Genomic DNA, 55,502 nt, shown 5'->3' with positions numbered 1-55,502 from the left:
GCTCGCAGCCGTCGGTCTGGCTGAAGCCGGCGTGCCCCTCCTTCGCCATCGGCAGGTCCGGGGTGCCCTGGAAGCAGAAGTAGGCCTTCGCGTCGGAGTCGGCGAGGTGGTAGGCGATCTCGCGGCCCTTGAGCAGGACGTTGAGCGGCACGACGGTGGCGCCGGCCTTGAGGATGCCGTAGTAGACGATCGAGAAGTACGGCAGGTTCGGGCAGCTCAGCGCCACCTTGTCGCCCGGCTCGATCCCGCGGGAGACCAGCAGGTTGGCCACCATGTTCGCGAACGAGTCGACCGCGGCGTAGGTCAGCCGGGTGTCGCCGAGGACGATCGCGTCCCGGTCCGGGTAGGTCTTCGCGCTGTTCTCCAGCAGGGACGACAGGTTGTACGACACGAGTGGCCTCCATCACGACGGTGCGGAACGGGACCAACCTACTGACCGGTCACGAACCCCGGCGCCCGGGCTCGGCCGAGAGCACCTCGGCGGCCCGCCGGAGGTCGGCGGCCACCGCGCGGGGCGCGACCAGCCCGAGCACGGCCGCAGCCGGGCGCGCGACGCCCCGGCCGCGGACGTCGAAGGTCACGTCGGCGAGGCAGCCGTCGCCGTCGGGCGCGAGCTCGAGGACCAGGTCGGCGGAGAACCCGCCCCAGGTGCCTGTCTCCGCCCAGCGGCGGGGCCGCTCGTACGTCGTCGTGGCCATCCGCGGCTTCAAGCCCGGCTTCGTCACGTCGGTCCAGGCCTGGCCCGGGCCCGGCTCCCCGACGACGTCCTCCACCCGGGCGAGGCTGGACTGCCACTCCGGCCGGTTCCGCGGGTCCGCCAGGTAGTCGAAGACCACCTCGGCCGGGACGTCGAACCGGATCCTCATGCGGTCGCCGGCGTCCTCACCAGCGCTGGCCGGTGAGCAGCTCGTAGGCCTCGAGGTACCGCGCCCGGGTGCGCTCGACCACCTCGGCCGGCAGCGGCGGCGGGGCCTCGCCGGACGACCGGTCCCAGCCGGACTCGGGCGAGGTCAGCCAGTCGCGCACGATCTGCTTGTCGTACGACGGCTGGGTGCGGCCGGGCTGCCACTGGTCGGCCGGCCAGAAGCGGGAGGAGTCCGGCGTCAGCACCTCGTCACCGAGCACGATCTCTCGCGCCTGTCTTGAGCCCGTCGAAGGGTCCGACCGGCGTCCGAACTCGAGCTTGGTGTCAGCCAGCACGATCCCGCGCTCGCGGGCGACCGCCTCCGCCCGGGCGTAGACCTGCAGGGTCAGCTCGCGCAGCCGGGCGGCGTCGTCCGCGCCGACCGTGGCGACGACGGCGTCGTAGTCGACGTTCTCGTCGTGGTCGCCGAGGTCGGCCTTGGTGGCCGGCGTGAAGATCGGCTCCGGCAGCCGGGAGCCGTCCTCCAGCCCGGCCGGCAGCGCGATGCCGCAGACGCTGTGCCCCTCGCTGGCGGTCGCCCGGTAGTCGGCCAGGCCGGAGCCGGTGAGGTAGCCGCGCGCGACGCACTCGACCGGGAACATCTCCAGCCGCTCGCAGACCACCGCCCGGCCGCGGACGGCGGCGGGCACGTCGGTGGAGAGCACGTGGTGCGGCACGAGGTCGGCCAGCTGGTCGAACCACCACAGCGACATCCGGGTGAGGATCTCGCCCTTGTCGGGGATCGTGGTGTCCAGGACGAAGTCGTAGGCGGAGATCCGGTCGCTGGCCACCATCAGCAGGCCACCGGCGTACGGGCCCTCGGTGAGCTCGTAGAGGTCGCGGACCTTCCCAGAGTGCAGGTGCCGCGCACCCTCGATCGGCGGGGCGTCGGGGATCCCGAGGGAGGATGCAGAGTCGGCCACGGGGCCAGGCTAGTGGCGCCGCCGCCACGGAGCCGGTCGGCCCTGCAGCCACCACTCCATCCGGCGGGTGACCCAGGGCAGGGCCAGGTAGGTCATCACCGGCGTCATCACGAGCACGGTGAGCAGCACCCGCAGCGGCAGCAGCACCTCGCCGACGAGCGGCCCGGCCGCCCAGTTGGCCAGCACGCTGAGCGGGTAGAAGACGAGGAAGATCACCGACGCCTGCTTCCACCGCGGCGGGGCGGCGGTCGCGGCGCGGAGGTCCTCGACGTCGCGGCTGGCGGGGTCGTCGAACCAGCCCTCGATGCCGGTACGGCGCTCGACGCGCGACTCCACCACGCCGAGCCCGGACGCCGACGAGCGCCACCACTGCCGCTGCGGCGAGTGCTCCCACGCCTCGAGCGCGGCCTGGTCGGCGAACCGGTAGAGCATGTGCCAGGTGGCCGACCCGGCCTCGGGCCGCACCCACCCGGCGCCGAGGAACCCCGGGAACTGCTGGGCCAGCGTGGTGCCGGCCTGCAGCCAGCTCAGCATCTCCGCGTCGTGGCCGGGGTCGAGGTGCCGGGTGATCGAGACGGTGACGGGAGCGCTCATGGGGCGCATGCTCGACGTACCGGTGGAGGTGCCGCAAACCGCCGGCTCCCTGCCGTGACTGACGGACCGGCGGATCGGGCAACGGGTGCCGGTGAGCGAGCAGGGAGCCGGCACCCGGGAGCGGGTGTCCCCGGGAGACGGCCCGGGTGACGGCAGGGGGACGGAGGGACCCGACCCGCGGCGGTGGCGGGTGCTCGGCGTGACCCTCGTCGTCGGCTTCATGTCGCTGCTCGACGTCACGATCGTCAACGTCGCGATCCCCTCGATGCAGGACGGTCTCGACACCACTACCGGCACCATCCAGTGGGTGGTGTCGGGGTACGCCCTGACCTTCGGCCTCACGCTGGTCGCCGGCGGACGGCTGGGTGACGCCCACGGCCGGCGCCGCCTGATGTTGATCGGCCTGACCGGCTTCATCCTCGCCAGCGCGGCCGTCGGCATGGCGCCGAACGCCGAGACGGTCATCGCCGCGCGTCTGCTGCAGGGCGCCACCGCGGGCCTGCTCACGCCGCAGAGCTCCGGCCTCATCCAGCAGCACTTCCGCGGCGAGGAGCGCGGTCGGGCCTTCGGCATGTTCGGGTTCACCGTCGCGCTCTCCTCGGCCACCGGGCCGGTGCTCGGCGGCGCGATCATCGCGCTGGCCGGCGAGGAGTCCGGCTGGCGGTGGCTCTTCCTGGTCAACGTCCCCATCGGTCTGGCCGCCCTGGTCGCGATCGCAGTGATCGTCCCGGGCCCCGACCGCACGGACGACCCCGACGGCGCCGGCACGTGGATCGACGTACCAGGCGCCCTGCTGCTCGGCGGCACCGTGCTGTGCGTACTTCTCCCGCTCGTGAGCCTGGAGGGCGGCGCGCTGCTGCCGCTGGTGCTGCTGCCCGGCGCGCCGGTGCTCGGCTGGGCGTTCGTCCGGTGGGAGAGCCGGCTGCGCCGCCGCGGGCGGCCACCGCTCCTCGACGTCTCGCTGCTGCGCCGGCTCCCCGGCTACAGCACCGGCCTGGCGATCGGCGCGCTCTACTTCACCGGCTTCACCGGCATCTTCCTGGTGCTCTCGGTCCACCTGCAGGACGCGCTGGGGCTCTCGCCGCTGACCACCGGCCTGTTGACGACGCCCTTCGCCGTCGGCGCCGCCATCACCGCGCCACTGGCCGGGCGGCGGGTCTCCCACGCTGGCCGGTCGCTGACCGTGGTGGCGCTCGCGGTGATGATGTCGGGCGTCGCGCTCACGATGCTCTTCGCCCCCGCCCTCGACGGGGTCCTGATCGGGCTGGCGCTGGTGCCGTGCCTGCTGCTCGCCGGGCTGGGTGGTGGCGGGGTGATCTCGCCGAACTTCACGCTCGCCCTCGCCGAGGTGCCGCCGCAGATGGGTGGCGCGGCCGGCGCTGCGCTCCAGACCGGCCAGCGCATCGGCTCCTCGCTGGGAGCGGCGCTGCTGATGACGTCGTACGGCGTCGCGATGGGGCCGCTGGACGCCGGCGGCGCCCTGCGGGTCGCCCTGGTCGTCTCCCTGCTGGTGCTCAGCACCGCTCTGGCCACGGCCATCTGGTCGCGGCGCCACGAGCCGCCCCACGTGCCCGACCGCGGAGCCGGCGCGCGCGGCTGACCGGCGCTCAGTCCCCGGCCGCCCGCCGCAGCCGGGCGTTGGCCGCGCGCAGCCGGCGTACCTCGTCCTCGAGGGCGAGCACCCGCCCGACGCCGGCGAGGTTCAAGCCCTCGCCGAGCAGGTCACGGATCCGGTGCAGCCGCTCGATGTCGGCCTCGCTGTAGAGCCGCGTGCCCCCGGGGGTCCGGTCCGGGTCGACGAGTCCCCGGCGCTCGTAGACCCGGAGGTTCTGGATCTCCATGGAGACCATGCCGGCCGCCACGGAGATCGCGAAGACGCCCCGACCGCTGCCCCGACCGCTGGCCCGACCGCTGCCCCGGCGCTCCGTGCTCGACATGGGCTTGATTCTGCCTCAGTCCTGGAATATAAAAAACCTGTAACCGTTGATACAGATACGACGGGCTCACGCAGACCGTCGGACGAACACCACGGACACCACGAAGGAGGACCACCCCATGTTGCTGCGCACCACCGACCCCTTCCGCGACTTCGACCGCCTCACCCAGCAGCTGCTGGGGACGACCAACCGCCCGGCCGTCATGCCGATGGACGCCTGGCGCGAGGGTGACCGCTTCGTCATCGAGTTCGACCTCCCGGGTGTGGCCCGCGAGTCGATCGACCTCGACGTCGAGCGCAACGTGCTGACCGTGCGCGCGGAGCGCGTCGCCAACAACGGCGACTGGCAGATGCTCGCCAGCGAGCGCACCCGCGGCTCCTTCAGCCGCCAGCTGGTCCTCGGGGACAACCTCGACCTCGACCGGATCGAGGCGTCCTACGACAGCGGCGTGCTGCGGCTGGTCGTGCCGGTCGCGGAGAAGGCCAAGCCCCGCAAGATCGAGGTCTCCTCGGGCTCCTCGGACCGCGAGCCCGCCGCGATCGAGAGCTGAGGCCTGCACCACGGGCCCGGACACCGACCCGGTGTCCGGGCCCTCGCCCTGTCCCGGGGAGCTGTCAGAGGATCGCGCCGGGGGCGTACGCCGCGGCGACGGGGTGCCGCTCGACGACCTCGCTCACCCGGCGCACGACCTCGCGGACCTGGGCGACCGCGGCGCCGGTGAAGGTGATCGGCTCGGCGACGAGCGAGGCCAGCTGGTCCGCCGAGAGGTCGAGCCGCGGGTCGGCCGCCAGCCGGGCGAAGACGTCGTTCTCGGCCTGGCCGCGGCGCATGTCCAGCGCCGTACCGACCGCCGCCTCCTTGATCGCCTCGTGCGCGGCCTCCCGCCCCACGCCGTTGCGGACCGCCGCCATGAGGACCTTGGTCGTCGCGAGGAACGGCAGGTACCGGTCGAGCTCACGCTGGACGACCGCGGGGAACGCGCCGAACTCGTCGAGGACGGTGAGGAAGGTCTGGAAGAGGCCGTCCACCGCGAAGAAGGCGTCGGGCAGCGCGACCCGCCGCACCACCGAGTCGGAGACGTCGCCCTCGTTCCACTGGTCGCCGGCGAGCTCGCCGATCATCGACAGGTAGCCGCGGGTGACCACCGCCAGCCCGTTGACCCGCTCGCAGGAGCGGCTGTTCATCTTGTGCGGCATGGCCGAGGAGCCGACCTGCCCCTCCTTGAAGCCCTCGGTGACCAGCTCGTTGCCGGCCATCAGCCGCACGGTCGTGGCCAGGTTCGACGGCCCGGCCACGAGCTGGACCAGCGCGGAGAGGACGTCGAAGTCCAGCGAGCGCGGGTAGACCTGGCCGACGCTGGTCAGCACCCGCTCGAAGCCCAGGTGGGCCGCCACCCGCTGCTCGAGGTCGGCGAGCTTCTCCTCGTCGCCGTCCAGCAGGTCGAGCATGTCCTGGGCGGTGCCCATCGGGCCCTTGATGCCGCGCAGCGGGTACCGGCCGAGGAGGTCCTCGACCCGCTCCAGCGCCACCAGCATCTCGTCGGCCACCGTGGCGAACCGCTTGCCGAGCGTCGTCGCCTGCGCGGCGACGTTGTGGCTGCGACCGGCCATCACGGTCACCTCGTGCTCGCTGGCCAGCCGGGCCAGGCGGGCCAGCGTGGCGACCGCGCGGTCACGCACCAGCGCGAGCGACTGGCGCACCTGGAGCTGCTCGACGTTCTCGGTGAGGTCGCGCGAGGTCATGCCCTTGTGGACGTGCTCGTGGCCGGCCAGCGCGCAGAACTCCTCGATCCGCGCCTTCACGTCGTGGCGGGTCACCCGCTCGCGGGCGGCTATCGAGGCCAGGTCGACCTGGTCGACGACCGCCTCGTAGGCCTCGACGACCCCGTCGGGCACGTCGATCCCGAGGTCGCGCTGGGCCTTGAGCACGGCGATCCACAGCTGACGCTCGAGGACCACCTTGTGCTCCGGCGACCAGATGCCGGCGAGGTCGGGAGCGGCGTACCGCGTGGCCAGGACGTTCGGGACGTTCGGGACGGTCGGGTCGGTCGGGTCGGTCACGCGGCGGATTCTCCCACGCCGCCGAGTCGGGAGTTGTGCCCGTTCACTCGGGACCCCTGACCGTCGAGTCGGGAGTTGTGACCGTCCACTCGGCCGATTGAACGGCCACAGGTCCCGACTCGACGGTCGTAGGTCACGACTCGACGGTCAGAGGTCCCCACTCGACGGGTGGTGGGGGGTGAGGACCGAGGCGCCCTCGACGACACCGAGAGGCTCGGCGGCGATGTCCGAGCGCCGCTGGAGCCCGGGGAAGGAGACCAGGTCCGCTGCGGCGTAGGCGCGGCTCCGCGCGTCGGCGACGTCCGCCCCGACCGCCCGTACGGCGAGCACCCGGCCACCGGCGGTCACCAGCCGGTCCTCGACCAAGGCCGTGCCGGCGTGGACGACGTCGACCCCGTCCCGGGCCCCGGCCTCGGTGACGCCGGTGATCACGTCACCCTTCGACGAGGACTCGGGGTAGCCGGCTGAGGCGAGGACGACCGTCACGGCCGCGCCGGCGCGGAAGGTCGGCGGCGGGACGTCGCCGAGCCGACCCTCGGCGGCCGCGAGCAGCAGCTCGCCCAGCGGGGAGTCGAGCAGTGCGAGCACGGGCTGGACGTCGGGGTCGCCGAAGCGGACGTTGAACTCGATGACCCGTGGCCCGTCGTCGGTGAGCGCGAGGCCGACGTAGAGGCAGCCGCGGAAGTGCGCGCCCCGCCGGGCCATCTCGTCGAGGGTCGGCTGGACCACGGTCGCCATCACCGTGGCGGCGAGGTCGGGCGGCGCCCACGGCAGCGGCGAGTAGGAGCCCATCCCGCCGGTGTTCGGGCCCCGGCCGCCGTCGAAGATCCGCTTGAAGTCCTGCGCCGGCTGCAGCGGGTACGCCGTGGTGCCGTCGCAGACCGCGAAGAGCGAGACCTCCGGTCCGTCGAGGAACTCCTCGACCACCACCCGCCCGCAGGCCGCGGCGTGGGCCAGCGCCTCGTCGCGATCGGTGGTCACGACGACGCCCTTGCCTGCGGCGAGCGCGTCGTCCTTGACGACGTACGGGGACCCGGCCGCGGCCAGCGCCTCGGCGACCTCGGTCGGGGTGGTGCACACCCACGACCTCGCGGTGGGAACCCCCGCCGCCGCCATGACCTCCTTGCTGAACGCCTTCGACCCCTCGAGCCGCGCGGCCGCGCGCGACGGCCCGAAGCAGGCGATGCCGGCCCCGACCACCGCGTCGGCGACACCGGCCACCAGTGGCGCCTCGGCCCCGACCACCACGAGGTCGACCCCCAGTCGGGTGGCGAGCGCCGCCACCCCCGCCGGGTCGCCCGGGTCGACGTCGTGGAGCGTCGCCACGTCGGCGAGGCCCGGGTTGCCGGGCGCCGCGTGCAGCTCGGTCACCTCCGGGTCCCGGGCGAGGGCGAGCGCGAGCGCGTGCTCCCGTCCACCGGTGCCGATGACGAGGACCCTCACGGGTTGACGACCACGGTCTGCTCGCGACCCGGGCCGACGCCGACCGCCCAGATCTTGGTGCCGGACATCTCCTCCAGCGCCCGGACGTAGGCCTGCGCGTTGGCCGGCAGGTCCTCGAAGGTGCGGCAGCCGGAGATGTCGGTGCCCCAGCCGTCGAGGTACTCGTAGACCGGCGTGGCGTGGTGGAACTCGGTCTGGGTCATCGGCATCTCGTCGTGCCGCACGCCGTCGACCTCGTAGGCCACGCAGACCGGGATCCGCTCCCAGGCCCCGAGGATGTCGAGCTTGGTCAGGAAGTAGTCGGTGAGGCCGTTGACGCGCGAGGAGTACCGGGCCACGACGGCGTCGTACCACCCGCAGCGGCGGGTCCGGCCGGTGGAGACGCCGATCTCGCCGCCGAGCCGCTGCAGCTGCACGCCGTCGTCGTCGAAGAGCTCGGTCGGGAACGGCCCCGAGCCGACCCGCGTCGTGTAGGCCTTGATCACGCCGATGACCCGGTCGATGCGCGTGGGTCCGACGCCGGCGCCGGTGCAGACACCGCCGGCGACCGGGCTCGAGGACGTGACGAACGGGTAGGTGCCGTGGTCGACGTCGAGCATCGTCGCCTGCGCGCCCTCGAAGAGGACGGTCTCGCCGCGGTCGAGCGCCTGGTTGAGCAGGAGCGAGGTGTCGGCCACCATCGGGCGGAGCCGGTCGACGTACGACGTCAGCTCCTCGACGACCGCGTCGACCTCGATGGCGCGCCGGTTGTAGACCTTGGTCAGCAGGTGGTTGCGGACGTCGAGGGCCGCCTCGACCTTCTCGCGCAGGATCTTCTCGTCGAAGAGGTCCGCGATCCGCACGCCGTAGCGGTTGACCTTGTCGGAGTAGGCCGGCCCGATCCCGCGGCCGGTGGTGCCGATCTGGTTCTTGCCGAGGAAGCGCTCGGTGACCTTGTCGATCGTCGAGTGGTACGACGCGATGACGTGCGCGTTGGCGCTCACCACGAGCCCGCCGATCTCGACGCCCCGCTCGAGCAGGCCGTCGAGCTCGCGGAAGAGCGCCTCGGGCGAGACGACCACACCGTTGGCGATGACCGACGTCGCGCCCGGCGTCAAGATGCCGCTGGGCAGCAGGTGGGTGGCGTACTTCTCGCCGTTGATGACGATGGTGTGACCGGCGTTGTGCCCCCCGCTGGTGCGGACGACGTAGTCGATCGGGTCGGTGGTGGCCAGCTGGTCGGTGGCCTTGCCCTTGCCCTCGTCGCCCCACTGGGCGCCGAGCACGACGATCGCGGGCATCTGAGCTCCTCACGCAACAGGAAAGCCCCGGGGTGCAGCAAGCGCTGACCGGGGCTCTTGCGGCCTCACGTTAGCAAGATCCTCGCGCGGTGCGGGATAGGGTCGCGCCGATGGACCCGCTCCTGGTGATCACGAACAGCGACGCCGGCCCCGCGGACGAGCAGGAGCTCGAGCGGGCGCTGGCTGTCCTGCGCGACCGCACGTCGGTCGAGGTGTGCGCCACCTCCGACCCCGGCGAGCTCGACGGCGTGCTGCACCGGGCCGGGTCCCGGCGGATCGTCGTCGCCGGTGGTGACGGCAGCATGCACGCCGTCGTCGCCGCGCTGCACCGCCGCCACGAGCTGCACGACGCCGTGCTCGGGCTGCTCCCGCTCGGCACCGGCAACGACTTCGCCCGCGGCAACGGGATCCCCCTCGACACCGAGGAGGCCGCCAAGGTCGTGCTGCACGGCCGGGTACGCCGGGTGGACCTCATCCTCGACGAGGTCGGTGAGATCGTCGTCAACAGCGTGCACGCCGGCGCCGGGGCCCAGGCGAGCCGGCGCGGCGAGCGCTGGAAGGACCGGCTGCACGGGGTCGGCGTCGGCGGGCTCAACCTCGGCAAGCTCGGCTACCCGATCGGGGCCGCGCTGGCCGCGATGAAGCCGCCGTACGTCCGCTTGCGGGTGGAGGTCGACGGCGAGGTGGTCGTCGACTACGACGAGCCCGTGCTCATGGTCGCCGTCGGCAACGGCGCGACGGTCGGCGGTGGGACCGAGCTGGTCCCGGGCGCCGACACCCGCGACGGCAAGGTCGACGTGGTCGTGGCCCGCTCGGCCGGTCCGCTGCAGCGGGTCGGCTACCTCGGCAGCCTGCTGCGGGGCACCCACTCCCACCGCGACGACGTGATCGCCCTCCGGGCGAGCCAGGTGTCGATCGACGGCGAGGAGTTCTACTGCTCGGCCGACGGCGAGATCTACGGTCCCGAGCGCCGACGCACCTGGCGGGTCGAGCCGGGCGCCTACTCGATGGTCCTTCCCTGACCCCACCCGGCGGTGGAGCCGGACGGACGTGGTCTCGACAGGCTCGACCACCGAGGGTCGGACGTGGTCTCGACAGGCTCGACCACCGAAGGTCGGACGTGGTCTCGACAGGCTCGACCACCGAAGGTCGGACAGGCTCGACCACCGAGAGGGGCTCGACCACCGAGGGGGGCTCGACCACCGAGGGGGCCCGGCCACCGAGGAGGGCAGGGCCGCCTCAGAGCCAGCCGCGCCGCGCCGCCTCGGCTCCGGCCTGGAAGCGGGTCTCGACGCCCAGGTCGGCCAGCAGGTCGGCGATCCGGCGCCGGACGGTCCGCAGGCTGACCCCGAGGCGACGGGCGATCTGCTCGTCCTGTGCCCCCTCGGCGAGCTGCTGCAGCAGCAGCTTGCGCACGTCCGGCCTCGGATCCCCCCGCTCGAGGTCCGGCACCGGCAACGCACGCTGCCAGAACGTCTCGAACCACAGCGTCAGGGCGTCGACGAGGCCCCGCTGGCGCACGAGCGAGCGGGTCTCGTCGGCGAGGCCGATCGGCTCGGGGAGGACGGCGTGGGTGGTGCCGATGATGAACATCCGCGTCGGGAGGTCGGGGAGCACCCGGATCTCCTCCCCCACCGAGGCGCGGGCCACCAGCACCTCACGGGCCTCGGTGAGCGCCCGGACCGGGTAGATCGCCAACGAGCGCCGGCCCTGCTCCACCACCTCCCGCACCACCTGCACCATGGCGTCCTCACGCGACCGCGCGAACTGGCCCGGGCGCAGCCACCGGATGTCGCCCCGGCTCTGGCTGATCAGCGAGTGGATCAGCTCCACCGGCTCCCCGCCACGGGTGACCTCGCCGTCGATCGGCACGGCGTCCTGGACGGCCCCTGGCTCCAGCGCGGCGGAGGAGCCGGCCAGCAGCGGCACCACGGTGGCCACTTCCTCGAGCCGGCGGTGGGCGCGGGCCGCCGTCGCCGCGGTCTCGGCCAGCATCCGGACGAGCGCCTCGGTCGGGCTCTCCACGAAGAGCCGGCCCTCCTCCACCCGGGCGATGCCGCGATCGACGAGCGGCGCCAGGTCCTTGACCAGCTCCTCCGGGGTCCGCAGCAGGGCCTGGGCGACCGAGACCACCTCCCGGCCGGACTGGGCGCGGAGCCGCTCGTAGAAGTGGTCGGCACCCTCCCCGAGCCCGAGCGCCTCCATCAGGTTCGACGGCGTACGACGTGGCACCCGGCCACCCTAGTGCTCGCCGACCGAGCCCAGCCCGAGCACGACAGGTAGCGTTGCCGACCGTCCAGACACCCGAACGACGTGCAGGAGCAGCAGTGGCGCGAGGCGGCAACCGGCCCGACGGCCCAGCCCAGGGATCGGCCCCGGGATCGGCCCGGCAGGGCAAGGAGCCGGTCGACTGGGTCACCCGCGCCGCGGACGACGCGATCCGCCACGCCGAGGCGAACGCCGAGGCGGCCGGCGTGCCCGCGTCCGAGCGCGTGATCACCTGCGCCTCCGGTGCCAGCCCGTCCGGCCCGATCCACCTGGGCAACCTGCGCGAGTTCCTCACCCCGCACCTCGTCGCCGAGGAGATCCGCCGTCGGGGCCTGGCGGTGCGCCACCTGCACAGCTGGGACGACTACGACCGGTTCCGCAAGGTCCCCGCCGGCGTCGACCCCTCGTGGGCCGAGCACATCGGCCGCCCGCTCACCGCCGTCCCCGACCCGTGGGAGTGCCACGAGTCGTGGGCCGAGCACTTCAAGGCGCCGCTGCGCGCCGCGCTCGCCGAGATGGGCGTCGAGATGGAGGAGGTGTCGCAGTCCGAGCAGTACCGCGCCGGCGCCTACACCGAGCAGGTCCTCCACGCGATCCGCTCGCGCGGCACGGTGGAGGAGGTGCTGGCCAAGTACCGCACCAAGAAGGCCGAGCCGGTCGCCGAGAACGAGCAGGAGGCGGCCGCCCTCGAGGACTCCGTCGCCGACGACGACGGCGAGCAGCCGGCCGGCACCGGCGACCTCGCCCGCTTCCCCTACAAGCCCTACTGCCGCCAGTGCGGGCGCGACACCGTCGAGGTCACGGCGTACGACGACGACACCACCGACCTGGCCTACACCTGCTCCTCGTGCGGGTTCACCGGCACGACGAACGTCGCCACGCAGCACGAGGGCAAGCTCGTGTGGAAGGTCGACTGGCCGATGCGCTGGTCGGTCGAGGGCGTCGACTTCGAGCCCGGCGGCCTCGACCACTCGACGCCCGGCTCGTCGTACACGGTCGGCAAGGAGCTGGTGAAGCGGGTCTTCGGGTTCCGCGCCCCGTCCTACGTCGCCTACGCCTTCGTGGGCTTCGCCGGCATGCAGAAGATGTCGTCGTCGGCCGGTGGTGTGCCCACCGCAGCCGACGCCCTGCGGGTCCTCGAAGCACCGATCCTGCGCTGGCTCTACGCCCGGCGGCAGCCGAAGCAGGCCTTCACCATCGACTTCGGCCCCGAGGTGGTCCGCCTGTACGACGAGTGGGACAGCCTGGGACGCAAGGCCGGCGACCCCGCCAAGCGGGACGCCCAGGTGCTGGCCTTCGAGCGGGCGTCGTCCACCGCGGCGGTGGGCACGCTGCCGACCCCGCGGGTCGTGGTGCCCTTCCGCCTGCTCGCGTCGGTCGCCGACGTGACCGCCGGCAGCGCGGAGCTCATCTCGGGGATCATCGGCAACGCCGGCCACGCGCACGGCTCGGTCGACGACCTCCAGCCGCGGCTCGACCGGGCCATGACCTGGACCGCCGAGTTCGTCGCGCCGGAGGACCGCACCACCGTCCGCGAGGAGCCCGACGCCGAGCGGCTTGCCGCGCTCGCGCCCGAGGAGCAGCGTTGGCTCGGGGAGCTCCTCGACCGGCTGCCCGACGAGCTGGAGGCCGAGGGGACGACCGCGCTCGTCTACGGCGTCCCGAAGCTCGCCCGCGGGCTTGCCCTGGACGACGCGCCGACCGACGAGGTGAAGGCGGACCAGAAGCAGTTCTTCCGCCTGCTCTACCAGCTGCTCGTCGACGCCGAGCGGGGCCCGCGGTTGCCCACGCTCTTCGTGGCGCTGGGCGCCGAGCGCGTCCGGCACCTGCTCACCGCGCCGCGCTGACCGCCGGTCGAGCCGCTGCCCGCCGGTCGAGCCGCTGCCCGCCGGTCGAGCCGCTGACCGCCGGTCGAGCCGCTGCCCGTCGGTCGAGCTTGTCGAGACCCTCAGCCGACGACGTAGGCGGCCGGCAGGCCCAGGGCGGTGACCAACGCCGTGGCGGCGGCGGCGAGGCGGACCAGCGGGCGGCCGGTCCGCCCCAGCGCGGCCGGGTCGAGGGCGCACCCCAGCGCGAACATCGCCGCGGCCAGGGCGCCGGCCTGCACGTGCCCGGCGGCCGCCAGGACGGGCTCCGGCACCAGGCCGGTCGAGGCGAGCAGGACGAGCACCACGAAGGCCAGCACGAACGCCGGCACCAGCGGCGGCCGGGCGCCGTCTGCGGCCGCGCCGCGGCTGCGTGCGGCCACCACTGCCAGGACCGGCGCGAGCAGCAGCACCCGGCCCAGCTTCACCGCGACCGCCACCTGGAGCGCCGCCCCGCCGAGGAGGCCGCCGGCCACCACGACCTGGCCGACCTCGTGCACCGAGGCCCCGGCCCAGGCACCGGCGGCGGCGCGGGGCAGGCCGAGCGCCGCGGCCAGCAGGGGGACGAGGAGCATCGCGACGCTCCCGCAGACGACCACCAGGGCCACCACCCGGGCGACGTCCTCGGCCCGGTTGCGGCGTACCCCGTCGAGGGCGGCGACGGCCGCGGCCCCGCAGATGGAGAACCCGCAGGCGACCAGCAGGGCCTGCTCCTCGGGCACCCCGAGCCGGCGTGCGGCGAGCAGCGTCCCGAGGATGCCGAGCACCACCACGGCGGCCACGACGAGCAGCACCCGCCAGCCGAGGCCGACCACGTCGGAGACGACCAGCTGGAGGCCCAGCAGGGCGACACCGACCCGGAGCACCTGCCGGGCGGCCACCCTGAGCCCCGGCCGCGCCTCGTCGGGCAGGCGCCCGGACGCCGCGGCCGCGAAGCCGAGCGCCACGGCGACGAGCGTGGCGCCCAGCACCGGCAGCCAAGCCTGCACCGCGAGCGCGACGCCGGCGGCGGCCCCGGCCAGCGCGAGGCCGGGGAGCGGCGACAGCCGGGCCGGTGCGGGCAGGCGCGTCTCGAGCATGCCTCCAGCGTGGCCGGCGAGCGGCGCGGACGGTAGCCGTCGATCAGGCCTGAGGCCATGCGCCGTTGATATGGGCGGCACCCAGGTCATACGCTCGACGCATGAGCACACCCGACCTTGCCGGCCTCGACCTGCTGGTGCGCGTCGCCGAGAGCGGGTCGGTCGGGGCGGCGGCCCGGCAGGTGGGCATGGCGCAGCCGAACGCGAGCCGGCTGCTCGCCAAGCTGGAGCGGCAGCTCGACCTGGTCCTGCTGGTGCGCACGCCCGCGGGGTCGCGGCTCACCACGGAGGGCGAGGTGGTGGTGACCTGGGCCCGCGAGGTGCTCGGGGCGGTGGAGCGGGTCGTGCTCGGCGCGCGGTCCCTGGCCGCGCAGCGCAAGGCGCACCTGACGGTCGCGAGCAGCCTGACCGTCGCCGAGCACCTGGCTCCGCGCTGGCTGGCCCGCTTCCGGCTGCAGCACCCCGACCTCCACGTCAGCCTCGACGTGGGCAACTCCCACCACGTCCTCGCCCGGGTCCAGTCCGGGCGAGTCCCGCTGGGCTTCGTGGAGTCGCCGACCGTGCCGCGGTCGGTGGCCTCGACGGTCGTCGCCCACGACCGGCTGCTGGTCGTGGTCGGCCGCTCGCACCCGTGGTCGCGCCGCCGTACGCCGGTCACGCCGGCCGAGCTGGTCGCCGGCGACCTGGTCCTCCGCGAAGCCGGGTCGGGGACCCGGGAGACGCTGGTGCGGGCGCTCGACCTGGCCGGTCACGCCCTCGGCGAGCAGCGCCTCGAGCTGGCCAGCACGGCGGCGGTCAAGGCCGCCGCCGCGGAGGGCGGCGCCCCGGCCGTGCTGAGCGAGCTGGCGGTCGCCGCCGAGCTGGCCACCGGCGCGCTCGTGGCCGTGCCGGTCGACGGCCTGGACCTCGGCCGGGCCCTCCGAGCGGTCTGGCTCCCGGCGCGGCGGCCCGAGGGCGCGGCCGCCGCGCTGGTGCGGCTGGCGCGCTCCCAGCCGTGACCGACCGGCGCCGGGCTCAGGCGTCGCCGAGCAGCTCGTCGTACGCCGTCGGCGAGGAGTCGCGCAGGAAGTCGCGGCAGCGCTCCCACTCCTCGGTCTCGCCGATCTGGCGAGCGGCGCGCGCCAGCAGCGCCAGGCAGCCGAGGAAGCCGCGGTTCGGCTCGTGCTCCCACGGGACCGGGCCGTGGCCCTTCCAACCGTTGCGCCGCAGCAGGTCGAGGCTGCGGTGGTAGCCGACCCGGGCGTAGGCGTAGACCGTCACCGGGTCGGCGTCCTCCGCAGCGGCCAGCGAGGCGAGGGACAACCAGGCGACCGGCGAGGCCGGGAAGCGGCGGACGACGTCGACCGGCTGCTCGCCGTTGGCGAGCGACTCGCTCGCCGGGTCCGGGGGCAGGTGGGTCGGCGGCGGGCCCGCCATCAGGTCACGTCCGATCGGAGAGGTCATGGGAAGCATTGTCCACGCCTGCCGGTTCACTTCTGCCGTGACGTCCCCCGCCTCCGCCGCACCGGCTCCCGCCACCGACGAGAAGGACCCCTGGCCGGCGCTGCTCGCGCTCTGCCTCGGCTTCTTCATGATCCTGGTCGACTCCACGATCGTCTCGGTCGCGACGCCGGCCCTCATCGTCGACCTGCAGGCGGACGTGAACGCGGTCGTCTGGGTGACCAGCGCCTACCTCCTGGCCTACGCCGTCCCGGTGCTGATCACCGGCCGGCTCGGTGACCGGTTCGGCCCGCGTCGCATGTACCTCGCGGGGCTCACGATCTTCACGCTGGCCTCGCTGTGGTGCGGCCTCACCGACTCCATCGAGGGGCTGGTGGCGGCCCGGGTCGTGCAGGGCCTCGGCGCCGCCCTCATCACGCCGCAGACGATGGCGATCATCACCCGGATCTTCCCGGCGCACCGACGGGGCCGGGCGATGGCGCTGTGGGGTGCCACCGCAGGCGTGGCCACGCTGGTCGGCCCCATCCTCGGCGGCGTGCTGGTCGACTGGCTGGGCTGGGAGTGGATCTTCTTCATCAACGTCCCGGTGGGCGCGCTGGCCTTCGTGCTCGCCCTCCGGCTGGTGCCTCGACTGGAGACCCATGCGCACCGGTTCGACTGGCCGGGGGTCGCCCTGAGCGGCGTCGGCATGTTCCTGCTCGTCTTCGGCGTCCAGGAGGGCCACGAGCTCGAGTGGGGCCTCCTGGTGTGGGCGATGATCGCCGGCGGCCTCGCCGTCCTGGTCCTCTTCGTCGCCTGGCAGGCACGGAACCGCCACGAGCCCCTCGTCCCGCTCGCCCTCTTCGCCGATCGGAACTTCTCCCTGGCGAACATCGCCATCACGACGATGGGCTTCGCCATCACCGCCATGGCGATCCCCTTGATGATCTGGGCGCAGGTGGTCCGCGACCTCAGCCCGACCCGGTCCGCGCTGCTGCTCGTCCCCATGGCCGTGATGACGATCGCCCTGGCCAGGCCGGTCGGCGGGCTCAGTGACCGGGTCCACCCTCGGGCGCTCACCGGCTTCGGCTTCTCCGCGATCGTCGGATCGCTGGTCTGGCTCGCCGCGGCCATGGAGCCCGACGGCTCCATCTTCTGGCTGGTGCCGCCGATGCTCCTGCTCGGCATCGGCAACGCGTGCGTCTGGGCACCGAACTCCACGACGGCCACCCGCAACCTCCCCCTGCGGCAAGCCGGGGCCGGCGCTGGCGTCTACAACGCCACCCGGCAGGTCGGCGCGGTCCTCGGCGCGGCATCGATCGCCGTGCTCATGGACGCCCGGCTCGCGGCCGAGGGGCTTCCGGCGTACGGCGGTGGCGAGGCCGGCGCCTCGGGTGTCGGTGTGCTCCCCGCGCCGGCCGCCCAGGCCTTCAGCGACGCGATGGCGGCCTCGATGCTGCTGCCCGCCGCCGTGCTCCTGGTGGGGCTCGCCGCCGCACTCTGCTTCGAGCGGCCGCGGCACGCGGGCTTCGGCGGTTCCCGAGGTGCGGGAGTCCCCGGTTGACCGGGGACTCCTGCGCCGGGGTCGGTCAGCCGAGGGACTTGCCGGCCGAGCGGAGGTGCTCGCAGGCCTCGACGACGCGGGCGGCCATGCCGGCCTCGGCGGCCTTGCCCCAGGCGCGCGGGTCGTAGGTCTTCTTGTTGCCGACCTCGCCGTCGACCTTCAGCACGCCGTCGTAGTTCTGGAACATGTGCGCCGCCACCGGGCGGGTGAAGGCGTACTGGGTGTCGGTGTCGACGTTCATCTTCACCACGCCGTAGTCGACCGCCGCGGCGATCTCCTCGGCCGAGGAGCCGGAGCCGCCGTGGAAGACGAGGTGGAACGGCTTGGCGCCGGCCTCGAGGCCGAACTCGCCGACCACCGCCTCCTGGGCCTCCTTGAGCACCTCGGGCCGGAGCTTGACGTTGCCGGGCTTGTAGACGCCGTGCACGTTGCCGAAGGTCAGCGCGGTCATGTAGTAGCCGCGCTCGCCGTACCCGAGCGCCTTCGCCGTCGCGATCGCGTCGGCAGGGGTGGAGTAGAGCTTGTCGTTGATCTCGTGGGCGACACCGTCCTCCTCGCCGCCGACGACACCCACCTCGATCTCGAGGATGATCTTCGCCTCGATGCACTTCTCGAGCAGCTCGGAGGCGATGGTGAGGTTCTCCTCGAGCGGCACGGCCGAGCCGTCCCACATGTGCGACTGGAACAGCGGCGCCTCACCGCGGCCGACGCGCTCGCGAGAGAGCTCCAGCAGCGGTCGGACGAACCCGTCCAGCTTCTCCTTCGGGCAGTGGTCGGTGTGCAGCGCGATGTTGACCGGGTAGTTCTTCGCCACCTCGGCCGCGTACTTCGCGAACGCGACCGAGCCGGTGACCATGTCCTTGACCGACGGTCCGGAGAGGTACTCGGCACCGCCCGTGGAGACCTGGATGATGCCGTCGGACCCCGCGTCGGCGAAGCCCTTGAGGGCGGCGTTGAGGGTCTGCGAGGACGACACGTTGATCGCCGGGAACGCGAAGGCATTCTGCTTGGCCGTGTCGAGCATCTCGGCGTACTTCTCGGGGGTGGCGATGGGCACTTCGGACTCCTCGTGAAGACGGGCAGGATTCCCTGCGTGGGATTCCTTGGGCACCCTAGTGGCTACCGGCGTGGCATGCGCCGCCGCACCTTGTTGCGCTCGTCCCGCCGGGCGAGCACCGTCCCCGTGCCCGCCGACCACGCCTGGTCGGTCGTGGCCTCAGCGCTGGAGGGACGGCGCTGGTACGTCGACGCGCCGCCGCTCGTCGTCCGGGGCCTGCTCGACCGGCTGGTCGGCGGCGGCGGCCGCCGCTGGCGGGTGCCGGACCGGCCGCTCCTCGTCCGCGGCGACACCGTCGGCTTCTGGCGGGTCTGGGACGTCACCGACGAGCCCGGGGACGGGCCGCGACGGCTGGTGCTCGTCGCCGACCTGCGCTCGCCGGGCCGGGTGACCCTGACCACGACCGTCCGCCCCGAGGGCGGGACCGCCTGCCGGGTGGAGCAAGAGGTCCGGCTGGACCCCGACGGCCTCGTCGGCGCCGCGTACCTGCTGGCGGACCTCCCCGCCCGAGAGACGGTGATCGAGCTGGTCCACCGACGCGTCGTGCGCGACGTCCTGCAGGGCAACTGACCGGAGGGCCCGGGGTGACCCACGACTCGTGGCGTGACCCCGGACGGTAAAGCCCCGTTCAGGAGGGCAACCGACCCACCAGGAGTCCTCACGATGCGACTGCCCCGCTCCCTCCGCGGCCCGCGCTCGACCCTCGCGCTCGCCGCCACCACGTTGGCCCTCACCGCCGGCGCCCTGGCCCCGACCTCCGCCGCGACGGGGGTGGACGAGCTCGTCCAGGAGGCCTTCGCGCCCCAGCTCGTCACCGTCGACACCCCGTCGCGCGCCGACAAGCAGCGGCTGCAGGGTCTCGGCCTCGACCTCACCGAGCACGCCGGCCACGACTACGTCGAGGTCGTCCTGCACACGCCGGCCGACCTCGCCCGCCTGGTCGCCGGACGGTTCACCTTCGACGTCCGCATCGCCGACCTGGTCCGCCGCGGCGTCGAGATCGCCGAGCTCAACGAGGAGTACGCCGCGCGCGTCGCCCGCTCGCCGCTCCCGTCGGGCCGCGACACCTACCGCACCCTCGCCGACTACAACGCCGACATGGCGGCGCTGGCGAAGAAGCACAAGAAGGTCGTGAAGCTCTTCGAGCTCGAGCGTCCCAGCCTCGACGGCCGGACCATCCAGGGCGTCGAGATCGGCCAGGGCGTCCACCGTGCCGAGTCCGGCCGACCGGTCTTCCTGCTGATGGGCCTGCACCACGCGCGTGAGTGGCCCTCGGGCGAGCTGGCCATGGAGTTCGCGGTCGACCTGGCCCAGGGCTACGGCAAGGACGAGCGGATCACCCGGCTGCTGCGCAAGGCGCGCGTCATCGTCGTCCCGGTCGTGAACGTCGACGGCTTCGAGCTCTCCCGCACCGACGGCGAGTACGTCGACCTGCGCGCCCTCAACGACGGCGACCCCCTCGGCGGCTCCACGTCGATCCTGGCCACGCCGGGCCAGGCGTACAAGCGCAAGAACTGCCGGATCGTCGACGGCCAGGACACCCCCGACGGCAGCTGCCGGCTGACCCTCAACAGCAACGGCGGGTTCGGCTTCGGCATCGACCTGAACCGCAACTACGGCGGCCTCTGGGGCGGCCCGGGCGCGGCCGGCAGCGAGCCGGACCCGGTGGACGTGGGGGCCGGCGTGCTGGACCCGACCTACCGCGGCGCGGAGCCGTTCTCCGAGCCGGAGACCCAGAACATCCGCGACCTGATCTCTTCGCGCCAGGTCACGATGATGATCTCCAACCACACGTTCTCGAACCTGGTCCTGCGGCCCAACGGGGTCAACCCGAACACCATCGCGCCCGACGGCAAGCCGGTCGGCGACGCCCCGGACGAGGAGGCCCTCGAGGAGCTGGGCGCGCGGATGGCGCGCCAGAACGGCTACGCCAACATCCACAGCTGGCAGCTCTACGACACCACCGGCACGACCGAGGACTGGTCCTACAACGCCACCGGTGGCTTCGGCTACACCTTCGAGATCGGTGAGCACGAGTTCCACCCGCCGTTCCCCGAGGTCGTCGACGAGTACGTCGGTGCCGGCGAGCTCGCCGGCCGCGGCAACCGCGAGGCGTACCTCATCGCGCTCGAGCACGCGGTCGACACCGACTTCCACGGCGTGCTCAAGGGGCGCGCCCCGCGCGGGGCGACGCTCCGCCTGGCGAAGACGTTCCAGACCCCGACGTGGGAGGGCTCGTTCCGCGACCGGGTCGAGACGACCATCAAGGTCGGCCGCTCCGGCGGCTTCCGCTGGGTCGTGAACCCGTCGACGCGCCCGGCCGTCGAGGAGCGCACCTACAGGGAGCTCTCGGAGAAGCCCTACCGCTCGGAGACCGTCGAGGGCGGCGTCATCGAGCCCGGCGGCCACGTGGACCACGAGTACCGCGTCGACGACCGCGCCGACGTCTTCAAGGTCGACCTCGACTGGCCGACGCCGGACGACATGGACCTCGAGGTCTACCGCAAGCTGGCCGACGGCTCCCTCGAGGAGGTCGGCGGCTCGGGCAACTTCGTCGGCGTCAAGGAGGGCACCCAGGTCGACGACCCGGCTCCGGGCACCTACGTCGTGCGGGTCATCAACTTCGCCTCGGTGAGCCCCAGCTACACCCTCGACCTCGCGCTCCACGAGTCGGTCACCGTGCGGACGCCGGGCAAGCGGGAGCGGTACACGCTCACCTGCGAGAAGGGGGGCAAGGTCCTGCAGACGACCAAGGTCTTCGTCGACCGTGGCCAGGTGCGCAGGATCGACCTCGGAGCCTGCCGCCGGAAGGCCTGAGCCCCGCGGCCGGGACGGGGTCAGCCGACCCGGTCGAGGAAGTCGAGGACGCGGTCCGTCAGCAGACGGGCCGCGTCCTCGTCGTACGACGGGAGGCCGGGGTCGGCGAAGAGGTGCCCGGCGCCGGGATAGGTGAAGAGCTCGCCGTCGACGCCGTCGGTCGCCACGAGCGCCCGGGCCGCGGCGAGGTCGCCCTCGCCGGCGAAGAAGGGGTCGTCGATCATCCCGTGGACCTGCACCGGGACACCCTCGGGCCAGCCGCCGAACTCGGCCGGCGGCAGGCAGGCCTCCATCAGCACCGCGCCCCGCGCGCCGGGGCGGGTCTGCGCCAGCAGCTGCGCGGGCAGCACGCCGAGCGAGAAGCCGGCGTGGACGAGGCCGTCCGGGAGGCCGGCGGCCGCGGCCCGGCCCCGCTCGAGGATCGTCGCGACCCCCACCTCCTGGACGTGGGCGACCCCGTCCTCGACGGTGTCGAAGGTCCGCCCCTCGAACAGGTCGGGGACGTGGACGGTGTGCCGCTCGGCGCGGAGGCGGTCGGCGAAGGCGTGGACGCCCGGGGTGGCCCCCAGCGCGTGGTGGAACAGCATCAGCTCGGTCACCCGCCCATCGTGGCTCCGACCGCCGACGTCCGCCAGGGCCACCGTGCCCCGGCGGGCGCTGCTCACCCTCGCCAGGCGGCCTCGTCGGAGAGGTCGGCGTGCGCGCGCACCCAGGAGTGCATGGCGATCGCCGCCGCGGCGCTGGCGTTGATCGACCGGGTCGAGCCGAACTGGGCGATCGAGAACGTCCCGTCGCAGGCGTCGCGGGCGGCCTCGCTCAGCCCGGGGCCCTCCTGCCCGAAGAGGAAGCAGACCCGCCGCGGCACCTCCATCGTCTCCAGGTGGGCCGAGCCCGGCAGGTTGTCGATGCCCAGGAGCGGCACGGGGCCTCCGGGCAGCGCCCGCAGGTGGGCCGCGAGGTCGTCGACGGTCGGGTGGTGCCGGACGTGCTGGTAGCGGTCGGTCACCATCGCGCCGCGCCGGTTCCACCTCCGGTTGCCGACGATGTGCACCTCGGCGGCGAGGAACGCGTTGGCCGACCTCACGATGGTGCCGATGTTGAAGTCGTGCTGCCAGTTCTCGATCGCCACGTGGAAGTCGTGGCGCCGGGTGTCGAGGTCGGCGACGATCGCCTCCAGCGACCAGTACCGGTAGCGGTCGACGACGTTGCGGCGGTCGCCCTCGGCGAGCAGCTGCTCGTCGTACTGCTCTCCCGTCGGCCACGGGCCTTCCCAAGGCCCGACGCCGACCTCGGCCGGCCCGTGCGGCATCGGGTCGTACGGCGCTCGCCGGTCCTCGTCCACGGGGCCCGACCCTAGGCCGCGCGGTCGTAAGACACCTCTTGCCGGGGCCGACACCGTCGGACGGGGGCGTTACGCTTCAGGAGTGTCGACGCTGCAGCCGCTGGTGCTGGGTCTAGAGCTCCTGGATCCGGCGTGGCTGCTGCAGCAGTTCGGCGCCGAGCTGTTCTGGATCAGCCTGCTGATCATCTTCGTCGAGTGCGGTCTCTTCTTCCCGTTCCTGCCCGGCGACAGCCTGCTCTTCGCGGTGGGCATCTTCATCGCCACCGGCCAGATCGACCTCTTCCCGGGCACCCGACTGGCCGAGCTGGGCATCGCCATGACCCTGATGGTCGTCGCCGCCTGGCTGGGCAACGTCACGGGCTACGAGATCGGCCGCCGGATGGGGCCGTCGGTGCGCGAGCACGACGGGCGGCTGCTGCGGCGCAAGCACTTCGACCAGACCGAGGCGTTCTTCGACCGCCACGGCAACCAGGCGCTGGTCATCGGGCGGTTCGTGGCCTTCGTGCGCACCTACGTCACCGTGGTCGCCGGCATCACGGGCATGGCGCGGCGGCGCTTCTACGTGTGGAGCCTCATCGGCGGCGTGTCCTGGGTGCTGCTCATCACCGCCCTCGGCTACTTCCTCGGGCACACCGTGCCGTGGCTGGAGAGCAACATCGACCTGATCTTCCTGGTCATCCTGGCCTTCACCGCGGTGCCGATCGCGTTCGAGTGGTGGCGCAAGCGCCGCGCGCCCGCCGTGGCGATGGGCGCCGCGACCGTCGTGGTGCCCGCCGTGGAGCCCCCGGGCACCGACGCCGCCTGACCCCCACCGTCGAGGTGGGAGCCCCGCACGGTCGAGGTGGCGCGCCCGCACGGCTCCTCGGGACGGTCAGCCGCCGGCGGGACGCTGGTGCCGGATCGAGCGGACCCGGTTGACCAGCCACCAGCACGCGAGGCCGACGACGACCGCGATGACGACGTACTGGAAGGTGCCGGCGTACCCCTCGACCCGGTGCCACTGCTCGCCCAGCCAGTAGCCGGCGAGGACGAAGACGACGTTCCAGATCGCGCTCCCGGCGAGCGTGAGCCCGAGGAACTGCCACGCCGGCATCCGCTCCACCCCGGCCGGGACGGAGATCAGGCTCCGGAAGATCGGGATCATCCGGCCGAAGAAGACCGCCTTGCGGCCGTGGCGGTCGAACCACCGCTCGGTCCGCTCCAGGTCCTCCAGCTTGACCAGCGGCAGCCGCTCCCAGATCCAGTACATCCTGCGCCGGCCGACGACGGCACCGAGCAGGTAGAGCACGGCGGCGCCGACCACCGACCCGGCCGTGGTCCAGAACAGGGCCGAGGCGAGCGAGAAGCTCCCCTGGCTGGCGGTGAACCCCGCCAGCGGCAGGATCACCTCGCTCGGCAGCGGCGGGAAGAGGTTCTCGAGCGCGATGGCGACGCCCGCACCCGGGGCGCCGAGCCGCTCCATGAGGTCGACCGCCCAGCCGGCGACACCGGTGAGCTCCTCGCCGTCCCCGGAGGTCCCCGCGGCGGCGAGGGCGATCAGGCCGGCCGTGATCACGCGGTGGCTGCCCGGGCGGCGTCCAGGTCGGCCTTGGTGAGCACCGCCCGGACCTCGAGGCCCACGTCGGCCAGCGGGTTCTCCCCCGCCGGGCTGCGGTCGATCGCGCAGACCACGACCTCGACGACGGCACCGGCCTCCCGGAGCGCCCGCGTCGCGTCGCGCACGGCGCCGCCCGTGGTGATCACGTCCTCGACCAGGGTGACCCGCCGGCCGGCCACGTCCGGGCCCTCGGCCAGCTTGCAGGTGCCGTACTCCTTGGCCTTCTTGCGGACGAAGAGCGCCGGCGTGCCCGTCATCCCGCTCACCGAGGTCGCCAGCGGCACGCCACCCAGCTCCAGCCCGCCGAGCAGCTCGGTGTCGTGCGGCAGCAGCTGGACCATCTCCCGCGCGACCCGCTGCAGCAGGATCGGGTCGGCCTCGAAGAGGTACTTGTCGAAGTACTCCGAGGCCACCTGGCCCGAGCGCAGCGTGAAGGTGCCGGTCAACCGGCAGCAGGCGTCGATGTCGGCGGCGAGGGCGTCGTCGGTCGTCGTCACCGGCCCATCATGGCGCACGGCCGTGCGTACCCTGGCAAGCGTGCTGACTCCCCGGACGGCCACCCGCCTGCAGGGCATCCCGCCCACGATCTTCACGCGGATGTCCGCGCTCGCGCAGCGCACCGGCTCGGTGAACCTGGGCCAGGGCTATCCGGATGTCGACGGACCCCCGTCGGTCGTGGAGCGGGCGGTCGAGGCGCTGCGCGGCGGCGCGAACCAGTACGCGCCGGCGCCCGGCGTACCGGAGCTGCGGCAGGCGATCGCCCGCCACCAGCAGCGGCACTACGGCCTCGAGCCCGACCCCGACTCGGAGGTCGTGGTGACGACCGGCGCCACCGAGGGCATCGCCGCGGCGCTCCTCGGCCTCGTGGACCCGGGCGACGAGGTGGTCGTGCTGGAGCCGTACTACGACTCCTACCTGGCGATGATCCAGATGGCCGGGGGCGTACGCCGCCCGGTCACCCTCCGCGCCCCGGACTACCGGCTCGACGTGGACGAGCTGCGCGCCGCCGTCGGTCCGCGGACCCGTGTGCTGCTGCTCAACACCCCGCACAACCCCACCGGCACCGTGCTGACCCGCGAGGAGCTGGCCGCGGTCGCCGAGGTGGCCGTCGAGCACGACCTGGTGGTCATCACCGACGAGGTCTACGAGCACCTCACCTACGGCCACGAGCACGTCCCGCTCGCCACGCTGCCGGGGATGTGGGAGCGGACGCTCACCCTGTCGAGCGCCGGCAAGTCGTGGTCCTTCACCGGCTGGAAGGTCGGCTGGGCGAGCGGTCCCCCGCCGCTGGTGCAGGCGCTGCTGTCGGCCAAGCAGTGGCTGACCTTCACCTCGGGGTCGCCGCTGCAGCCGGCGGTGGCCCACGCGCTCGACGAGGAGTCGGCGTGGCCGGGCGAGCTGGCCCGCGAGCTGGAGCAGCGCCGGGACCTGCTCTGCACCGGCCTCGCCGAGGCCGGGATGGAGGTGCGCGTCCCGGAGGGGACCTACTTCGCGCTCACCGACGTGTCGTCGTACGGCTGGGAGGACGGCACCGCCTTCTGCCTCGCGCTGCCCGAGCGCGCCGGGGTCGTGGCCATCCCCGCGCAGGCCTTCCACGACGACGCCGAGGCCGGCCGGCACCTGGTCCGCTGGGCGTTCTGCAAGCAGCCGGGCGTCATCGAGGAGGGGCTCGACCGGCTGCGGCGGGCCGACCTGCGCGCCTGAGCCCACCCGACCAGGGCCGGGTGCGTGGTCTCGACAGGCTCGACCACCGATGGACGGAGGCTCGACCACCGGGAACCGGGATCGGGCGGCGTGGTCTCGACAGGCTCGACCACCGATGGCTGTCAGTACTGCGTGGTTCCCGGCGGCAGGTGGTGCTGCTGCGGCGAGCGGCGGGCGTACCAGTCACCCGCACCACCGGTGAAGAGCAGCACGATCACCGCGATCGAGGCGAACAGCGTGACCGCGGAGACCAGGGAGAGGATCGCGAGCAGGCTCAGCAGGGCGCTGATCGCCGAGCTGACCACGAGCATGATGCGGCCCGCGTTCGAGCGGCGCATCGCCATCACGGCCAGCACGCAAGCGACCAGGCACCACACCGTGAGCACCGCCATGCCCACCCCGAGCATCCCGGCGAGCTCGCCGCCGGTCGGCATGTCGAGGTCCCGGAAGGCCGGGTCGGTCTCCAGCTCGCGCGTGATGTCGTCGGCCAGCGAGTCCTGGGCCACGAACATCGCAATCGCCGTCAGCCCGAGCAGCAGTGCGCTCGTGCCCGCGGTGATCCAGGTGATGATCGCCGCGGCCGTCACCGTCCCCGGACGCCGGTCCGGGTCGCGGCTGCCGTCGCCCGCGCCGTACGCCGTCGCGCCGGGCTGGGCCTGCCCCGGCTGCGAGTAAGGGTTCGCGTAGGGGTTCGGGCCGCCCGGCTGCTGGCCCGGCTGCTGGCCCGGCTGCTGGCCGTAGGGGTCCTGGCTCGGCGGGGGCGGGCCCCACGGGGAGTTGCTCATGCGCCGCATGGTTCCAGATCGAGGTTTCCGGCGCGCGACGACCAGCCGACCACGAGTCGCCCGATCGCGGGGCCGGGCGGCCGCCGGCTCAGCGACGGGTGCAGAACGCCTTGACGTCGGCCCGGTTGAGGAGCACGACGGTGGCGACGGCGGCCGCGAAGGGCAGCACCATGAGGGGGTTGGTGAGCACGCTGACGACGCAGAACAGCGCCGCCAGCAGGGCGGAGACGACCAGCGCGATCCGGGCCCAGGCGACGCCCCGCCACACCAGGCCGGCGAGGACGGCGGCCAGCAGGCTCCAGAGCACCACGGCCGCACCGGTGACGAGCACGGTCGTGCGCACGCCGTCGTCGGACAGGCCGGCGTCCGCGAGGTCCGGGTTGGCTCGGAGCTGGTCCAGCACGAACTCCGGCGCCACCAGCATCACGAGCACGCTCATCAAGGCGCCTGCGGCCGCGAGGCCCGTGGCGGTCCAGGTGAGCGCGCACGCCCAGACCAGGCCGGCCGGGCGGCGCCCCGCCGCAGACCCGCCGGCGCCGGGGCCGCTGGCCGGGTGGCCCGCCGAGGGGGCCGGGACGACGTCGGTCGCGGAGCCGGGTGCGCCGGCACCGGCACCGGCACCGGCACCGGGCGACCCGAAGCCCTGCCAGGCCCGCGGCCCCTGGTCGGCGGGGTCCGAGCCGCCCGAAGGCCGTGGTGCCCCCGCGTCAGGCGCCGGCACGGCACGGCGCTCGTCGACGTCCTGCCGGGGAGCCGAGCTGCGCGCAGCGGGGCGCTCGGGCGGGGTGGTGCCGTCGAACCAGGCGCGGGTGGGCTGCATCCACAGCATCGCCACCGCGGCCGCGACGACCGACGACATGAAGCCGCCCGCGGCCAGCCCGGTCAGGAAGAGCGGCACCGCGAGGACGGAGAGCACCAGCCGCGCGCTGCGCGAGCGCTTGAGCACCTGGTAGCCCAGGATGGCCGACGCCGCCGCGCACGCGCCGGCGACCATCGACAGCACCCGGAGCAGGTCGAGGACGCCCTCGGTGTCCATCCCCAGCCCCTCGCCGGGCGGGCTGGCGACGAACTCCTCGACGGCCTGCCGGGTCTCGAGGCTGGTGAGCCCGGCGACCCGTTCGAAGATCGTGAGGACCACGAACAGCGAGCCGCCCATGATGAGCCAGGCCGCCACGGTGGCCTGGCGGGGACGGACGGGCTCGGTGCTCATGGTCCCCATTCCATCAGGTCAGCCCGCACGCAGCTGCAGCCCCTCGTCGCCGACGTCCACCGAGACCGACCCGCCGTCGACCACCTCGCCCCCGATCAGCATCCGCGCCAGGGGGTCGCCGATGGCCGACTGGATCAGCCGGCGCAGCGGCCGGGCGCCGTACGCCGGGTCCCAGCCCTTCTCGGCCAGCCAGGTCTTCGCGGCGTCGGAGACCTCGATCGCGACCCGCCGCACCGCCAGCCGCTGCTCGAGGAGCCCGAGCTGCAGGTCGACGATCCGGGTGAGGTCGGCCAGCGACAGCGCCTCGAAGGTGACGATCTCGTCCAGCCGGTTGAGGAACTCCGGCTTGAAGGAGGCCCGGACGACCGCCAGCACCGACTCGCGCTTCTTCTCCGGGTCCAGCGTCGGGTCGACCAGGTAGCTCGAGCCGAGGTTGCTGGTGAGGATGAGCAGCGTGTTGCGGAAGTCGACGGTGCGGCCCTGCCCGTCGGTGAGCCGGCCGTCGTCGAGCACCTGCAGCAGGATGTCGAAGACCTCGGGGTGCGCCTTCTCCACCTCGTCGAGGAGGACGACCGAGTACGGACGCCGGCGCACGGCCTCGGTGAGCTGGCCGCCCTCGTCGTACCCGACGTAGCCGGGAGGCGCACCCACGAGGCGCGCCACCGAGTGCTTCTCGGAGTACTCGCTCATGTCGATGCGGACGATCGCCCGCTCGTCGTCGAAGAGGAAGTCGGCCAGCGCCTTGGCGAGCTCGGTCTTGCCCGTGCCGGTGGGGCCGAGGAAGAGGAAGGAGCCGGTCGGGCGGTTCGGGTCGGCGATGCCCGCCCGCGAGCGGCGTACGGCGTCGCTCACCGCGGTGACGGCCTCGCGCTGGCCGATCAGCCGCTCCCCGATGACCTCCTCCATCCGCAGCAGCTTGGCGGTCTCGCCCTCGAGCATCCGGCCGGTGGGGATGCCGGTCCACGCCTCCACGACGTCGGCGACCTGCTGCGCGCCGACCTCCTCGCCCACCAGCGGCTCGCTGGTGGTCTTCTCGACCTGCTGGGCGTCCTCGATCTGCCGCTCCAGGGCCGGGATGCGGCCGTAGAGGATCTCGCTGGCCTGCCCCAGGTCGCCCTCGCGCTGCAGCCGCTCGGCCTCGATGCGCAGCTGGTCGAGCTGGCGGCGCAGCTCGCCCTCGCCCTCGAGGGACTGCTTCTCGCGGTCCCACCGCACCTCGAGCGCGCGGAGCTCCTCCTCGCGGTCGGCCAGGTCGGCGCGGAGCCGCTCGAGCCGCTCGACCGAGGCCTCGTCGCTCTCCTTCTCGAGCGCGAACTCCTCCATCTTCAGGCGCTCGACCAGGCGGCGGAGCTGGTCGATCTCCTCCGGGGAGGACTCGATCTCCATCCGCAGCCGCGACGCGGCCTCGTCGACGAGGTCGATCGCCTTGTCGGGCAGCTGGCGGCCCGGGATGTAGCGGTCGGACAGCGTGGCGGCCGCGACGAGCGCGGCGTCGGTGATGCGGACGCCGTGGTGCGCCTCGTACTTCTCCTGGATTCCGCGGAGGATCTGGATGGTGTCCTCGACGCTGGGCTCCCCGACGAAGACCTGCTGGAAGCGGCGCTCGAGCGCGGGGTCCTTCTCGATCCGCTCGCGGTACTCGTCGAGCGTCGTCGCACCGATCATGTGCAGCTCGCCGCGGGCCAGCATCGGCTTGAGCATGTTGCCGGCGTCCATCGCGGAGTCGCCGCCGGCGCCCGCGCCCACGACCGTGTGCAGCTCGTCGATGAAGGTGATCACCTGGCCGCCGGCGTCCTTGACCTCCTCCAGGACGGCCTTGAGCCGCTCCTCGAACTCGCCGCGGTACTTCGCCCCGGCCACCATCGCGGCCAGGTCGAGGCTCAGCACGCGGCGGCCCTTGAGGGAGTCCGGGACGTCGCCGGCGACGACGCGCTGGGCGAGGCCCTCGACGACGGCGGTCTTGCCGACGCCCGGCTCGCCGATCAGCACGGGGTTGTTCTTGGTGCGCCGGGAGAGCACCTGCACCACCCGGCGGATCTCGGAGTCGCGGCCGATGACCGGGTCGAGCCGGCCCTCCTCGGCTGCCTTGGTGAGGTCGACGGAGTACTTCTCGAGCGCCTCGTACGTCGACTCCGCCTCCTGGCTGGTCACCCGGCGGTTGCCGCGGACGGCCGTGAGCCCCTCGCGCAGCCCCTGCTCGGTGAGGCCGGCGTCGGCCAGCACCTTCTGGGCCGAGCTCTCGGTGCCGGCCATCGCGATCAGCAGGTGCTCGGTGGCGACGTACTCGTCCTTCATCGACCGGGCGAGGTCGAGGGCGCCGGCCAGCACGCGGGTGAGCGCCGCCGACGCGGCGGGTTGCTGGACGGTCGCGCCCGAGGCCTTCGGCAGCCGGTCGCGCTCGGCGACGGCGGTGTGGACGAGCGTCGGGACGTCGACGCCGGCCTTGGCGACCAGGTTCGCCGCGGTGCCACCCTCCTGCAGGAGGAGGGCCACGAGCAGGTGGATGGGCTCGGTGGAGCTGTTGCCCGCCGTCGTCGCGGCGAGCTGCGCGGCCTCGACGGCCTCGCGGCTACGGGTGGTGAACTTGTCGGCACCGAACTGGGACATGCAGGTCTCCTCCGCGTACGCCCGGGCGGGTGGCGTCGATCGTGCCCGTCGACGCCCCGACCCGGTCAAGTTGAGTCTGCTTCACTCAACTTATCTGTGTCGGCGATTGTTCCCGCATCCGGCTCGGGTCAGCCCGGGCCCCGCAGCAGGTAGGTGTCCATCACCCAGCCCGCCCCCTCCACCGCCCGACGGCGGGCGGTGCGCACGTCGTCGAGCACCTCGCCGAGCCGCCCCGCGACGATCTCCTCGCTCGGCGTGCCGAGGTTGGCCCCCCACCACAGCGACCACTCCTCGAGCCCGAGGCCGGCGCAGGTGAGGTGCCCGTCGAGCATCACGACCACGTTGTCGTGGCCGGCGGCCACCGCCTCCGCCAGCCGCCGGCCGGTCGTCACCAGCACCGGGCGACCGACCTCGTGCAGGACGATCCGGTGCCGGGCGGCGAGCAGCTGGGGAGCAGCGATGCCCGGCACCACCTCGACGGCCAGCGCCAGCCGGTCCCTCAGCCGGTCGACCACCCGCAGCGTCGAGTCGTAGAGCGACGGGTCGCCCCAGACCAGGAACGCCGGGTCGCCGGGGCGCTCGCGCAGCACCTGCTCGTACGCCGCGACGCGCGCCTCGTGCCAGGCGGCGACGGCGTCGCCGTACGCGGTCGTGTCGGCGGGCCGCCGGTCCCGCGCGGGGTCCGGCACCGCCACCAGCGGCAGGCCGACGGCCTCGCAGACGGCCCGGCGCACCGCCAGCAGCGGGTCGCCACCGCCGGCGTCGCCTCCCTTGTCGCCGCCCTTGTCGGCCGCGACCACGTAGGCCGAGGCACGCAGGGCCGCGACCGCCTCGGCCGTCAGCTGGTCCGGCCCCGAGCCGAAGCCGACGACCCGCACGGTCCTCATCGGGGGCTCACCGGTCCTCCAGCTCACCCTCGAGCTCGAGGTAGACCTCCTGCATCGCGGCGATGGTCGCGGGGTCCGGCTCGGCCCACAGGCCGCGGTCGGCCGCCTCGTGCAGCTTCTCGACGATCCCGCGCAGCGCCCACGGGTTGGAGCGGCGCATGAAGTCCTGGTTGGTCTCGTCGAGGACGTACTCGCGGGCGAGCGACTCGTACATCCAGTCGTGCACCACGCCGGCGGTGGCGTCGAAGCCGAACAGGTAGTCGACGGTCGCGGCCAGCTCGAAGGCGCCCTTGTAGCCGTGCCGCTGCATCGCACCGATCCACCGCGGGTTGACCACCCGGGCGCGGAAGACCCGGTTGGTCTCCTCCTGGAGCGTGCGGGTGCGGACCGCGTCGGGGGTGGTGGAGTCACCGACGTAGGCCTTCGGGTCGGCGCCGGTGAGCGCGCGGACGGTGGCCACCATCCCGCCGTGGTACTGGAAGTAGTCGTCGGAGTCGGCGATGTCGTGCTCGCGGGTGTCGACGTTCTTGGCGGCCACCTTGATCCGCCGGTAGGCCGTGCGCATGTCGTCCGCGGCGGCGACGCCGTCGAGCCCGCGGCCGTAGGCGAACCCGCCCCAGGCGGTGTAGACCTCGGCCAGGTCCTTGTCGTCGCGCCAGGTGCCGGACTCGACGACCTGCAGGATGCCGGCGCCGTACGACCCCGGCTTGGAGCCGAAGATCCGGGTGGTCGCGCGCCGCTCGTCGCCGTGCTCGGCGAGGTCGGCGTGGGCGTGGGCGCGCACGAAGTTCATCTCGTCGGGCTCGTCGAGGCCGGCGACGAGGCGGACGGCGTCGTCGAGCATCGCGACGACGTGGGGGAAGGCGTCGCGGAAGAAGCCGGAGATCCGCACGGTGACGTCGATGCGGGGGCGCCCCAGCTCCTCGAGGGGTACGGCGTGCAGGTCGCGGACGCGGCGGGAGGCCTCGTCCCACTCCGGGCGCACACCGAGCAGCGCCAGCACCTCGGCGACGTCGTCACCGGAGGTCCGCATCGCCGAGGTGCCCCAGACGCTGAGGCCGACCGAGGCGGGGAACCCACCGGTCTCCTCGACGTAGCGCTGGAGCAGCGAGTCGGCCATCGCCTGGCCGGTCTGCCAGGCCAGCCGCGACGGCACGGCGCGGGGGTCGACGGTGTAGAAGTTGCGGCCGGTCGGCAGGACGTTGACCAGCCCGCGCAGCGGCGAGCCGGACGGGCCGGCGGGCACGAAGCCGCCGTCGAGGGCGTGCAGCACCGCGTCGAGCTCGTCCGTGGTGCGGGCCAGCCGGGGGACGACCTGGGTGGCGGCGAACTCCAGCACCCGCACCACCTCGGGGTCGTCGTGGAGGGCGGCCGCCGCGGACGGGTCCCACCCGGCGGCGTCCATCGCCGCGACCAGCTCGCGCGCCCGGCGCTCGGCGTCGTCGACGGCGCTGGTCGGCTCGCCCTCCTTCAGGCCCAGGGCGGCCCGCAGGCCCGGAACGGCCTGGGCCTGGCCGCCGAAGACCTGGGCCGCGCGCAGGATGGCGAGGACCAGGTCGACCCGGGTCTCGCCGGCCGGCGCCTGCCCGAGGACGTGGAGGCCGTCGCGGATCTGGGCGTCCTTGATCTCGCACAGCCAGCCGTCGACGTGGAGCAGGAAGTCGTCGAACTCCTCGTCGTCGGGGCGCTCCTCGAGGCCGAGGTCGCGGTGCATCTCCGCGGCGTGCATCAGCTGCCAGATCTCGCCGCGGACCGCCGGCAGCTTGGCCGGGTCCATGGCCGCGATGTTGGCGTGCTCGTCGAGCAGCTGCTCGAGCCGCGCGATGTCGCCGTAGGTCTCCGCGCGCGCCATCGGCGGGATGAGGTGGTCGACGATCGTGGCGTGCGCTCGGCGCTTGGCCTGGGCGCCCTCGCCGGGGTCGTTGACCAGGAACGGGTAGACCAGCGGCAGGTCGGCGATGGCCGCGTCGGTCGCGCAGGAGGCCGACAGCGCGGCGTTCTTGCCGGGCAGCCACTCCATCGAGCCGTGCTTGCCGAGGTGGACCACGGCGTGCGCGCCGAAGCCGCCCTCGGCGACGTCGGCGCGGAGCCACCGGTAGGCCGCCAGGTAGTGGTGGGAGGGGGCGAGGTCGGGGTCGTGGTAGATCGCGACCGGGTTCTCGCCGAAGCCGCGGGGCGGCTGGATCATCAGGACGACGTTGCCGGCCCGGATGGTGGCCAGCACGATCTCGCCGGCGTCGTTGGTGAACAGGGTGCCCGGCGCGGCGCCCCACGCGTCGGTGATCTGCGCGCGCAGGTCCGCGGGGAGGTCGGCGGTCCACGCGGCGTACTGCTCGGGGGTGATCCGGACGTGGGCGTCGGTGAGCTGGGCGTTGGTCAGCCACTCCTCGTCCTGGCCGCCGGCGGCGATGAGGGCGTGGATGAGCGCGTCACCGGCCTCTGTGTCGTCGTCGAGGTCGAGACCCGGCACCTCGCCGGGCGCACCGAGGTCGTAGCCGGCGTCGCGCAGCCGGCGCAGCAGCCGGATGGTGGAGACCGGGGTGTCGAGCCCGACGGCGTTGCCGACGCGGGAGTGCTTGGTGGGGTACGCCGAGAGCATCAGCGCCAGCCGGCGCTCGGCCGGCGGGACGTGGCGCAGGCGGGCGTGGTTGACCGCGATCCGCGCGACCCGGTCGCAGCGCTCCGGGTCGGCGACGTAGTGCGGGAGCCCGTCCTCGTCGATCTCCTTGAAGGAGAACGGCGCGGTGATGATCCGGCCGTCGAACTCGGGGATGGCCACCTGGGTGGCGGAGTCCAGCGGGGTCACCCCGTCGTCGTTGGCCTCCCACTCCTCGCGGCTGCTGGTCAGGCAGAGCCCCTGCAGGACGGGGATGTCGAGCGCCGCGACCCGGGCGACGTCCCAGGCCTCGTCGTCCTCGCCGGCGCTCGCGGCGGCCGGCTTCGACCCGCCGGCGGCCAGCACGGTCACCACGAGGGCGTCGAGCGTGCCGAGCGCGTCGTACAGCTCGTCCGGCGCGGAGCGCAGCGAGCCGGCGAAGATCGGCACCCCGACCGCGAGGCCGGTGGCGTCGACGGCGTCGGCGAGCGCGTGCGCGAAGCCGGCGTTCCCGCTGACCTGGTGGGCGCGGTAGTAGAGGATCCCGACGCGGGGCAGGTTCTCCCTGAGAAGTGGACGCTCGGCCAGCCCCCAGGGCGCCACGACGGCCGGCGGCTCGAAGCCCTCGCCGGTGAGCAGCACGGTGTCGGAGAGGAACGCGTGCAGCTGGGCGAGGTTGGCCGGGCCGCCCTCGGCGAGGTACCGGTGCGCCTCGGCTGCCACGCCGACCGGGACGGTGGAGAGCTCCATCAGCTCCGCGCTCGGCTGCTGCTCGCCGCCGAGCACCACCATCGGTACGCCGGTGGCGCGGATCCGCGCGAAGCCGGAGCACAGGTCCTGGGGCGAGCCGAGGACCCGGCCGACGACGAGGTCGGCGCCCTCGATCGCCTCGGCCATGGACTGGTGCCCGGGCCGCGACGGGTTGGCCCAGACGTAGTCGGCGCCGGAGGCCCGGGCCGAGAGCAGGTCGGTGTCGGAGGTGGAGAGCAGCGCGATTCGCACGGGGGTTTCTCCTCGGGGTTCTCGCCCCTGGTCGTCGGAGGTCCCGTGGCCAGTGTCTGGCTGTGCCGGCCGCCCGGTCCCGGGCGGACGGCGTCACAGTGGCGGAACCGCCCCGGAGTCGCACCGGGTTCCTGGGGGTCCACGAGACGTGTCGGCGCTCAGCGTAGGGGACGCGTTAGGGTGGCCGCGCCAGTCGACCTCCAGGTGGGGGTCAGGGAACCCGGTGCGACTCCGGGACTGACGCGCAGCGGTGTGGGTGACGGGCGGGACGTGCCCTCGTGGCAGCCACTGGACCGGGAGGTCCGGGAAGGCGTCCCGTTCCGATCGATCCCGAGTCCGAAGACCTGCTGGCCCTTGCGGCACCAGCCGCGAGGTCGACCGGGCTCCGCGCACGAGCCCCTGACCTCCGCGAGGACCACCGTGCCCCCTCCCGCTCCCGCCGCGACCTCCCCGCGCACCCGGGCCGACCGCTGCCCCGGCGTGCTGCGCCCGTGGCCGGCCGACGACGGCGCGCTCGTCCGGCTCCGCCTGGTCGGCGGACGGGTCTCCCCCGGCGGCCTCGCGGCCGCGTCCGCCGTCGCCCAGCGGTACGGCGACGGCGACGTGCACCTGACCGGCCGGGCCAACCTGCAGCTGCGCGCGCTGCCGACCGCGCCCGACGGCTCCGACGGGCCGGTCCTCCTGGAGGTGGTCGCTGCTCTGGAGGCCGGGGGCCTGCTGCCCAGCCGCACCCACGAGCTGGTCCGGAACGTGCTCGTCTCCCCCGCCACCGGCCTCGCCGGCGGCCGCACCGACCTCCGCCCTCTCGCCGCCGAGCTGGACCGGCGGCTCTGCGCCGACCCCGCGCTGGCCGCGCTGCCGGGCCGGTTCCTGCTCGTGCTGGACGACGGCCGCGGTGACCTCGCCGACCGCCCCTGCGACCTGGGGCTGGTCGCGCTCGACGCGACGACGGCCCAGCTGCGGGTCGGCGCCGGCTGGGGGCCGGTCGTGCACCTGGCCGGCGCGCCGGCAGCGCTGCTCGGGCTCGCCCACGCCTTCCTGGCCGCCCGCGGCACCGGCCCCGAGGCCGCGTGGCACGTGACGGAGCTCGAGCACCCGCTCGACCACCCGCTGGCCCAGCCGGCCGCGGCCGACCCGCGTGCCGCCGTACGCACCGACCCGCTGCCGTACGGCGAGGGCCCGGCCGGCCTGCACGTCCCGGCGCCCGGCGGCGTGCTCGACGGCGCCGCGGTCGCGGACCTGGTCGAGCTGGCCGGCGAGCGGGAGCTGGTGGTCACCCCGTGGCGGGGCGTGCTGGTGCCGGCCGCAGGAGGCAGCCGGTGAACCCGCCCACCCGGCGCTACGAGTACGTCGCCGACGGCCCCGCCATCTACGTCGACTCCTTCGCCACCATCCGCCGCGAGGCCGACCTCACCGCCGTGCCGGCCGACGCGGAGAAGCTCGCGGTGCGGATGGTGCACGGCAGCGGCCAGGTCGACCTCGTCCGCGACCTGGTCGTCCACCCGGGGCTGGTCGAGGCCGCCCGCACCGCGCTGATGCTCGGCGCGCCCGTGCTGTGCGACGCGCGGATGGTCGCGATGGGCGTCACCGCCTCGCGGCTGCCCGCCGAGAACGAGGTGCTCTGCTCCCTCACCGACGAACGGGTGCCGGCCCTGGCCCAGGAGTGGGGCACCACCCGCAGCGCGGCGGCGGTCTCGCTGTGGGAGCCGCACCTCGACGGCGCGGTCGTCGCGATCGGCAACGCCCCCACCGCGCTCTTCCACCTGCTGGAGATGCTCGCCGACGGCGCGCCCCGGCCGGCGGCGATCATCGGCTGCCCCGTCGGGTTCATCGGCGCGGCGGAGTCGAAGGAGGCGCTGGCCTCGTTCGCCCGGGACCACGGCATCGACGTCCCGTTCGTCACCGTCCGCGGGCGCCGCGGCGGCTCCGCGATCACGTCCTCGGCGGTCAACGCGCTGGCCCAGGAGGCGGAGTGAGCACGCCGACCGGGCGCTTCGCCGGCGTGGGCGTCGGCCCCGGCGACCCGGAGCTGATCACGCTCAAGGCGGCCCGGCTGATCGGCGACGCCGACGTGGTCGCCTACCACGCCGGCGTCCGCAAGCAGTCGAACGCGCGCCGCATCGCCGCCGACCTGATCCGGCCGGGCACGGTCGAGGAGGAGCTGCGCTACCCGGTCACGACGGGCTCCACCGACCACCCAGGCGGGTACGCCGGCGCGATCGCGGATTTCTACGAGGAGTCCGCCGCGCGGCTGGCCGCGCACCTCGAGGCCGGCCGGGACGTGGTGCTGCTCGCCGAGGGCGACCCGCTCTTCTACGGGTCCTACATGTACATGCACGACCGTCTCGCCGAGCGGTTCCCCACCGAGGTGGTGCCGGGGGTGCCGGCGTTCGCGGCCGCGACCGCCGCCGTCGCCTCCCCGCTGGTGCGGCAGACCGACGTGCTGACCGTGCTGCCGGGCACGCTCCCGGCGCCGGAGCTGGCCCGCCGCCTGGCCGACACGGACGGCGCGATCATCATGAAGCTCGGCCGCACGTTCCCGGCCGTCCGCGCCGCGCTCGCCGAGGCGGGCCGGCTGGAGCAGGCGCTCTACGTCGAGCGCGCGTCGATGCCCGCCGAGCGGTGGCTCCCCGTGACCGACGTCGACCCCGGCTCGGTCCCGTACTTCTCGCTCATCGTGGTCCCCGGCGACTCCAAGCACGGCACCGGCCGGCGCACGGCTGCCGTCCCCGCTGCCGCCGAGGAGACCGCTCCCGCCGCGGCGACCAGGGCCGCCGCCGAGCTCCTCGTCGTCGGGCTCGGCCCGGGCCCCGACCACTGGCTCACCCCCGAGGCGTCGGCCGCGCTGGCCGAGGTCGACCACGTCGTCGGCTACGCGCCGTACGTCGCACGGGTGCCGCAGCGCGCCGGCCTCACCCGTCACGCCTCCGGCAACACCGTCGAGGTCGACCGCGCGCGCCTGGCCCTCGACCTGGCCGCACGCGGCGAGCGGGTCGCCGTGGTCTCGGGCGGGGACGCCGGGGTCTTCGGGATGGCCTCGGCGGTCTTCGAGGCGGCCGAGGACGCGGGGTACGCCGCAGTGCCGGTGCGGGTGCTGCCCGGGGTGAGCGCCGTGCAGGCCGTCGCGGCGCGGGCCGGGGCGCCGGTCGGGGCCGACTTCGCGGTGGTGAGCCTCTCGGACCGGCTCAAGCCGTGGCCCGTCCTGGAGCGACGGCTGCGGGCGGTCGCCGAGGCGGACCTGGTGCTGGCGGTCTACAACCCCGCGTCCCGCTCCCGCACCCACCAGGTGGTGGAGCTGCAGAAGGTCCTGCTCGAGCACCGCTCCCCGGACACGGTCGTGGTGGTCGGCCGCGACGTCGGCCGCGCGGAGGAGTCGCTGACGGTCACGACGCTCGCCGGCCTGGACACCGACACGGTGGACATGAAGTGCCTGCTCATCGTCGGGGCGTCGTCGACGCGGGTGACGCCGACCGGCCAGGTCTGGACGCCGCGGTACGTCGACTGAGCGACCGCCCGCGAGCGGTCAGGCGGTCGCGGGCTCGAAGGTGGCGCCGCCGTCGGTGGAGGTGAGGACCACCCCGCCCACGACCGCGTGGACGGTGTCGGCGTCCTGGGCGTGGAGCGCCTCGGGCACGCCGCCGAGGTCGCCGACCTCCTCGAGCGACGACGCGGCGGGCCCGGCGTACACGGTGCCGTCGGGGGCCGCGGCCAGGAGGGTGCCGTCCTCGGCCCAGGTGACCCGGAGCACCGCCGGTGCGCCGGCGACCGGCTCGAAGCTGCGTCCGCCGTCGGTGCTGAGCACGGGCCCGGCCTCGGTCGTCCCCAGCAGCGTGCCGGACTCCGTCGGGCTGACCGCGAGGTCGGCCATCGGCACGGCGGACCGGGTCTCCCAGGTCTCCAGGTCGCGGCTCACCATCAGTGCACCGGTGACGGAGTCGAGGCCGTAGACGGTGTCGTGGCGGTACTCCAGCGCGTGGAAGTCCGCCTCGCCGGCGAGCGACCGGGTGGACCAGGTCTTCCCGCCGTCGGTGGACTCGATGAGCCCGACCGAGCCGGGGCCACCCATGCCCTCGCCGGGGTGCCCGCTGGCGAGGAAGCGGCCGGGACCGGCGACGGTGAAGCCCATGAAGTCCTGGACCCGCCCACCCAGGGGGCCCTCCAGCCGGCCCTCGCCGACCTGGAAGAGCCCGTGGTGGCTGCCGGCGTAGAGCGCGCCGTCGGCGGGGTCGACGCCGAGGTCGTGCACGTGCGCGAGCCGCGGCGGGTCGTCGTCGGAGCCACAGCCGCCCAGCCCGGCGACGAGCGCCAGCCCGGCGAGGACCGCACCGGCTCGCCGAGCCGCGGTCAGGGTGGGGGCCATGGGGTTCCTCCGAGTGGTCGTCCGCCTCGAATGTAGCCAGGCGGGAAAGGCCGCCGGGGCGGTCCGTTCAGCCGTCGGCCAGGCCGTGCTCGTGGGCCAGCAGGACCGCGTGCACGCGGTCCCGGGCCCCCGACTTGGCCAGCACGCTGCGGACGTGGGACTTCACGGTGGCCATCGACAGGACGAGGTGGTCGGAGATCTCCGCGTTGGTGAGGCCCCGCGCCATCAGGCGCAACACCTCGCGCTCCCGGGGCGTGAGCGACGCCAAGCCGGCCGAGTCGGGACCGGCGGGCGGTCGCCGTTGCAGGAAGCGGTCGATCATCCGGCTCATCACCTGCGGTGCCAGCGGCGCCTCACCTGCGAGCGTGCCCTCGATCGCCGCCACCAGCCGGTCGGCCGAGGCGTCCTTGAGCAGGAAGCCCGCGGCGCCGGCGTGGAGGGCGTCGTAGACGTGCCGGTCGAGGTCGAAGGTGGTCAGCATGAGCACCCGGGTGGGCAGGTCGGCGGCCACGATGCGGCGCGTGCCCTCGACACCGTCGACATTGGGCATCCGCACGTCCATCAGCACCACGTCGGGGCGCAGACGGACGGCGGCCTCCGCAGCCTCGGCGCCGTCGGCGGCCTCGCCGACCACGTCGAAGCCGCGCAGCTCGAGGATCAGGCGCAGGCCGCTGCGGACCATCGTCTGGTCGTCGGCGACCAGCACGCTGGTCACCGCGCCGCCCCACCCGGGGCAGGCAGCCAGACCTCGACGGCGTAGCGGCCGTCGCAGGCGCCGGCCCGGAAGGTGCCGTTCAGGGACCGGGCGCGCTCCGCCATACCGGGCAGCCCGTGGCCGGGCCGGTCGCCGCTGGGCCCCGGTGACCGGTTGGTCGCGGTCACCCGGACACCGGCATCGGACCAGTCGACGCGGAGGGCGACCACCTCGTCGGGGGCGTGCTTGCCCGCGTTGGTGAGGCACTCCTGGACGATCCGGTTGACGGCCAGCCAGTGCTGCGGCGCATCGGTCCAGGGCGTGCCGGCGACGGTGAGCTCGTTGTCGATACCGTGCTCAGCGGCCCGTTCGCTGAGCTGGCGCAGGCCGCGCTCGTCGGCGTTGACCGCCTGCTCGCCGTCGCCGAGGAGGTCCAGGATCGCGCGCAGCTCCCGGTGTGCCCGCTGGGCTGTCTCCCGCACGGCCGCCAACGGTGCGCCGGCTCGCTCGGGCGCCAGCTCCAGCGCCTGCGCCGCGGCCTCGGACTGGATCGCCATGAGGGTGACCTCGTGGCCGACCACGTCGTGCAGGTCGCGCACGATCCGCTCCCGCTCGGCCCGCGTCGCCTCCCGGCGGACCCGCTCGCGTTCCTCTGCCAGGCGCCGACCGGCCCGGTGCTCCTCGTTCGCCATGAGACGTCCGATCGCGAAGGGGACGAGGATGAAGCACCAGAAGCCGGCCATCGCCACCAGCGTCTCGCCCGCCGGCAGGGGCAGCTGCGCGAGACCGGCCCGGACGTCGGCCTCCAGCAACAACGGCTCGAGGCGTGAGTCCGCCCGGTCGATCGCGAGCATGCCCACGGTCCCGGAGGCCAGCGCCCACCCGCAGGCGGCTGCGCGGCCGCGCTCGGCTCGCCGGCCGACGGAGAAGAACAGCAGGGCGCAGCAGACGTACCCGAGCACGAGGAACCGGTCGGTGGGAACCCACCACAGCGAGGAGCCCACGACCGCGGCGGTGACCGGGCGGGCCCGCCGCCAGGCCAGCGGCAGCACCGAGACCACGGCCAGGACGTACCCGAACCACGTGGTGCCCGGCTGCCCGAGCACCTGCACCGGGGCGACCGTCACCTGGACGAGCGAGACCACGAGGACCACGCCCGTCAGCACGGCGTCGGACCGCCGCACCCCACGCACCGACGTCCGGTATCGCACCTGCCGAGCCTAGGGGGCGCCGGACCGTGCCGTCCTCAGCCCAGGGGTTGAAGCAGAGTCCAGCCCCGACGCTGATGGCACCGGCCGGCGCCGCGCCTAGCGTCATCTCACCCGAGGAAAGGACCCGAGATGACGACGACCTCCGCAGTGCCGCTGCGCCGCAACCTCCCGCTGATCACCGCGCGCACGCTCTTCGCCCTGCTCGGCAGCGTGCAGGCGGTCGGGGCCACGATGTTCCTGCTGGTCGCCCCGGAGAACGCGGTGTGGGTCGGTCCGTGGCTCGACGTACCCGTGGTCGCCTGGACGCTGACCCAGATCGCCCTGCACCTCGCCGTGGGCTTCGCGCCGCGGCTCTCCGTGGCGCGCCGGACGACCATCGGCATCGTCGCGGTCGCGATGGGCACCCTGCTCACCCCGGTGAAGGTGTGGGCCTACGACGAGCCGGAGGCGGTCACGTTCCTCCTCGTCGACGCCGTGCTGCTCGTGCTGCTGCTGCTGGCGCGGCGACACGGCCGCGACAGGTGACGCCCGGAGCCGCGCGCCGCTGAGCCGGGCCCCGCCCCGACGACGGGGCGGGTCACCGCACGAGCGCCCGGACCGCGGCGTCGGAGGCGGCCAGGGCCTCGCGGTCGTACGTCGCTCCGGAGACCAGCAGCTCGTCGGCGCCGGTGCGCTCGACGAGCTCCTCGAGCCGGCGCCGCACCGTCACCGCGCTGCCCGCGACCGCACCGTCGAGGCCCCGCTCGACGCGGCGGGCGTCCTGGGCGTCCCACGCCCTCGCCCGGATGTCGGCCACCGGCTCGAGCGCGCCGAACACGCCCGTCCGCCGCGACCGCACCATCGCCCACACCTCCGGCAGCGCGAGGTCGCGGGCCTCCTCGTCGGTGTCGGCGACGAGCACGTCGAGCGAGACGATCACGTGCGGGGTGCTGCCGCGATGGGGCCGGAAGGAGCGCCGGTACGCCGCCATCCGCTCGCCGACGTCGGGCTCGCCGAGCACCGGGCCACCGACGACGAGCGGCAGGCCGAGCCGGGCGGCGACCTCGACCCCGCTGCCGGTGGCCAGCAGGAAGAGCGGGACCACGTCGTCGACGGCCGGGCGCGCGGTCACGGCGCTGCTGCGCTCGAGGAAGCCGCGGAGCTCGGCCACGTCGTCGGCGAAGGTGTCTGGCCCGTCCTCCTCGCGCAGGGCTCGGCGTACCGGCGCGGTGAAGCCCCGCGAGCGGCCGAGGCCCAGGTCGATCCGGCCCGGGTGCAGCGCGGCGAGCATGAGGAACTGCTCGGCCACCACGATCGGCTGGTGGTGGGGCAGCATGACGCCGCCGGAGCCGAGCCGGATCGTCGACGTCCGAGCGCCGATCGCGGCGAGCAGGACGGCCGGCGCACCGGAGGCGATCCCGGGCACGCCGTGGTGCTCGGCGACCCAGAACCGGTCGTAGCCCAGCCGCTCCGCCCCGACCGCCCGCTCCACCGAGTGGGTCAGCGCCGCGCCCTCCGGGGAGCCGGCACGGGTGCGGGACCGGTCGAGCAGCGACAGCCTCATGGCAGGTCCAACGGCGGACCGGCCGCCGGACTTCCCGACTCCGATCACTCCCGCGGGTGCCGAAGTACTGATGAAAGTGCACCGGCGGAGCCCCGGGCACCGCGTGGCCCCGCGTGGCCCCGCGTGCGCGGCCGGCCTTCTGTCAGTACTTCGGCAGCCCGCCTGTGGTCTAGGCAACAGGGGTTTTGCCCCGAATCGCTGCGCGCGGCCTGCCGAGGTGTCGAACAACCTGGCAGAGGGGACGAGCCCTTCGCCGAGCGGGGAGGAGGAGACAGATGAGCGCCGAGATCGTCACGTACTGCACGGACGGGTCCTGGTTCGTCCGCGTCGACGACGAGACCGCCGGCTCGCACGCCCTCCGCTTCTCCTCCGCCGTCGAGGCGGCCGCCATCGCCAGCCGCCTCGCCCAGCGTCTCGGGGTCGAGCAGGTCACCAGCTACGGCGCCGCGCCGCTGCGCTCGGCCGGCTGACGCCCCGCGCCCACCTCCCCGCGCCCACCTCCCCGCCCCCACTCCCCGCGGCCTCAGCCCTGCCGGCGCAGGGCCTCCTCGACGGTGCGGGCGGCCGAGGGGAAGCCGCCCGGGTCCGGCCCGCTGAAGTTGAGCCGCAGGTAGGGGCCCGACGGCTCGGTCGGGAACCACTCGTGGCCGGCGGTGACCCACACGCCCCCGGACTCGCAGTCCCGGACGACCTGCTCGGGGTCGGTGCCGTCCGGCAGCCGCGCCCACAGGTGCAGCCCCCCGGCGGGGACCAGGTCGACGTGGAGCGACGGGGCGTGCTCGCGCAGCCCGGCCGCCAGCAGGTCCCGGCGCTCCCGCAGCTGTCCGCGCAGCCGCCGCAGATGGCTCCGCCAGCCCGGGTCGCTGAGGACCTCGAGGGCGGCGTGCTGGAGCAGGCCGCTGACGTAGAGCGACTCCGCCGACCGGTCGGCCACCAGCCGTTCGAGGACCGGGCCGCGGGCGAGGACGGCGCCGACCCGGATCGTCGGCGACATGCTCTTGGTGAGCGAGCGGAGGTAGACCACGTGGCCGGAGTCGTCCTGGGTGGCGACGGGGAGCGGGTCGGTGTCGATGGCGAAGTCGTGGGCCCAGTCGTCCTCGACGAGGAAGGCCCCGTGGCCGCGGACCACGTCGAGGACGGTGGCCGCCCGGTCCGGCGACCACTGCACGCCGGTGGGGTTGGCGTAGCTGGGCTGGACGTACAGCGCGCGGGCGCCGGTCTCCCGCAGCGCCCGGTCGAGCTGGTCGGGGTCGGGCCCCTCGGAGTCGCTCGCGACGGGGACCGGCCGGGCGCCGGCCTGGTGGGCGGCGAGGATCGCGCCCCAGTACGTCGGGGACTCCATCAGCAGCGGCTGCCCCGGCGCGACCAGCGCCCGGAAGACCGACGTGAGTCCGCTCTGGCTGCCCGGCACGACGACCACGTCGTGGGCTCCAGGGCCGGAGAGGTGCGCGGGGGTCGCGGCGGCCACCTCGGCCGCGAACCAGGCACGCAGCTCGTGCAGCCCCGTCGCCGGCGGACGAGCGGTGGCGGCCGTCCCCCGGGCGGCGCGCACCAGGGCGGCGCGGACCAGCCGTTCGGGGAGCAGGCCGGGCTCGGGGTAGCCGGAGTGCAGGGCCTGGGCGTCGTCCGGGGCGGTGCGCAGCGCGCCGGCGACCCGGGGCAGCGAGCTGCGGGGCGCGCCGAGAGCGGCAGTTTGCCAGCCGTGGTCCTGCGGGCGGGCGGACCGCGTGGCGCGGACGAAGGTCCCGACGCCCGGGCGGCTCTCCACCAGGCCGGCGGCCGCCAACGTGCGCAGCGCCTTCTGCACGGTGACCGGGCTGGCGGCGTGCTCGGCGACGAGCTGCCGGGTCGAGGGCAGCCTCGCGCCGGGGGCAGCCGTGTCGATCCACTGACGGATCGCGTCGACGATCCGGCTGCTACTGTTGTCCATGACGGCTTACGATAGCGCTACTCGCCCACTCGACCCGCCGCTACCGGCGGTCTCGGCCGGCCTGGCGTGGGGCTTCGTCGGGGTGGCGGCCTTCTCCCTCACCGTGCCGCTCACGCGGATCGCGGTGGGCGGGCTCTCGCCGCTCTTCATCGGCTCGGGTCGTGCGGTGGTGGCCGCGCTGCTCGCGGCCGTGGTGCTGTCGGTCGCCCGCGCGGCGAGGCCCGCCGGTCGGCAGTGGCTGCGCGTCGGTGTGGTGGCGGCCGGCGTGGTGCTCGGGTTCCCGCTGCTGACGTCGTACGCCCTGACCGTGACGCCTGCCAGCCACGGCGCCGTGGTGATCGGCCTGCTGCCGGCAGTGACCGCGGTGGTGGCGGTGCTGCGCACCGGCGAGCACCCGACGCGAACGTTCTGGGTGTTCTCGCTGGCGGGCGCGGTGGCGACCGTCGCGTTCGCGGCGGCGACCAGCGGCGGGGCGGCCGGGCTCCACGCCGCCGACCTCCTGCTGCTGGGGGCGGTGGTCGCGGCGGCCGTCGGGTACGCCGAGGGCGGGCTGCTGGCGCGCGAGATCGGCTCGTGGCAGACCGTCTCGTGGGCGCTGGTCCTGGCGTCCCCGTTGATGCTGGCGCTCGCTGCGGTCGCGGTCGTGCGGCAGGCGCCCGACGCGACGGCGCCGCAGTGGGCCTGCTTCGGCTACCTCTCGGCGGTGAGCATGTTCTTGGGGTTCTTCGCCTGGTACCGCGGGCTCGCGATCGGGCCGATGGCCAAGGTGAGCCAGGTCCAGCTGCTGCAGCCGCTGCTCAGCCTGTGCTGGGCGGCGCTCCTGCTCGGCGAGCGGATCGGCTGGCTGACCGCGGTCGGCGGCCTCGTGGTCATCGCGTGCGCCGGCGGCGCGGTCCGCTCCCGGCTGGCGGTCACTCCGCGTGGGGCCGCGGCTGCCGTGCCTCAGGCGGGAGCGATCGTCAGCTCTGCGATGAGGTCGCCGTCCAGCCGGAAGCGGTAGTCCAGCTCGGCGACCCCTCCGGGGAAGTCTCCTTCGATCCGGTTGACCGCCACCCAGCGATCCTCGTCGATGCGTCGGGCGCCGACGAGCTCGGTCGTGTAGGTGAACTGGGCTCCGGCGTTGCGCAGGAAGTCGAGGATCTCGCCGGTGCCCCGGAACGTCCGGTTCTCGTCCACGACCACGGCGGCGGCGGTGAAGGTGCGGATCGCGGCGTCCGCCTCGCGCGCTGCGTGCGCGGCGAGGTAGGCGCGGATGGTGGCGGGCAGCTGCGTGGGCTCGATGGGCGTCGGTGCGGGCGTCGGTGCGGTCATGCCACCACGCTGCGGCGTCGCCCGGGTGGAGGGTCAAGCACTGGACTCTCTCGCAGGGAGAGGGTGCACACTGCGGGCATGCTGGCGATCGGCGAGTTCTCCCGGCTGACCCACCTGAGCATCCGCACCCTGCGCCGCTACCACGACGCGGACCTGCTCGTGCCCGCCACCGTCGACCCCGCGACCGGCTACCGCCGCTACAGCGCTGACCAGATCCCCACCGCTCAGGTCATCCACCGCCTGCGCGAGCTCGGCGTCCCCCTGGCCGAGGTCCGGCGCATCGTGGGCTCCCCCGACCCCGAGGCCCGCGCCGCCCTCGTCGCCGACCACCTGACCCGCCTCGAGTCCGAGCTGGACCGGACCCGCGCGGCCGTGGCGTCGCTGCGTCGGCTGCTGCACCCGAGCCCTGCACCGGTGGACGCGGACCTCCGTGCGGTGCCTCCGGCATCGGTGGCCGCCGTCGAGGACGACGTCGACCACGCCGACGTGCTCGCCTGGTACGCCGGCGCCATGGCCGAGCTCGACGCGGCCGTCGACCACCCGGCCGGCGCCCCGGGCGGGCTGTACGACAACGCCCTGTTCGAGACCGGCCACGGACACGTGCTCGTCTACCGACCGACGGCACGGCCGCCGAGCAGTGGCCGGGTCCGGCCGGTGACCCTCCCGGGCGCCGAGCTGGCCGTCGCCACGCACGTCGGCGCGCACGACGACATCGGCGTCACCTACGGCGAGCTCGGACGGTGGGTCGTGGCCAACGCGCTCGCCGTGGCCGGCCCGGTGCGCGAGACCTACCTCGTCGGCCCCCGGGACACTCCCGACCCCTCGGCCTGGCGGACGGAGATCGGCTGGCCCGTCTTCCGGGTCGCATCCCGCTGACCGCCGACTGCTCACCGGACCCGCCGTCGGGCCGCGGAGCCGCGGTGCGACGATTCGCGCCATGAGCCTCCCCTGGTCCCTGCACGGCGACGGCCGGACGGTCGCAGACGGCGCCATCGTCCGCCCCGAGGAGCGGCTGAGCTGGCCGCGCACGTGGGGGCTCGGCGCCCAGCACGTCGTGGCGATGTTCGGCGCGACGTTCCTGGTGCCGGTCATCACCGGCTTCCCGCCCACCACCACCCTGCTGTTCTCGGGCCTCGGCACGCTGCTCTTCCTGGCGCTGACCGGCAACCGGGTCCCGAGCTACCTCGGCTCCTCCTTCGCGTTCATCGCCCCGATCCTGGCGGCCGGCTCGATGGGCAACGCGCTCTTCGGCATCCTCGCCACCGGCCTCACCCTCACCGCAGTCGGCCTGGTCGTGCTGGTGACCGGCGCCCGGTGGATCGACGCCCTGATGCCGCCGGTGGTCACCGGCGCCATCGTCGCGCTCATCGGCCTCAACCTCGCCGGCGTCGCGACGACCAACGTCCAGGCCGCCCCGTGGACGGCGACCGTCACCCTGGCCGTCCTGCTCCTCGTGGCGGTCGCGCTGCGCGGCATGGCCGCCCGCCTGTCCATCCTCGTCGGGGTCGTCGTCGGCTACGTCTTCGCCGCCCTCGCCGGCGCGGTGGACCTCGACCCGGTCCGGCAGGCCGCGTGGTTCGGGCTGCCGGACTTCACCGCGCCGGACGCCTCGTGGCGGGTGCTGCCCGCCTTCCTGCCGGTGGTGCTGGTGCTCGTCGCGGAGAACGTCGGCCACGTGCGCACCGTCGCCCACCTGACCGAGGACCCCGAGGTCAACCGGCGCACCGGCCGGGCGCTGCTCGCCGACGGCCTGGCCACGACGCTCGCCGGCAGCGCCGGCGGCTCGGGCACGACGACGTACGGCGAGAACATCGGCGTGATGGCGGCGACCCGCGTCTACTCGACCGCGGCGTACTGGGTCGCCGGGATCGTCGCCGTCCTGCTCAGCCTCTCCCCGAAGGTGGGCGCGCTGGTCAACAGCATCCCGACCGGTGTCCTCGGCGGTGTCACCGTGGCGCTCTACGGGCTCATCGGGGTGATCGGCGTGAAGATCTGGACCGACAACGGCGTCGACTTCTCCCGGCCGGTCAACCAGTTCACCGCCGCGACCGCGCTGGTGATCGGGATCGGCGACCTCACGCTCGGGGGCGACACGGTCGTCGTCACCGGCATCGCGCTCGGCACGGTCGCGGCGCTGGTGGTCTTCCACGGCATGACCGCGGTGGAGCGGGTCCGGGGCGGCCAGGCGCCGCCGCCGCTGGACCCGCCGCCGGCCTCCACCGCCCCCGCCTGAGCGACCGGCCCCGGGGCTCCCGGTCGGTCACCGTCAGCCCAGGACGCCGTTCCACCGCACGTGCCGGCGCGGCCGCTGGGGATGCGGCTCGACGGCGACGTCGACGCCGTACACGTCGGCGACGAGCCCCGGCGTGAGGACGTCGGCGACGGGGCCGTGGGCGACGAGCCGGCCGTCGCGGAGGACGACGAGGTCGTCACAGTAGGCCGCGGCGAGCTCGAGGTCGTGCAGCGCGGCGACCACCGTCAGACCCAGGCCGCGGACCCGGCCGAGGAAGTCGAGCTGGTGCCGCAGGTCGAGGTGGTTGGTCGGCTCGTCGAGCAGCAGCACGTGCGGCTCCTGCGCGAGGGCCCGCGCCAGCTGGGTGCGCTGGCGCTCACCCCCGGAGAGCGTCCCCCACGTGCGGTCGGCGAGGTGGTCGACGTACGCCGCGCGCATCGCGTGCTCGACGACACCGGCGCCCTCCGAGCCGTCCGGCAGCAGCCGCGACCGGTGCGGGATCCGGCCCAGCTCCACCACCTGGCGCACCGTCAGCCCGAGGCTCGTCGTCGCGTCCTGCTCCACGAGCGCGATGGTCCGCGCCCGGGCCCGCGGCCGCAGCCCGTGCACATCGGCGCCGCCCACCAGCACCCGCCCGGACGTCGGCCGCCGCAGGCCGGCGAGCAGGTGCAGCAGCGTGGTCTTGCCCGAGCCGTTCGGCCCGAGCAGCCCCGTGACCCGCCCCGGCCGGCAGGCGAGGGTGAGGTCTCGCAGGACCTCGCTCCCCGACACCACCCACGACAGGTCGGCCACCTCGACGTCCGGCGAGGTCATCCGTCCTCCCCCGACCGGCGCAGCAGCCACGCGAAGAACGGCGCGCCCACCACGGCGGTCACCACCCCGATCGGCACCTCCTGCCCGTCGACCAGCGACCGCGCGAGCGTGTCGGCCCACACCAGCAGCACCGCTCCCAGCAGCGCCGACATCGGCAGCACCACCCGGTGCCGCGGCCCGGTGAGCAGCCGGACGACGTGCGGCACCACCAGCCCGACGAAGCCGATCGCCCCGGCGTGGGCCACCAGGCAGGCGGTCACCAGCGCCGTGCCGACCATCAGCGTCCACCGCACCCGGCCCACCGCGACGCCCAGCGACCGGGCCGACGCCTCCCCGAACGCGAACGCGTCCAGCTCGTCGGCGAACGCCACCAGCACCACCGTCGCCACCAGCGCCACCACCGCGACGAAGACCGCCGACCCCCAGCGCAGCCCGGCGACCGAGCCGAGCGTCCAGGTCAGCACCCGCCGCGCCGCGTCGCTGTCGCCGGTCGTGATCACCAGCAGCGAGGTGTACGCCGCACACACCTGCGCCACCGCGATCCCGGCCAGCACCACCCGGGTCGGCGACAGCGAGGCCCGCCGGCCGGTGGCGAGCGCGAGCACGAGCGCCAGCGAGCCCAGCGCCCCGACGAACCCGGCCGCGGTGACGGCGGCCGAGCCGGCCAGCCCCGCGAACGAGACCCCGAGCACGATCACCGTCACCGCCCCCACCGCGGCGCCGCTGGAGATGCCCAGCAGGTAGGGGTCGGCCAGGTCGTTGCGGGTCAGCGACTGCAGCACCGCCCCGCACACCGCCAGCCCCGCGCCCACGGCTGCCGCGCCCAGCACCCGCGGCAGCCGCAGCTGCCAGACGATCTGGTCGGCCAGCGGCGTGACGTCGTGCGCGCCGAGGTGGAGCCGGCGCAGCACCACCGCCAGCACGTCGCCGACCGGCACCGCGACCGACCCGATCCCGAGGGCGACGGCCATGCTCGCCACCAGCAGGGCGGTGGCGATCAGGCCGGCGAGCACCGGGGCCGCGGGCGCCACAAGGGCGCGGGAGGTCACGAGGACAGGTCGGCGAGCTGGGCGGCGAACGACGCGGCGCCGTCCACGAGCGTGACGCCCGGGGTGGACTGCGAGTAGGGCACGGTGACGAACCGCCCCTCGCGCACCGCGCGCAGCCGGGAGAGCACCGGGTCACCCTCGAGGTAGGCGATCTTCTCCTCCGCGGTCGACCACCCCGCGTCGGCCAGGGCGATCACGTCAGGATCGGCGGCGACCACCTGCTCCCAGCTGACCTCCTCCCAGCCGCCGTCCATGCCGGCGAAGATGTTGGTGGCGCCGGCGGCCTCGACGACCAGCTGGGGGCCGCCGTCGCCCACCCCGACCAGCGGGGCCTTGTCGCCGGAGTCGTACCAGAGCACCGACAGCCCGGCGCCCGGGTCGTCCTCGGCGATCCGGTCGAGCGTCGCCCGCTGCTCGGCGACCAGCGCACCGGCCTCCTCCGCCACGTCGAAGGCCGCGCCGACCGCCTCGATCTCCGCCCACACCGACTCGAACGACGTCTCCGGGCGCTGCGCCTCGTCGGCGCACCCGAGCGGCGAGAGGTAGGCGGCGGTCCCCGCCCGCTCCAGCTCCGCCGGGGAGCCGGCGACGGCGGGGTCGAACGCGCTCGGGTAGGAGGCGTAGACGAAGTCCGGCGCGGCCGCGAGGAGCTCCTCGCGGGTCGGGTACTCCGCCGAGAGCACCGGCACCTCGGCGTACGCCTCGGCCCAGCGCTGCGGCGGCTCGGCGTCGTCGAGGTAGGCCGTGCCGGCCATCCGGTCCTCCAGGCCGAGCGCGAGCAGCACCTCCGTCGCGCCCTGGTTGAGCGTCACGGCGCGCTGCGGCGGCGCCTCGACGGTGGCGGTGTGGCCGCAGGAGCTGATCTGGACGGGGTACGCCGGGTCGTCGGCGGCGGCGCGGGCCTCGGCCTGCGGGGCGCCGGCGCACCCGCCGAGCGCGAGCGCCGTCGCGGCGGCCAGGGCGGCGGTGGTAAGTGCTGACGGGACGGCAGGCAGGGGTCGGCTGCGCATGATGTTCTCCAAAACCCTCGTGGAACATGACACGCCGTGGCCGGTCTCCTGGCTTCCGTCTCGGCGCCCGGCGGTCGACCTTCCCGGGCTCGCGCCCAGTGGCCCGCAACGACCGGGGTCGCTGCGCGAGGACCGTCGTGCTCGACGGCTACAGTGGCGAGGGCCGCGCCGGCATCAGACCGGCTTCCCGAACACCACGGCTCCCGCAACCTAGCGCATCGGCCGGTCCCCGCCGGGCCGCACCCGGCGGGACGGACGCCGGAGCAGCGCCAGCACGACCGCGGCCACGAGGGCGAGCAGCCCCGCGACGCCGAGCGCGGCCGGCAGTGCGGCCCACTGCCCGAGCGAGGCGAGGAACGGCGGCGTGCGGGGCGCCGGCTCGACCATCACGTCGGTGTACTGCCGCGTGCTGGGGCGGTCGCAGGTGACCTCGACGGTGGCGCTCGGGGCCTCGAACGTCCACCTGCCCACCCAGTCCCCTGCCGTCCCGAACTCTCGTCGGTGGCTGGAGTCGGTGGTGCGGACCTCCAGCTGCTCATCCGAGGCGGGGTCGGTGACCCGGCACGTCGGCGACACGATCGACTCGTCGTCCCAGACCATCGCGCGCCCCGGGCTGCCGAGGTCGACGAGGTGCGACTGACCGTCCACGGGTACCGCCGCCTCGTCGGGCCACGGGTAGCCGTCGAGGGTCCGCAGCGAGAGGCCGACGTACGCCGCCAGCGCGGCCAGCACCAGGACGACCCCGGCGACGCCCAGGGCGCCGGTCCGCAGCATCCAGCCCCGCGTGCCGGCGTCGAGCACCGGCGGGGTCGAGGTCATGGCCCCCAGCCTCGCACGGGCCGGTCGCGAGGTCAGCGCTTCGACGCGCGTTCGCGGGCCGGGTCGTAGAGGTAGGACTCCCCGCCACCGGACGGGTCGAGCGCCCGCCCGACGAGGATCACCGCGGCCTGGCGCAGCCCGGCCGCCTCGACCCGGTCGGCGATGTCGGCGACGGTGCCGCGCAGCACCAGCTCCTCGGGCTGGCTGGCGCGGTGGACGACCACCACGGGGCAGTCGGCGCCGTACTCGCCCGCCAGCTCGGCCATCAGCTCCCGCGTCCGGGTGATCGCCAGGTGCAGCACCAGCGTCGCGCGGGTGGCGGCGAAGGCGGCCAGCGACTCGGTCTCCGGCATCGCCGTCGACCGGGCTTGGGCCCGGGTGAGGACCACGGACTGCGCGACGAGCGGCACGGTCAGCTCCCGGCCGACGCGGGCGGCGGCCGCGGCGTACGCCGCCACGCCGGGCGTCACGTCCCACGGGACGCCCGCGGCGTCGAGCCGGCGGGTCTGCTCGGCCAGCGCGGAGTAGACCGACGGGTCGCCCGAGGTCAGCCGCACCACGACGGCGCCCGCGGCGTGGCCCTCGAGCATCGCGGCGGTGATCTGGTCGAGGTCGAGCGCCTGGGTGTCGACCAGCCGGGCGTCGGCGCGGCAGTGGCCGAGCACCTCGGCGTCGAGGTAGGTGCCCGGGTAGAGCACCACGTCGGCGGCCCGCAGGAGGTCGACCGCCCGCAGGGTCAGCAGGTCGGCGGCGCCCGGTCCGGCGCCCACGAAGTGCACGGTCACGTGGGTTGCTCCTCCTCGGCGTGGGACGGGCCCACCGGCCCTGCGATGGGTGAGGCCCACGCCCACTGGGTGACGGTCCGCGCCGGCGTCCAGCCGGTGAAGGACCCGATCGGCGCGGCGTGCTCCACCGCGACCCTGGTCAGCTCGCCGCCGTGCGCGGCGTGGGCGGCGGCCAGCACCGCCTCGGTCTCCAGCGTCACGCCGTGGACCACCAGCCGGCCACCGGGGCGCAGCCGCTCGCGGCACAGGTCCAGCAGCCCGGGCGCGGTCGCCCCGCCGCCGACGAAGACGGCGTCCGGGTCCGGCAAGTCGGCGAGGGCGTCGGGGGCGCGGCCGGTGACGACCGCCAGGGCCGGTACGCCGAGGGCGCCGGCGTTCCGCGCGACCCGCTCCGCCCGCACGGGGTCGGCCTCGACGGCGACCGTCCGGCAGGTGGCGTGCGCCCGCATCCACTCGATGCCGACCGAGCCGGCCCCGGCGCCGACGTCCCACAGCAGCTGGCCCGGTTGCGGGGCCAGCCTCGCCAGCGCGACCGCACGCAGGTCGCGCTTGGTGAGCTGGCCGTCGTGCTCGAACGCCTCGTCGGGCAGGCCGGCCACCCACGACCCGACGACCGGGCCGGCCAGCTCCAGGGCCAGCACGTGCAGCCGCGGGCCGCCGCCCGACCAGCGCGCGGCGGTCGACTCGACCCGGCTCTCCTCGGGCGCGCCGAGGTCGCCGAGGACGACCAGCCGGCTCCCGCCGTACCCGTGGTCGGTGAGCAGCCGGGCGACCTCACCGGGCGTCCGCTCGTCGGAGGAGAGCACCAGCACCCGGCGGCCGGGCGCGAGCTCGCGCAGCACCGCCCGGGCGTCGCGGCCCACCAGGCTGACCACCGCGGCCGACTCCGCGGACCAGCCCATCCGGGCCCGGGCCAACGCCACCGACGAGACCGCCGGGACCACCTCGACCGCCTCGGCGCCCACCAGGTCGACCACCGTCGTGCCGACGCCGGAGACCAGCGGGTCGCCGGAGGCGAGCACCACCAGCCGGGCGCCGGCGTGCTCGGCCAGGAGACGGCGGAGGCCGTCTCGGAACGGCGTGCCCCACGCCTCGCGGACCTGCCCGGCGACCGCCGGCAGCAGGGCGAGGTGGCGGGCGCCGCCCAGCACGACGTCCGCGGCGAGGAGCCGCGCGCGGACCGGCTCCGGCATCCCGGACCACCCGTCGGCGCCGATGCCGACGACGGCCACCGCGGCAGTCGGGGACCCCTCCGGACGACCGGAGGGTGGCGGGGTGGTGGCGGGCACGGGGCGCGACGCTATCGTGACGCCCCTGCCACGAGGTGCCCCGACGTCCGGCTCGCGAGAGACGGCCCGAGGGGAGAATCTGGGAAGCCGGTGGAAGTCCGGCACAGGCCCGCTGCGGTGACCGGGACGGCGCGAGAGCGCCGGTCCGGAAGTCCGAAGACCGGCCTCGTGGCCCCCATCCGATGGCGGACGAGCGGGAGCCTCTCATGCCACAGCACTACCCCTTCACGGCCGTCGTCGGCCACGACACCGACGACCTCGCCCTGGCCCTCCTCCTCACCACGATCTCCCCCGAGGTCGGCGGCGTGCTGGTGCGCGGCGAGAAGGGCACGGCGAAGTCCACCTCCGTCCGGGCGCTGGCCGCGGTCCTCCCACCGATCGAGGTGGTCGCGGGCGACCGCTTCTCCTCCGACCCGCGCGACGCCGCACCGCTCTCCCCCGACGGCCCGTTCCCCGCCGACGCCCCGACCGAGTCGCGGCCGGTCCGGCTGGTGGAGCTCCCGGTCGGCGCCACCGAGGACCGCGTGCTCGGCTCGCTGCACCTGGAGAAGGCGCTGGCCGAGGGGCGCGCGGAGTACGAGCCCGGCCTGCTCGCCCGGGCCCACCGCGGCATCCTCTACGTCGACGAGGTCAACCTCCTCCACGACCACCTCGTCGACCTGCTCCTCGACGCCGCCGCCATGGGCCGCGCCAGCATCGAGCGCGACGGGGTCTCGGTCGAGCACGCCGCCCGGTTCGTCCTCGTCGGCACCATGAACCCCGAGGAGGGCGAGCTCCGCCCGCAGCTGCTCGACCGGTTCGGCCTCGCCGTCGAGGTCACCGCGCCCCGCGAGCCGGCGGTCCGCGCCGAGGTGGTCCGGCGGCGGATGGCCTTCGACGCCGACCCGGCCGGCTTCGCCGCGGCGTACGAGGCCAGCGAGCGCGCGCTGCGCGAGCGCCTGGCCGCGGCCCAGCGGCTGCTGCCGTCGGTCGAGCTCTCCGACGCCGCGCTGCTGAGGATCGCCGAGGTGTGCGCGGCGTTCGAGGTCGACGGCCTGCGCGCCGACATCGTCACCGCCCGCACCGCCGTCGCCCACGCCGCCTGGGCCGGCCGCGACCGGGTGACCCTCGAGGACATCCGGGTCGCGGCGCGGCTGGCCCTGCCGCACCGGCGCCGGCGCAACCCGTTCGACGCCCCCGGCCTCGACGAGGAGCTGCTCGAGGAGGCGCTGGGCAGCGACGAGCCCGACCCGGAGCCCGACCCCGACGACGATCCCGATCCCGATCCCGACCCTGGCCCCGGCGGCCCGGGTGACTCCGGCGAGGGGCCCGACGACAGCTCTGCCGACGGATCCGGGCCCGACCCGTCCGAGGCCGGCGCCGACGAGGCTCCGGACCCGGCCGGCGAGCAGCCGTCCCCCGCCCCCTCCCCGGCCCCCTCCCCGGCCGCGCCCGCACCGTCGGCCACGGTCGCCGCCGACACCCCCTATCGCGCCCGCCTCGTGAGCGCCGCCGGCACCGGCCGCGGCGAGGCCG

The 55,502-nt window shown here is 74.6% G+C and carries 52 protein-coding genes and 3 riboswitches (1 of these 55 running past the window's edge); of the genes, 19 read left to right on the top strand and 33 right to left on the bottom strand.

Translation table 11 applies throughout. The features are described 5' to 3' along the window. The 4 genes in view from ACSMHG_RS04955 to ACSMHG_RS04940 are tightly spaced (at most 49 nt apart) and all read right to left on the bottom strand, a layout consistent with a single transcriptional unit that may run on beyond the window. Positions 1-391, bottom strand: the start of a protein-coding gene (locus ACSMHG_RS04955) for a long-chain-fatty-acid--CoA ligase (protein WP_435742317.1). The gene continues 1,166 nt to the left of window position 1, outside the view; only the first 391 of its 1,557 coding nucleotides appear in the window; its start codon is at positions 389-391; its stop codon lies off the left edge, out of view. Between the two features lie 49 nt (positions 392-440). After that, positions 441-866, bottom strand: a complete 426-nt coding sequence (locus ACSMHG_RS04950) for an SRPBCC family protein (RefSeq protein ID WP_435742316.1) — start codon at positions 864-866, stop codon at positions 441-443. A 16-nt stretch (positions 867-882) separates the two neighbouring features. After that, positions 883-1,827: a phosphoribosylaminoimidazolesuccinocarboxamide synthase gene (locus ACSMHG_RS04945; protein WP_435742315.1), complete on the bottom strand. Its 945-nt coding sequence runs from the start codon at positions 1,825-1,827 to the stop codon at positions 883-885. Between the two features lie 9 nt (positions 1,828-1,836). Further along, on the bottom strand, positions 1,837-2,421 hold the full coding sequence (locus ACSMHG_RS04940) for an antibiotic biosynthesis monooxygenase (RefSeq protein ID WP_435742314.1): 585 nt from the start codon (positions 2,419-2,421) through the stop codon (positions 1,837-1,839). Between the two features lie 91 nt (positions 2,422-2,512). Between ACSMHG_RS04940 and ACSMHG_RS04935 the strand changes: the two genes are divergently transcribed. After that, on the top strand, positions 2,513-4,021 hold the full coding sequence (locus tag ACSMHG_RS04935) for an MFS transporter (RefSeq protein ID WP_435742312.1): 1,509 nt from the start codon (positions 2,513-2,515) through the stop codon (positions 4,019-4,021). A gap of 7 nt (positions 4,022-4,028) precedes the next feature. Here the strand turns inward: ACSMHG_RS04935 and ACSMHG_RS04930 are convergent, their stop codons facing one another. After that, positions 4,029-4,358 carry a MerR family transcriptional regulator gene (locus ACSMHG_RS04930; protein ID WP_435742311.1) on the bottom strand — a complete coding sequence of 110 codons (330 nt, stop codon included), beginning with the start codon at positions 4,356-4,358 and terminating at the stop codon, positions 4,029-4,031. 118 nt (positions 4,359-4,476) lie between these two features. Between ACSMHG_RS04930 and ACSMHG_RS04925 the strand changes: the two genes are divergently transcribed. Then, positions 4,477-4,908 carry an Hsp20/alpha crystallin family protein gene (locus tag ACSMHG_RS04925; RefSeq protein ID WP_435742310.1) on the top strand — a complete coding sequence of 144 codons (432 nt, stop codon included), beginning with the start codon at positions 4,477-4,479 and terminating at the stop codon, positions 4,906-4,908. Between the two features lie 64 nt (positions 4,909-4,972). Here ACSMHG_RS04925 and purB read toward each other — a convergent pair whose 3' ends face one another. The 3 genes from purB to ACSMHG_RS04910 form a co-directional block, all read right to left on the bottom strand. Further along, positions 4,973-6,418, bottom strand: a complete 1,446-nt coding sequence (purB, locus tag ACSMHG_RS04920; RefSeq protein WP_435742309.1) for an adenylosuccinate lyase — start codon at positions 6,416-6,418, stop codon at positions 4,973-4,975. A 147-nt stretch (positions 6,419-6,565) separates the two neighbouring features. Then, on the bottom strand, positions 6,566-7,861 hold the full coding sequence (gene purD / locus ACSMHG_RS04915) for a phosphoribosylamine--glycine ligase (RefSeq protein WP_435742308.1): 1,296 nt from the start codon (positions 7,859-7,861) through the stop codon (positions 6,566-6,568). Continuing rightward, entirely contained in the window at positions 7,858-9,141 is a 1,284-nt protein-coding gene (locus ACSMHG_RS04910) for an adenylosuccinate synthase (RefSeq protein ID WP_435742307.1), read from the bottom strand. Before ACSMHG_RS04910 ends, purD begins: the two co-directional genes overlap by 4 nt. 110 nt (positions 9,142-9,251) lie before the next feature. Here ACSMHG_RS04910 and ACSMHG_RS04905 point away from each other — a divergent pair, with 110 nt between their 5' ends. Beyond that, positions 9,252-10,163 carry a diacylglycerol/lipid kinase family protein gene (locus tag ACSMHG_RS04905; RefSeq protein ID WP_435742306.1) on the top strand — a complete coding sequence of 304 codons (912 nt, stop codon included), beginning with the start codon at positions 9,252-9,254 and terminating at the stop codon, positions 10,161-10,163. 217 nt (positions 10,164-10,380) lie between these two features. On the opposite strand, the gene ACSMHG_RS04900 is transcribed toward ACSMHG_RS04905, so the two are convergent. Beyond that, entirely contained in the window at positions 10,381-11,373 is a 993-nt protein-coding gene (locus ACSMHG_RS04900) for a helix-turn-helix transcriptional regulator (protein WP_435742305.1), read from the bottom strand. 95 nt (positions 11,374-11,468) lie between these two features. Here ACSMHG_RS04900 and lysS point away from each other — a divergent pair, with 95 nt between their 5' ends. Further along, the gene (gene lysS / locus ACSMHG_RS04895) at positions 11,469-13,256 is read left to right on the top strand and encodes a lysine--tRNA ligase (protein WP_435742304.1); all 1,788 of its coding nucleotides are present in this window, start codon (positions 11,469-11,471) and stop codon (positions 13,254-13,256) included. Positions 13,257-13,357: 101 nt separating this feature from the next. Here the strand turns inward: lysS and ACSMHG_RS04890 are convergent, their stop codons facing one another. Continuing rightward, a complete protein-coding gene (locus ACSMHG_RS04890) occupies positions 13,358-14,353 on the bottom strand; it encodes a putative sulfate exporter family transporter (RefSeq protein WP_435742303.1) in 996 nt (331 codons plus the stop codon). A gap of 101 nt (positions 14,354-14,454) precedes the next feature. Here ACSMHG_RS04890 and ACSMHG_RS04885 point away from each other — a divergent pair, with 101 nt between their 5' ends. Beyond that, complete coding sequence (locus ACSMHG_RS04885; protein ID WP_435742302.1) at positions 14,455-15,351, top strand: LysR substrate-binding domain-containing protein; 897 nt, start codon at positions 14,455-14,457, stop codon at positions 15,349-15,351. 16 nt (positions 15,352-15,367) lie between these two features. Here the strand turns inward: ACSMHG_RS04885 and ACSMHG_RS04880 are convergent, their stop codons facing one another. Next, on the bottom strand, positions 15,368-15,796 hold the full coding sequence (locus ACSMHG_RS04880) for a DUF3151 domain-containing protein (RefSeq protein WP_435742301.1): 429 nt from the start codon (positions 15,794-15,796) through the stop codon (positions 15,368-15,370). A gap of 37 nt (positions 15,797-15,833) precedes the next feature. On the opposite strand from ACSMHG_RS04880, the gene ACSMHG_RS04875 reads away from it, so the two are divergent. Further along, positions 15,834-17,336, top strand: a complete 1,503-nt coding sequence (locus ACSMHG_RS04875) for a DHA2 family efflux MFS transporter permease subunit (RefSeq protein WP_435742300.1) — start codon at positions 15,834-15,836, stop codon at positions 17,334-17,336. Between the two features lie 25 nt (positions 17,337-17,361). Here ACSMHG_RS04875 and fbaA read toward each other — a convergent pair whose 3' ends face one another. Beyond that, positions 17,362-18,393: a class II fructose-bisphosphate aldolase gene (fbaA, locus tag ACSMHG_RS04870; protein WP_435742299.1), complete on the bottom strand. Its 1,032-nt coding sequence runs from the start codon at positions 18,391-18,393 to the stop codon at positions 17,362-17,364. Between the two features lie 75 nt (positions 18,394-18,468). On the opposite strand from fbaA, the gene ACSMHG_RS04865 reads away from it, so the two are divergent. Then, the gene (locus ACSMHG_RS04865; RefSeq protein WP_435742298.1) at positions 18,469-18,963 is read left to right on the top strand and encodes a DUF2867 domain-containing protein; all 495 of its coding nucleotides are present in this window, start codon (positions 18,469-18,471) and stop codon (positions 18,961-18,963) included. Between the two features lie 93 nt (positions 18,964-19,056). Beyond that, positions 19,057-21,210 carry a M14 family zinc carboxypeptidase gene (locus ACSMHG_RS04860; RefSeq protein ID WP_435742297.1) on the top strand — a complete coding sequence of 718 codons (2,154 nt, stop codon included), beginning with the start codon at positions 19,057-19,059 and terminating at the stop codon, positions 21,208-21,210. Between the two features lie 20 nt (positions 21,211-21,230). Here the strand turns inward: ACSMHG_RS04860 and ACSMHG_RS04855 are convergent, their stop codons facing one another. Together ACSMHG_RS04855 and ACSMHG_RS04850 are read right to left on the bottom strand one after the other, a co-directional pair. Continuing rightward, positions 21,231-21,809 (bottom strand): dienelactone hydrolase family protein, encoded by a 579-nt coding sequence (locus tag ACSMHG_RS04855; RefSeq protein WP_435742296.1) that lies wholly within the window; start codon positions 21,807-21,809, stop codon positions 21,231-21,233. Between the two features lie 62 nt (positions 21,810-21,871). Further along, positions 21,872-22,519: a TrmH family RNA methyltransferase gene (locus ACSMHG_RS04850; RefSeq protein WP_435742406.1), complete on the bottom strand. Its 648-nt coding sequence runs from the start codon at positions 22,517-22,519 to the stop codon at positions 21,872-21,874. A gap of 115 nt (positions 22,520-22,634) precedes the next feature. Between ACSMHG_RS04850 and ACSMHG_RS04845 the strand changes: the two genes are divergently transcribed. Beyond that, on the top strand, positions 22,635-23,357 hold the full coding sequence (locus ACSMHG_RS04845; protein ID WP_435742295.1) for a DedA family protein: 723 nt from the start codon (positions 22,635-22,637) through the stop codon (positions 23,355-23,357). A 66-nt stretch (positions 23,358-23,423) separates the two neighbouring features. Here the strand turns inward: ACSMHG_RS04845 and ACSMHG_RS04840 are convergent, their stop codons facing one another. Together ACSMHG_RS04840 and pyrE are read right to left on the bottom strand one after the other, a co-directional pair. Further along, entirely contained in the window at positions 23,424-24,107 is a 684-nt protein-coding gene (locus tag ACSMHG_RS04840; RefSeq protein ID WP_435742294.1) for a DedA family protein, read from the bottom strand. After that, positions 24,104-24,646, bottom strand: a complete 543-nt coding sequence (gene pyrE, locus ACSMHG_RS04835) for an orotate phosphoribosyltransferase (RefSeq protein ID WP_435742293.1) — start codon at positions 24,644-24,646, stop codon at positions 24,104-24,106. The genes ACSMHG_RS04840 and pyrE overlap by 4 nt, the downstream gene beginning before the upstream one ends. Before the next feature lie 40 nt (positions 24,647-24,686). On the opposite strand from pyrE, the gene ACSMHG_RS04830 reads away from it, so the two are divergent. Next, positions 24,687-25,853 (top strand): pyridoxal phosphate-dependent aminotransferase, encoded by a 1,167-nt coding sequence (locus ACSMHG_RS04830; RefSeq protein WP_435742292.1) that lies wholly within the window; start codon positions 24,687-24,689, stop codon positions 25,851-25,853. Between the two features lie 122 nt (positions 25,854-25,975). Here ACSMHG_RS04830 and ACSMHG_RS04825 read toward each other — a convergent pair whose 3' ends face one another. From ACSMHG_RS04825 to cobN, 5 genes are all read right to left on the bottom strand, one after another. Beyond that, positions 25,976-26,638 (bottom strand): hypothetical protein, encoded by a 663-nt coding sequence (locus ACSMHG_RS04825; RefSeq protein ID WP_435742291.1) that lies wholly within the window; start codon positions 26,636-26,638, stop codon positions 25,976-25,978. An 88-nt stretch (positions 26,639-26,726) separates the two neighbouring features. Then, positions 26,727-27,848, bottom strand: a complete 1,122-nt coding sequence (locus ACSMHG_RS04820) for a hypothetical protein (protein WP_435742290.1) — start codon at positions 27,846-27,848, stop codon at positions 26,727-26,729. A gap of 18 nt (positions 27,849-27,866) precedes the next feature. Beyond that, positions 27,867-30,455: an ATP-dependent chaperone ClpB gene (clpB, locus tag ACSMHG_RS04815; protein WP_435742289.1), complete on the bottom strand. Its 2,589-nt coding sequence runs from the start codon at positions 30,453-30,455 to the stop codon at positions 27,867-27,869. 128 nt (positions 30,456-30,583) lie between these two features. Next, positions 30,584-31,342: a precorrin-6A synthase (deacetylating) gene (gene cobF / locus ACSMHG_RS04810; protein ID WP_435742288.1), complete on the bottom strand. Its 759-nt coding sequence runs from the start codon at positions 31,340-31,342 to the stop codon at positions 30,584-30,586. 7 nt (positions 31,343-31,349) lie between these two features. Continuing rightward, on the bottom strand, positions 31,350-34,940 hold the full coding sequence (cobN, locus tag ACSMHG_RS04805) for a cobaltochelatase subunit CobN (protein WP_435742286.1): 3,591 nt from the start codon (positions 34,938-34,940) through the stop codon (positions 31,350-31,352). Between the two features lie 173 nt (positions 34,941-35,113). Then, positions 35,114-35,306: riboswitch (cobalamin riboswitch) on the top strand. A gap of 54 nt (positions 35,307-35,360) precedes the next feature. Here cobN and ACSMHG_RS04800 point away from each other — a divergent pair. Genes ACSMHG_RS04800 through ACSMHG_RS04790 form a run of 3 tightly spaced genes read left to right on the top strand, consistent with a single transcriptional unit; the run spans position 35,361 to position 38,445 of the window. After that, positions 35,361-36,263, top strand: a complete 903-nt coding sequence (locus ACSMHG_RS04800; RefSeq protein ID WP_435742285.1) for a ferredoxin-like domain-containing protein — start codon at positions 35,361-35,363, stop codon at positions 36,261-36,263. Continuing rightward, positions 36,260-36,916: a precorrin-8X methylmutase gene (locus tag ACSMHG_RS04795; RefSeq protein ID WP_435742284.1), complete on the top strand. Its 657-nt coding sequence runs from the start codon at positions 36,260-36,262 to the stop codon at positions 36,914-36,916. The genes ACSMHG_RS04800 and ACSMHG_RS04795 overlap by 4 nt, the downstream gene beginning before the upstream one ends. After that, positions 36,913-38,445 carry a precorrin-2 C(20)-methyltransferase gene (locus ACSMHG_RS04790; protein ID WP_435742282.1) on the top strand — a complete coding sequence of 511 codons (1,533 nt, stop codon included), beginning with the start codon at positions 36,913-36,915 and terminating at the stop codon, positions 38,443-38,445. The genes ACSMHG_RS04795 and ACSMHG_RS04790 overlap by 4 nt, the downstream gene beginning before the upstream one ends. Positions 38,446-38,463: 18 nt before the next feature. On the opposite strand, the gene ACSMHG_RS04785 is transcribed toward ACSMHG_RS04790, so the two are convergent. The 3 genes from ACSMHG_RS04785 to ACSMHG_RS04775 all read right to left on the bottom strand — a co-directional run bounded on the left by ACSMHG_RS04785 (position 38,464) and on the right by ACSMHG_RS04775 (position 41,205). Then, a complete protein-coding gene (locus ACSMHG_RS04785) occupies positions 38,464-39,300 on the bottom strand; it encodes a F510_1955 family glycosylhydrolase (protein ID WP_435742281.1) in 837 nt (278 codons plus the stop codon). A gap of 67 nt (positions 39,301-39,367) precedes the next feature. Beyond that, a complete protein-coding gene (locus ACSMHG_RS04780) occupies positions 39,368-40,015 on the bottom strand; it encodes a response regulator (protein ID WP_435742280.1) in 648 nt (215 codons plus the stop codon). After that, on the bottom strand, positions 40,012-41,205 hold the full coding sequence (locus tag ACSMHG_RS04775) for a sensor histidine kinase (RefSeq protein WP_435742279.1): 1,194 nt from the start codon (positions 41,203-41,205) through the stop codon (positions 40,012-40,014). The genes ACSMHG_RS04780 and ACSMHG_RS04775 overlap by 4 nt, the downstream gene beginning before the upstream one ends. Before the next feature lie 129 nt (positions 41,206-41,334). Here ACSMHG_RS04775 and ACSMHG_RS04770 point away from each other — a divergent pair, with 129 nt between their 5' ends. Further along, the gene (locus tag ACSMHG_RS04770) at positions 41,335-41,730 is read left to right on the top strand and encodes a hypothetical protein (protein ID WP_435742278.1); all 396 of its coding nucleotides are present in this window, start codon (positions 41,335-41,337) and stop codon (positions 41,728-41,730) included. 52 nt (positions 41,731-41,782) lie between these two features. On the opposite strand, the gene ACSMHG_RS04765 is transcribed toward ACSMHG_RS04770, so the two are convergent. Beyond that, entirely contained in the window at positions 41,783-42,748 is a 966-nt protein-coding gene (locus tag ACSMHG_RS04765; protein WP_435742277.1) for an LLM class flavin-dependent oxidoreductase, read from the bottom strand. Between the two features lie 275 nt (positions 42,749-43,023). Here ACSMHG_RS04765 and ACSMHG_RS04760 point away from each other — a divergent pair, with 275 nt between their 5' ends. After that, positions 43,024-43,218 carry a hypothetical protein gene (locus ACSMHG_RS04760; RefSeq protein WP_435742276.1) on the top strand — a complete coding sequence of 65 codons (195 nt, stop codon included), beginning with the start codon at positions 43,024-43,026 and terminating at the stop codon, positions 43,216-43,218. A gap of 53 nt (positions 43,219-43,271) precedes the next feature. Here the strand turns inward: ACSMHG_RS04760 and ACSMHG_RS04755 are convergent, their stop codons facing one another. Then, positions 43,272-44,678, bottom strand: coding sequence for an aminotransferase-like domain-containing protein (locus tag ACSMHG_RS04755; RefSeq protein ID WP_435742275.1), 1,407 nt, complete (start codon positions 44,676-44,678; stop codon positions 43,272-43,274). Here ACSMHG_RS04755 and ACSMHG_RS04750 point away from each other — a divergent pair. After that, entirely contained in the window at positions 44,677-45,678 is a 1,002-nt protein-coding gene (locus ACSMHG_RS04750) for a DMT family transporter (RefSeq protein ID WP_435742273.1), read from the top strand. The genes ACSMHG_RS04755 and ACSMHG_RS04750 overlap by 2 nt on opposite strands. On the opposite strand, the gene ACSMHG_RS04745 is transcribed toward ACSMHG_RS04750, so the two are convergent. After that, positions 45,621-45,989 carry a nuclear transport factor 2 family protein gene (locus ACSMHG_RS04745; RefSeq protein ID WP_435742272.1) on the bottom strand — a complete coding sequence of 123 codons (369 nt, stop codon included), beginning with the start codon at positions 45,987-45,989 and terminating at the stop codon, positions 45,621-45,623. The two genes, ACSMHG_RS04750 and ACSMHG_RS04745, sit on opposite strands and share 58 nt — an antisense overlap. 78 nt (positions 45,990-46,067) lie before the next feature. Between ACSMHG_RS04745 and ACSMHG_RS04740 the strand changes: the two genes are divergently transcribed. After that, positions 46,068-46,865 carry a MerR family transcriptional regulator gene (locus tag ACSMHG_RS04740; RefSeq protein WP_435742271.1) on the top strand — a complete coding sequence of 266 codons (798 nt, stop codon included), beginning with the start codon at positions 46,068-46,070 and terminating at the stop codon, positions 46,863-46,865. Positions 46,866-46,926: 61 nt separating this feature from the next. After that, positions 46,927-48,222, top strand: a complete 1,296-nt coding sequence (locus tag ACSMHG_RS04735; protein ID WP_435742270.1) for a uracil-xanthine permease family protein — start codon at positions 46,927-46,929, stop codon at positions 48,220-48,222. A 33-nt stretch (positions 48,223-48,255) separates the two neighbouring features. On the opposite strand, the gene ACSMHG_RS04730 is transcribed toward ACSMHG_RS04735, so the two are convergent. From ACSMHG_RS04730 to cbiE, 6 genes are all read right to left on the bottom strand, one after another. Then, complete coding sequence (locus tag ACSMHG_RS04730) at positions 48,256-49,035, bottom strand: ABC transporter ATP-binding protein (protein WP_435742268.1); 780 nt, start codon at positions 49,033-49,035, stop codon at positions 48,256-48,258. After that, the gene (locus ACSMHG_RS04725; RefSeq protein WP_435742405.1) at positions 49,032-50,066 is read right to left on the bottom strand and encodes a FecCD family ABC transporter permease; all 1,035 of its coding nucleotides are present in this window, start codon (positions 50,064-50,066) and stop codon (positions 49,032-49,034) included. Before ACSMHG_RS04725 ends, ACSMHG_RS04730 begins: the two co-directional genes overlap by 4 nt. 14 nt (positions 50,067-50,080) lie before the next feature. Further along, positions 50,081-51,094, bottom strand: a complete 1,014-nt coding sequence (locus ACSMHG_RS04720) for an ABC transporter substrate-binding protein (protein WP_435742267.1) — start codon at positions 51,092-51,094, stop codon at positions 50,081-50,083. Between the two features lie 21 nt (positions 51,095-51,115). Continuing rightward, a riboswitch (cobalamin riboswitch) is annotated at positions 51,116-51,308 on the bottom strand. Then, a complete protein-coding gene (locus ACSMHG_RS04715) occupies positions 51,305-51,913 on the bottom strand; it encodes a hypothetical protein (RefSeq protein WP_435742266.1) in 609 nt (202 codons plus the stop codon). (Overlaps the previous riboswitch by 4 nt.) A gap of 32 nt (positions 51,914-51,945) precedes the next feature. Then, a complete protein-coding gene (gene cobM / locus ACSMHG_RS04710) occupies positions 51,946-52,698 on the bottom strand; it encodes a precorrin-4 C(11)-methyltransferase (protein ID WP_435742265.1) in 753 nt (250 codons plus the stop codon). Then, the gene (gene cbiE / locus ACSMHG_RS04705; protein ID WP_435742264.1) at positions 52,695-53,987 is read right to left on the bottom strand and encodes a precorrin-6y C5,15-methyltransferase (decarboxylating) subunit CbiE; all 1,293 of its coding nucleotides are present in this window, start codon (positions 53,985-53,987) and stop codon (positions 52,695-52,697) included. The genes cobM and cbiE overlap by 4 nt, the downstream gene beginning before the upstream one ends. A 16-nt stretch (positions 53,988-54,003) precedes the next feature. Then, positions 54,004-54,170, top strand: a riboswitch (cobalamin riboswitch). A 23-nt stretch (positions 54,171-54,193) separates the two neighbouring features. Between cbiE and ACSMHG_RS04700 the strand changes: the two genes are divergently transcribed. Beyond that, positions 54,194-55,502, top strand: a 1,309-nt coding sequence (locus ACSMHG_RS04700; RefSeq protein WP_435742263.1) for a magnesium chelatase ATPase subunit I, incomplete at its 3' end; no start/stop codon positions are given.

Origin of the sequence: Nocardioides ureilyticus, from assembly GCF_051280745.1 — a bacterium.
Lineage (GTDB): Bacteria > Actinomycetota > Actinomycetes > Propionibacteriales > Nocardioidaceae > Nocardioides.
This window is presented reverse-complemented; position numbering and strand designations above follow the sequence as displayed.

What these genes read in the sequence shown, in the direction of transcription:
- ACSMHG_RS04850 (WP_435742406.1), bottom strand. Translation starts at nt 22,519, where the DNA reads ATGCCGCACGGGCCGGCCGAGGTCGGCGTCGGGCCTTGGGAAGGCCCG.
- ACSMHG_RS04885 (WP_435742302.1), top strand. Translation starts at nt 14,455, where the DNA reads ATGAGCACACCCGACCTTGCCGGCCTCGACCTGCTGGTGCGCGTCGCC.
- ACSMHG_RS04950 (WP_435742316.1), bottom strand. Translation starts at nt 866, where the DNA reads ATGAGGATCCGGTTCGACGTCCCGGCCGAGGTGGTCTTCGACTACCTG.
- ACSMHG_RS04910 (WP_435742307.1), bottom strand. Translation starts at nt 9,141, where the DNA reads ATGCCCGCGATCGTCGTGCTCGGCGCCCAGTGGGGCGACGAGGGCAAG.
- ACSMHG_RS04745 (WP_435742272.1), bottom strand. Translation starts at nt 45,989, where the DNA reads ATGACCGCACCGACGCCCGCACCGACGCCCATCGAGCCCACGCAGCTG.
- ACSMHG_RS04860 (WP_435742297.1), top strand. Translation starts at nt 19,057, where the DNA reads ATGCGACTGCCCCGCTCCCTCCGCGGCCCGCGCTCGACCCTCGCGCTC.
- ACSMHG_RS04730 (WP_435742268.1), bottom strand. Translation starts at nt 49,035, where the DNA reads ATGACCTCGCCGGACGTCGAGGTGGCCGACCTGTCGTGGGTGGTGTCG.
- ACSMHG_RS04720 (WP_435742267.1), bottom strand. Translation starts at nt 51,094, where the DNA reads ATGCGCAGCCGACCCCTGCCTGCCGTCCCGTCAGCACTTACCACCGCC.
- ACSMHG_RS04750 (WP_435742273.1), top strand. Translation starts at nt 44,677, where the DNA reads ATGACGGCTTACGATAGCGCTACTCGCCCACTCGACCCGCCGCTACCG.
- ACSMHG_RS04925 (WP_435742310.1), top strand. Translation starts at nt 4,477, where the DNA reads ATGTTGCTGCGCACCACCGACCCCTTCCGCGACTTCGACCGCCTCACC.
- cobF (WP_435742288.1), bottom strand. Translation starts at nt 31,342, where the DNA reads ATGAGGACCGTGCGGGTCGTCGGCTTCGGCTCGGGGCCGGACCAGCTG.
- ACSMHG_RS04905 (WP_435742306.1), top strand. Translation starts at nt 9,252, where the DNA reads ATGGACCCGCTCCTGGTGATCACGAACAGCGACGCCGGCCCCGCGGAC.
- ACSMHG_RS04740 (WP_435742271.1), top strand. Translation starts at nt 46,068, where the DNA reads ATGCTGGCGATCGGCGAGTTCTCCCGGCTGACCCACCTGAGCATCCGC.
- ACSMHG_RS04755 (WP_435742275.1), bottom strand. Translation starts at nt 44,678, where the DNA reads ATGGACAACAGTAGCAGCCGGATCGTCGACGCGATCCGTCAGTGGATC.
- ACSMHG_RS04825 (WP_435742291.1), bottom strand. Translation starts at nt 26,638, where the DNA reads ATGAGCAACTCCCCGTGGGGCCCGCCCCCGCCGAGCCAGGACCCCTAC.
- ACSMHG_RS04820 (WP_435742290.1), bottom strand. Translation starts at nt 27,848, where the DNA reads ATGAGCACCGAGCCCGTCCGTCCCCGCCAGGCCACCGTGGCGGCCTGG.
- ACSMHG_RS04940 (WP_435742314.1), bottom strand. Translation starts at nt 2,421, where the DNA reads ATGAGCGCTCCCGTCACCGTCTCGATCACCCGGCACCTCGACCCCGGC.
- ACSMHG_RS04715 (WP_435742266.1), bottom strand. Translation starts at nt 51,913, where the DNA reads ATGACCTCGACCCCGCCGGTGCTCGACGCCGGCACGCGGGGCTGGATG.
- ACSMHG_RS04890 (WP_435742303.1), bottom strand. Translation starts at nt 14,353, where the DNA reads ATGCTCGAGACGCGCCTGCCCGCACCGGCCCGGCTGTCGCCGCTCCCC.
- ACSMHG_RS04735 (WP_435742270.1), top strand. Translation starts at nt 46,927, where the DNA reads ATGAGCCTCCCCTGGTCCCTGCACGGCGACGGCCGGACGGTCGCAGAC.
- ACSMHG_RS04765 (WP_435742277.1), bottom strand. Translation starts at nt 42,748, where the DNA reads ATGAGGCTGTCGCTGCTCGACCGGTCCCGCACCCGTGCCGGCTCCCCG.
- ACSMHG_RS04785 (WP_435742281.1), bottom strand. Translation starts at nt 39,300, where the DNA reads ATGGCCCCCACCCTGACCGCGGCTCGGCGAGCCGGTGCGGTCCTCGCC.
- ACSMHG_RS04770 (WP_435742278.1), top strand. Translation starts at nt 41,335, where the DNA reads ATGACGACGACCTCCGCAGTGCCGCTGCGCCGCAACCTCCCGCTGATC.
- clpB (WP_435742289.1), bottom strand. Translation starts at nt 30,455, where the DNA reads ATGTCCCAGTTCGGTGCCGACAAGTTCACCACCCGTAGCCGCGAGGCC.
- ACSMHG_RS04880 (WP_435742301.1), bottom strand. Translation starts at nt 15,796, where the DNA reads ATGACCTCTCCGATCGGACGTGACCTGATGGCGGGCCCGCCGCCGACC.
- ACSMHG_RS04760 (WP_435742276.1), top strand. Translation starts at nt 43,024, where the DNA reads ATGAGCGCCGAGATCGTCACGTACTGCACGGACGGGTCCTGGTTCGTC.
- ACSMHG_RS04930 (WP_435742311.1), bottom strand. Translation starts at nt 4,358, where the DNA reads ATGTCGAGCACGGAGCGCCGGGGCAGCGGTCGGGCCAGCGGTCGGGGC.
- ACSMHG_RS04865 (WP_435742298.1), top strand. Translation starts at nt 18,469, where the DNA reads ATGCGCCGCCGCACCTTGTTGCGCTCGTCCCGCCGGGCGAGCACCGTC.